The sequence below is a fragment of the Curtobacterium sp. MCLR17_044 genome, from assembly GCF_003234435.1.
In the GTDB taxonomy this organism is placed as follows: Bacteria; Actinomycetota; Actinomycetes; order Actinomycetales; family Microbacteriaceae; genus Curtobacterium; species Curtobacterium flaccumfaciens.
In genome coordinates, this window is sequence record NZ_QKTC01000008.1 from 1 (window position 1) to 57,141 (window position 57,141).

The 57,141-nt window shown below is 70.0% G+C and carries 54 protein-coding genes (1 of these 54 only partly in view); 33 read left to right on the plus strand and 21 right to left on the minus strand.

What is annotated here, in order from left to right; translation table 11 throughout:
* From DEJ04_RS18360 to DEJ04_RS06890, 5 genes are all read left to right on the plus strand, one after another.
* Window positions 1-1,987: hypothetical protein (locus DEJ04_RS18360; protein WP_111046628.1), on the plus strand; the 1,987-nt coding region annotated here is incomplete at its 5' end.
* Between the two features lie 112 nt (window positions 1,988-2,099).
* Window positions 2,100-2,591 carry an SRPBCC family protein gene (locus DEJ04_RS06875; protein ID WP_111033706.1) on the plus strand — a complete coding sequence of 164 codons (492 nt, stop codon included), beginning with the start codon at window positions 2,100-2,102 and terminating at the stop codon, window positions 2,589-2,591.
* 189 nt (window positions 2,592-2,780) lie between these two features.
* Window positions 2,781-3,755, plus strand: coding sequence for a type II CAAX endopeptidase family protein (locus DEJ04_RS06880; RefSeq protein WP_111046629.1), 975 nt, complete (start codon window positions 2,781-2,783; stop codon window positions 3,753-3,755).
* Complete coding sequence (locus DEJ04_RS06885) at window positions 3,742-5,112, plus strand: sensor histidine kinase (protein WP_111046630.1); 1,371 nt, start codon at window positions 3,742-3,744, stop codon at window positions 5,110-5,112. Before DEJ04_RS06880 ends, DEJ04_RS06885 begins: the two co-directional genes overlap by 14 nt.
* Window positions 5,109-5,780, plus strand: coding sequence for a response regulator transcription factor (locus DEJ04_RS06890; protein ID WP_111046631.1), 672 nt, complete (start codon window positions 5,109-5,111; stop codon window positions 5,778-5,780). The genes DEJ04_RS06885 and DEJ04_RS06890 overlap by 4 nt, the downstream gene beginning before the upstream one ends.
* 31 nt (window positions 5,781-5,811) lie before the next feature.
* Here the strand turns inward: DEJ04_RS06890 and DEJ04_RS06895 are convergent, their stop codons facing one another.
* Together DEJ04_RS06895 and DEJ04_RS06900 are read right to left on the minus strand one after the other, a co-directional pair.
* Window positions 5,812-6,306, minus strand: a complete 495-nt coding sequence (locus DEJ04_RS06895) for a hypothetical protein (protein WP_111046632.1) — start codon at window positions 6,304-6,306, stop codon at window positions 5,812-5,814.
* 32 nt (window positions 6,307-6,338) lie between these two features.
* Window positions 6,339-7,199 (minus strand): GDSL-type esterase/lipase family protein, encoded by an 861-nt coding sequence (locus DEJ04_RS06900; protein WP_146248660.1) that lies wholly within the window; start codon window positions 7,197-7,199, stop codon window positions 6,339-6,341.
* A gap of 206 nt (window positions 7,200-7,405) precedes the next feature.
* Here DEJ04_RS06900 and DEJ04_RS06910 point away from each other — a divergent pair, with 206 nt between their 5' ends.
* The gene (locus DEJ04_RS06910; protein WP_111053835.1) at window positions 7,406-8,044 is read left to right on the plus strand and encodes a TetR/AcrR family transcriptional regulator; all 639 of its coding nucleotides are present in this window, start codon (window positions 7,406-7,408) and stop codon (window positions 8,042-8,044) included.
* Window positions 8,045-8,221: 177 nt separating this feature from the next.
* Here the strand turns inward: DEJ04_RS06910 and DEJ04_RS06915 are convergent, their stop codons facing one another.
* Together DEJ04_RS06915 and DEJ04_RS06920 are read right to left on the minus strand one after the other, a co-directional pair.
* Window positions 8,222-9,505 carry a PP2C family protein-serine/threonine phosphatase gene (locus DEJ04_RS06915; RefSeq protein ID WP_146248661.1) on the minus strand — a complete coding sequence of 428 codons (1,284 nt, stop codon included), beginning with the start codon at window positions 9,503-9,505 and terminating at the stop codon, window positions 8,222-8,224.
* Between the two features lie 74 nt (window positions 9,506-9,579).
* Window positions 9,580-10,302: a type II CAAX prenyl endopeptidase Rce1 family protein gene (locus DEJ04_RS06920; RefSeq protein WP_111046636.1), complete on the minus strand. Its 723-nt coding sequence runs from the start codon at window positions 10,300-10,302 to the stop codon at window positions 9,580-9,582.
* Window positions 10,303-10,454: 152 nt separating this feature from the next.
* On the opposite strand from DEJ04_RS06920, the gene DEJ04_RS06925 reads away from it, so the two are divergent.
* From DEJ04_RS06925 to DEJ04_RS06945, 5 genes are read left to right on the plus strand one after another with little or no spacing between them, the layout of a single operon-like run.
* The gene (locus DEJ04_RS06925) at window positions 10,455-11,906 is read left to right on the plus strand and encodes a polysaccharide biosynthesis tyrosine autokinase (protein ID WP_110864273.1); all 1,452 of its coding nucleotides are present in this window, start codon (window positions 10,455-10,457) and stop codon (window positions 11,904-11,906) included.
* A gap of 14 nt (window positions 11,907-11,920) precedes the next feature.
* Window positions 11,921-12,868: a hypothetical protein gene (locus DEJ04_RS06930; RefSeq protein WP_146248662.1), complete on the plus strand. Its 948-nt coding sequence runs from the start codon at window positions 11,921-11,923 to the stop codon at window positions 12,866-12,868.
* Window positions 12,852-14,348 (plus strand): sugar transferase, encoded by a 1,497-nt coding sequence (locus DEJ04_RS06935; RefSeq protein ID WP_111046638.1) that lies wholly within the window; start codon window positions 12,852-12,854, stop codon window positions 14,346-14,348. The genes DEJ04_RS06930 and DEJ04_RS06935 overlap by 17 nt, the downstream gene beginning before the upstream one ends.
* Complete coding sequence (locus tag DEJ04_RS06940) at window positions 14,345-15,469, plus strand: glycosyltransferase (RefSeq protein ID WP_111046639.1); 1,125 nt, start codon at window positions 14,345-14,347, stop codon at window positions 15,467-15,469. Before DEJ04_RS06935 ends, DEJ04_RS06940 begins: the two co-directional genes overlap by 4 nt.
* 22 nt (window positions 15,470-15,491) lie before the next feature.
* Window positions 15,492-16,781 carry a lipopolysaccharide biosynthesis protein gene (locus DEJ04_RS06945; protein WP_146248663.1) on the plus strand — a complete coding sequence of 430 codons (1,290 nt, stop codon included), beginning with the start codon at window positions 15,492-15,494 and terminating at the stop codon, window positions 16,779-16,781.
* 64 nt (window positions 16,782-16,845) lie between these two features.
* Here DEJ04_RS06945 and DEJ04_RS06950 read toward each other — a convergent pair whose 3' ends face one another.
* From DEJ04_RS06950 to DEJ04_RS06970, 5 genes are all read right to left on the minus strand, one after another.
* The gene (locus DEJ04_RS06950) at window positions 16,846-18,135 is read right to left on the minus strand and encodes an O-antigen ligase (protein WP_111046641.1); all 1,290 of its coding nucleotides are present in this window, start codon (window positions 18,133-18,135) and stop codon (window positions 16,846-16,848) included.
* Entirely contained in the window at window positions 18,132-19,133 is a 1,002-nt protein-coding gene (locus DEJ04_RS06955; RefSeq protein WP_111046642.1) for a glycosyltransferase family 2 protein, read from the minus strand. The genes DEJ04_RS06950 and DEJ04_RS06955 overlap by 4 nt, the downstream gene beginning before the upstream one ends.
* Window positions 19,130-20,104: a glycosyltransferase gene (locus DEJ04_RS06960; protein ID WP_146248664.1), complete on the minus strand. Its 975-nt coding sequence runs from the start codon at window positions 20,102-20,104 to the stop codon at window positions 19,130-19,132. Before DEJ04_RS06960 ends, DEJ04_RS06955 begins: the two co-directional genes overlap by 4 nt.
* Window positions 20,101-21,081, minus strand: coding sequence for a glycosyltransferase family 4 protein (locus DEJ04_RS18170; RefSeq protein WP_146248665.1), 981 nt, complete (start codon window positions 21,079-21,081; stop codon window positions 20,101-20,103). Before DEJ04_RS18170 ends, DEJ04_RS06960 begins: the two co-directional genes overlap by 4 nt.
* Window positions 21,082-21,211: 130 nt before the next feature.
* Window positions 21,212-22,147: a glycosyltransferase family 4 protein gene (locus tag DEJ04_RS06970; RefSeq protein WP_181437754.1), complete on the minus strand. Its 936-nt coding sequence runs from the start codon at window positions 22,145-22,147 to the stop codon at window positions 21,212-21,214.
* Window positions 22,148-22,418: 271 nt separating this feature from the next.
* Here DEJ04_RS06970 and DEJ04_RS06975 point away from each other — a divergent pair, with 271 nt between their 5' ends.
* The 4 genes from DEJ04_RS06975 (at window position 22,419) to DEJ04_RS06990 (ending at window position 27,281) form a co-directional block, all read left to right on the plus strand.
* Window positions 22,419-23,246, plus strand: coding sequence for a glycosyltransferase (locus DEJ04_RS06975; protein ID WP_181437755.1), 828 nt, complete (start codon window positions 22,419-22,421; stop codon window positions 23,244-23,246).
* Window positions 23,247-23,363: 117 nt separating this feature from the next.
* Window positions 23,364-24,446, plus strand: coding sequence for an acyltransferase (locus tag DEJ04_RS06980; protein ID WP_111046646.1), 1,083 nt, complete (start codon window positions 23,364-23,366; stop codon window positions 24,444-24,446).
* A gap of 71 nt (window positions 24,447-24,517) precedes the next feature.
* On the plus strand, window positions 24,518-26,338 hold the full coding sequence (locus DEJ04_RS06985; protein WP_111046647.1) for a DUF4012 domain-containing protein: 1,821 nt from the start codon (window positions 24,518-24,520) through the stop codon (window positions 26,336-26,338).
* Window positions 26,339-26,717: 379 nt separating this feature from the next.
* Window positions 26,718-27,281: a hypothetical protein gene (locus tag DEJ04_RS06990; RefSeq protein WP_110864288.1), complete on the plus strand. Its 564-nt coding sequence runs from the start codon at window positions 26,718-26,720 to the stop codon at window positions 27,279-27,281.
* Between the two features lie 69 nt (window positions 27,282-27,350).
* On the opposite strand, the gene DEJ04_RS06995 is transcribed toward DEJ04_RS06990, so the two are convergent.
* On the minus strand, window positions 27,351-27,815 hold the full coding sequence (locus DEJ04_RS06995; protein ID WP_111046648.1) for a VanZ family protein: 465 nt from the start codon (window positions 27,813-27,815) through the stop codon (window positions 27,351-27,353).
* Window positions 27,816-28,074: 259 nt separating this feature from the next.
* On the opposite strand from DEJ04_RS06995, the gene DEJ04_RS07000 reads away from it, so the two are divergent.
* The 3 genes from DEJ04_RS07000 to DEJ04_RS07010 all read left to right on the plus strand — a co-directional run bounded on the left by DEJ04_RS07000 (window position 28,075) and on the right by DEJ04_RS07010 (window position 34,641).
* Window positions 28,075-28,404, plus strand: coding sequence for a hypothetical protein (locus DEJ04_RS07000; protein WP_071248415.1), 330 nt, complete (start codon window positions 28,075-28,077; stop codon window positions 28,402-28,404).
* Between the two features lie 101 nt (window positions 28,405-28,505).
* Window positions 28,506-28,835 carry a hypothetical protein gene (locus DEJ04_RS07005; protein ID WP_217499688.1) on the plus strand — a complete coding sequence of 110 codons (330 nt, stop codon included), beginning with the start codon at window positions 28,506-28,508 and terminating at the stop codon, window positions 28,833-28,835.
* 298 nt (window positions 28,836-29,133) lie between these two features.
* The gene (locus tag DEJ04_RS07010; RefSeq protein WP_146248666.1) at window positions 29,134-34,641 is read left to right on the plus strand and encodes an Ig-like domain-containing protein; all 5,508 of its coding nucleotides are present in this window, start codon (window positions 29,134-29,136) and stop codon (window positions 34,639-34,641) included.
* A gap of 86 nt (window positions 34,642-34,727) precedes the next feature.
* Here the strand turns inward: DEJ04_RS07010 and DEJ04_RS07015 are convergent, their stop codons facing one another.
* Both DEJ04_RS07015 and DEJ04_RS07020 read right to left on the minus strand, forming a co-directional pair.
* Window positions 34,728-35,459 carry an SOS response-associated peptidase gene (locus tag DEJ04_RS07015; protein WP_111046651.1) on the minus strand — a complete coding sequence of 244 codons (732 nt, stop codon included), beginning with the start codon at window positions 35,457-35,459 and terminating at the stop codon, window positions 34,728-34,730.
* 108 nt (window positions 35,460-35,567) lie between these two features.
* On the minus strand, window positions 35,568-36,203 hold the full coding sequence (locus DEJ04_RS07020; protein WP_111046652.1) for a hypothetical protein: 636 nt from the start codon (window positions 36,201-36,203) through the stop codon (window positions 35,568-35,570).
* Between the two features lie 228 nt (window positions 36,204-36,431).
* Here DEJ04_RS07020 and DEJ04_RS07025 point away from each other — a divergent pair, with 228 nt between their 5' ends.
* From DEJ04_RS07025 to DEJ04_RS07035, 3 genes are read left to right on the plus strand one after another with little or no spacing between them, the layout of a single operon-like run.
* Window positions 36,432-36,857, plus strand: a complete 426-nt coding sequence (locus tag DEJ04_RS07025) for an organic hydroperoxide resistance protein (protein WP_027465016.1) — start codon at window positions 36,432-36,434, stop codon at window positions 36,855-36,857.
* Between the two features lie 10 nt (window positions 36,858-36,867).
* Complete coding sequence (locus tag DEJ04_RS07030; RefSeq protein WP_027465017.1) at window positions 36,868-37,254, plus strand: YchJ family protein; 387 nt, start codon at window positions 36,868-36,870, stop codon at window positions 37,252-37,254.
* Between the two features lie 34 nt (window positions 37,255-37,288).
* The gene (locus tag DEJ04_RS07035; RefSeq protein WP_111046653.1) at window positions 37,289-38,242 is read left to right on the plus strand and encodes an SDR family NAD(P)-dependent oxidoreductase; all 954 of its coding nucleotides are present in this window, start codon (window positions 37,289-37,291) and stop codon (window positions 38,240-38,242) included.
* 31 nt (window positions 38,243-38,273) lie between these two features.
* Here the strand turns inward: DEJ04_RS07035 and DEJ04_RS07040 are convergent, their stop codons facing one another.
* Window positions 38,274-39,140: a shikimate dehydrogenase gene (locus DEJ04_RS07040; RefSeq protein WP_181437756.1), complete on the minus strand. Its 867-nt coding sequence runs from the start codon at window positions 39,138-39,140 to the stop codon at window positions 38,274-38,276.
* Window positions 39,141-39,198: 58 nt separating this feature from the next.
* Here DEJ04_RS07040 and DEJ04_RS07045 point away from each other — a divergent pair, with 58 nt between their 5' ends.
* Window positions 39,199-40,206, plus strand: a complete 1,008-nt coding sequence (locus DEJ04_RS07045; protein ID WP_258371329.1) for an iron-siderophore ABC transporter substrate-binding protein — start codon at window positions 39,199-39,201, stop codon at window positions 40,204-40,206.
* Between the two features lie 93 nt (window positions 40,207-40,299).
* On the opposite strand, the gene DEJ04_RS07050 is transcribed toward DEJ04_RS07045, so the two are convergent.
* The gene (locus DEJ04_RS07050; protein ID WP_111024254.1) at window positions 40,300-40,704 is read right to left on the minus strand and encodes a DUF1304 domain-containing protein; all 405 of its coding nucleotides are present in this window, start codon (window positions 40,702-40,704) and stop codon (window positions 40,300-40,302) included.
* Between the two features lie 60 nt (window positions 40,705-40,764).
* Here DEJ04_RS07050 and DEJ04_RS07055 point away from each other — a divergent pair, with 60 nt between their 5' ends.
* Both DEJ04_RS07055 and DEJ04_RS07060 read left to right on the plus strand, forming a co-directional pair.
* Window positions 40,765-41,088, plus strand: a complete 324-nt coding sequence (locus DEJ04_RS07055; protein WP_071404383.1) for a chorismate mutase — start codon at window positions 40,765-40,767, stop codon at window positions 41,086-41,088.
* Window positions 41,085-42,173 (plus strand): beta-propeller fold lactonase family protein, encoded by a 1,089-nt coding sequence (locus tag DEJ04_RS07060; protein ID WP_111046656.1) that lies wholly within the window; start codon window positions 41,085-41,087, stop codon window positions 42,171-42,173. Before DEJ04_RS07055 ends, DEJ04_RS07060 begins: the two co-directional genes overlap by 4 nt.
* Before the next feature lie 140 nt (window positions 42,174-42,313).
* Here DEJ04_RS07060 and DEJ04_RS07065 read toward each other — a convergent pair whose 3' ends face one another.
* Genes DEJ04_RS07065 through purS form a run of 4 tightly spaced genes read right to left on the minus strand, consistent with a single transcriptional unit; the run spans window position 42,314 to window position 46,599 of the window.
* Complete coding sequence (locus tag DEJ04_RS07065; RefSeq protein ID WP_111033674.1) at window positions 42,314-43,234, minus strand: 2-hydroxyacid dehydrogenase; 921 nt, start codon at window positions 43,232-43,234, stop codon at window positions 42,314-42,316.
* A gap of 13 nt (window positions 43,235-43,247) precedes the next feature.
* A complete protein-coding gene (gene purL, locus DEJ04_RS07070; protein ID WP_258371330.1) occupies window positions 43,248-45,629 on the minus strand; it encodes a phosphoribosylformylglycinamidine synthase subunit PurL in 2,382 nt (793 codons plus the stop codon).
* Window positions 45,630-45,646: 17 nt separating this feature from the next.
* The gene (gene purQ / locus DEJ04_RS07075) at window positions 45,647-46,342 is read right to left on the minus strand and encodes a phosphoribosylformylglycinamidine synthase subunit PurQ (RefSeq protein WP_027465024.1); all 696 of its coding nucleotides are present in this window, start codon (window positions 46,340-46,342) and stop codon (window positions 45,647-45,649) included.
* Window positions 46,343-46,347: 5 nt separating this feature from the next.
* Entirely contained in the window at window positions 46,348-46,599 is a 252-nt protein-coding gene (gene purS / locus DEJ04_RS07080; protein ID WP_017886272.1) for a phosphoribosylformylglycinamidine synthase subunit PurS, read from the minus strand.
* A 178-nt stretch (window positions 46,600-46,777) separates the two neighbouring features.
* Between purS and DEJ04_RS07085 the strand changes: the two genes are divergently transcribed.
* Window positions 46,778-47,386 (plus strand): PadR family transcriptional regulator, encoded by a 609-nt coding sequence (locus DEJ04_RS07085; protein ID WP_181437757.1) that lies wholly within the window; start codon window positions 46,778-46,780, stop codon window positions 47,384-47,386.
* Window positions 47,383-48,927: a DHA2 family efflux MFS transporter permease subunit gene (locus DEJ04_RS07090; RefSeq protein WP_111029803.1), complete on the plus strand. Its 1,545-nt coding sequence runs from the start codon at window positions 47,383-47,385 to the stop codon at window positions 48,925-48,927. Before DEJ04_RS07085 ends, DEJ04_RS07090 begins: the two co-directional genes overlap by 4 nt.
* 104 nt (window positions 48,928-49,031) lie before the next feature.
* Here the strand turns inward: DEJ04_RS07090 and DEJ04_RS07095 are convergent, their stop codons facing one another.
* Both DEJ04_RS07095 and DEJ04_RS07100 read right to left on the minus strand, forming a co-directional pair.
* On the minus strand, window positions 49,032-49,853 hold the full coding sequence (locus tag DEJ04_RS07095) for a cytochrome c oxidase assembly protein (protein ID WP_111046659.1): 822 nt from the start codon (window positions 49,851-49,853) through the stop codon (window positions 49,032-49,034).
* A 166-nt stretch (window positions 49,854-50,019) separates the two neighbouring features.
* Entirely contained in the window at window positions 50,020-51,333 is a 1,314-nt protein-coding gene (locus DEJ04_RS07100; protein WP_111046660.1) for an acyltransferase, read from the minus strand.
* 169 nt (window positions 51,334-51,502) lie between these two features.
* On the opposite strand from DEJ04_RS07100, the gene DEJ04_RS07105 reads away from it, so the two are divergent.
* The gene (locus tag DEJ04_RS07105; RefSeq protein WP_246552610.1) at window positions 51,503-52,009 is read left to right on the plus strand and encodes a Fur family transcriptional regulator; all 507 of its coding nucleotides are present in this window, start codon (window positions 51,503-51,505) and stop codon (window positions 52,007-52,009) included.
* A 95-nt stretch (window positions 52,010-52,104) separates the two neighbouring features.
* Window positions 52,105-53,622: a catalase gene (locus DEJ04_RS07110; protein ID WP_035808050.1), complete on the plus strand. Its 1,518-nt coding sequence runs from the start codon at window positions 52,105-52,107 to the stop codon at window positions 53,620-53,622.
* Between the two features lie 76 nt (window positions 53,623-53,698).
* Here the strand turns inward: DEJ04_RS07110 and DEJ04_RS07115 are convergent, their stop codons facing one another.
* A complete protein-coding gene (locus DEJ04_RS07115; RefSeq protein WP_181437758.1) occupies window positions 53,699-54,265 on the minus strand; it encodes a GNAT family N-acetyltransferase in 567 nt (188 codons plus the stop codon).
* Window positions 54,266-54,369: 104 nt separating this feature from the next.
* Here DEJ04_RS07115 and DEJ04_RS07120 point away from each other — a divergent pair, with 104 nt between their 5' ends.
* The 5 genes in view from DEJ04_RS07120 to DEJ04_RS07140 are tightly spaced (at most 55 nt apart) and all read left to right on the plus strand, a layout consistent with a single transcriptional unit that may run on beyond the window.
* Window positions 54,370-54,654, plus strand: coding sequence for a hypothetical protein (locus DEJ04_RS07120; RefSeq protein ID WP_110858837.1), 285 nt, complete (start codon window positions 54,370-54,372; stop codon window positions 54,652-54,654).
* A gap of 55 nt (window positions 54,655-54,709) precedes the next feature.
* Window positions 54,710-55,261 carry a hypothetical protein gene (locus tag DEJ04_RS07125; RefSeq protein WP_111046662.1) on the plus strand — a complete coding sequence of 184 codons (552 nt, stop codon included), beginning with the start codon at window positions 54,710-54,712 and terminating at the stop codon, window positions 55,259-55,261.
* Window positions 55,261-56,304: a peptidoglycan-binding protein gene (locus DEJ04_RS07130; RefSeq protein ID WP_111046663.1), complete on the plus strand. Its 1,044-nt coding sequence runs from the start codon at window positions 55,261-55,263 to the stop codon at window positions 56,302-56,304. Before DEJ04_RS07125 ends, DEJ04_RS07130 begins: the two co-directional genes overlap by 1 nt.
* Complete coding sequence (locus DEJ04_RS07135; protein ID WP_111046664.1) at window positions 56,295-56,897, plus strand: ATP-binding cassette domain-containing protein; 603 nt, start codon at window positions 56,295-56,297, stop codon at window positions 56,895-56,897. The genes DEJ04_RS07130 and DEJ04_RS07135 overlap by 10 nt, the downstream gene beginning before the upstream one ends.
* Window positions 56,898-56,908: 11 nt before the next feature.
* On the plus strand, window positions 56,909-57,141 hold the beginning of the coding sequence (locus DEJ04_RS07140) for a hypothetical protein (protein WP_111029813.1). 844 nt of this gene lie beyond the right edge of the window; 233 of the gene's 1,077 nt are visible here — the first part of the coding sequence; it begins with the start codon at window positions 56,909-56,911; the stop codon falls past the right edge of the window.

A 57,141-nucleotide genomic window follows, 5' to 3' on the forward strand; every position in this document is an offset into this window, starting at 1 on the left:
CACCCCGACCCCGGCTCCGACGCCTGATCCCGCGCCGCAGCCGACCCCGGCCCACGGCGACGCCCTGGCCACCCGGAGCGTCAGCGGTGTGCAGGTGACTGCCCCGGACGGAACCGTGCTCATCGACGGGCAGCCCACGGTGACCGGCGTCGCGAAGCGCACCGCCGACCGGGTCGACGCTGCCGACGGTTCCCCGTCGACCGCACGTGGGGTCACCGTCTCGACTGCGGCGGACGGTACTTCGGACGTGCACCTCGACTCGTTCGAGCAGATCCCCGACCGGGCTTCGGACCCGGTCGCGGAGTACCGCTGGCCAGCGCTGCGCGTGTACGGCCTCGACGCCCACCTCACGCCAGAGGGGACGATGACCGTGGACTTCGCGAACGAGTCGAACGCGGTGTTCGTCAACGGGGTGTGGATCAACACCGCCACCGACCTGTACACCGGCGTCGACGCTGACGGCAAGGAGCGGGTCAGCGTGGCCTTCGGGGAGCGCACGGTGCACGCGGACGGCAGCACGACCCTGACCGCGCTGCACTACCGCGACCTGACGGGGGCGCACCCCGACGTGCGGCTCGGCGCCGTCACGATCCCGGCGAGGGCGAGCAGCCCGACGGACGCTCGGGTCACCGCCGCCTTCGGGGTGGGCGTCCGGGGGACGGACGGTACGGCGCTGGTCGCCCCGCAGCCGCGGGTCACCAGTGCCGGGGAACACCGTTCCGCCGCCCGCATCGACGCGATCGCCGACTACCCCGCCCGGGCAACCGACGTCACGGCGGCGATCGGGGACGACGGCGACACCGCGACCATCTCGGTCGGGCACTTCGAGCAGATCCCGGACGAGGCCACCGACCCCGTCGCCGCCTACCGCTGGCCGGCACTCCGCGTGAACGGATTGCACGCCGAGGTGACGGCGGCCGGCACGATGACGGTCTCCTTCGACGACGAGTCGAACGCCGTGTTCGTGAACGGGGTGTGGATCAACACCGCCACCGACCTGTACACGGGGCTCGCCCCGGACGGGACCGAACGGGTCCGCGTCCACCTCGGCGAACGGACCGAGAAACCGGACGGGACCGTCACGCTCACGGCGCTCCGCTACGAGGACCTGACCGGGACGCACCCCGACGTGCTGCTCGGCCAGGTGACGTTGGCGGCGGCGCAGCCCGCCCCGGACCCGACCCCGGGCGGGGGCGGCACCACGCCGACACCGGAGCCGCACGACCCGGCCATCGCACGCTGGCATGCCTTCGGGCTCCGGGCATCCGGACCGAGCGACGTCCCGGCGCAACCCGTCGTTGCGCCCGCCGCCGACGGCACCACCGTGACCGAGCGGGCGGACCAGGTCGGGGACGGCGCCACCGGACAGCTGCGTGTCGACGGGGTCACGGTGCGGTCGGCGAGTGACCGCGGCGAGGTCCGACTCGAACGGGTCGTCCTCTACCCGGGCACGAGCATCGCCGGCGAGCTCCGTGACGTCCGTGTCCGGGTGACCCACGGCGGTGCCACCGTGACGACCGCGGGTGGGCGGATCGCGGGCACCACCATCCCGGCGGGCACGATCCGGGCGAACACCCGGATCGCCCTGCCCGGCGGGCTGGGGAAGGTCGTGCTCAACGAGCAGCGGACCCGCGGGCGGGACCGGACCGTCACCGCGCTGCACCTGAGCGACCCCGCCGGGTTGGCAGCCGACGTGTCGGCAGCGGTGGTCACCACGGCAAAGGTCGATCCGCCCGCGAACGGCGGGAATGGCGGGCAGGGCGGCGGCAGCGCAGCCGGAGGCCCGGGCAACGAAGCGGCTCCCGGTGCCCTGACGCCGGACGGCACGAGCCCGGCCGGTACGAGCGGTACGAGCGGCATCGGGACGGGCAGCGGAGACCTCGCGTTCACCGGTGCCTCGCTCCTGCCGGGCCTCATCGCGGCGGTGCTCCTGCTCGGTGCGGGTACCGCGATGGTGGCGCTGCGGCGTCGACGGCGCGTGCGCTGACCACCGCAGGCCCGCGGGAGCGCGGGACGCCAGGCCCGGTGCCGGTCGGCACCGGGCCTGGCGTCCGCCGTCTGGGGGAGGCCCGCGCGACCGCCACGTGCGAGGATGACTCATGCCCGTCGTCGAGTCCCGCTGCGTCATCCCGGTCGAGCCCGACGTGGCCTTCGCCGTCTCGCAGACGCAGGGAGCGATCCGGAAGCGGTGGGACCCCTTCATCCGCCGCCAGCACCTGATGGACGGTGCGACCGTGCCGGCGAAGGGCGTCCGCACGTACACGGTGCAACGGTTCGGGTTGGCGATGGAGAGCGAGTACGTCTCGTACCACCCGCCCTCGAACGTGGGGATGAAGATGACGAAGGGCTCGTGGTTCTTCGAGCGCATGGGCGGAGGATGGCGCTTCACGGCGGCCGAGGGGCAGCCCGGGCACACCCTCGCGGTCTGGCGCTACAACTTCACCTGCAGGCCGAAGTGGCTCGCGCCGATCGCCGAGCGCATCGGCGTGCTCGTGCTGCAGCGGGACATCGACCGGCGCATCCTGGGGTTCGCCCGCGGCTGCGAGGACCCCGTCGTCCTGGCCCACGTGGCCGCACAGCGCGCTGCCTGACCGGACCCGCGAGACGCCGGCATCCTGCGGGCCGAGTCGGTTCGGAAGACGCCGTCGTCGAGCGATGACGACGGCGTGTTCAGGAGTGCCGAACCCACCCGCAGCGCGCTTGCATCCTTCGATGGAACTCCCGCAGGTGCATCCCGAAGCCGGTCGTCCCCGAGCGCCCCGTTTCCTAGCGTCGTGTGCATGACGAACACCACCGAAGTCCGGCCCACCGCCGGCACCGCAGCCCGCGACCGAGGGGGTGTCCGCGGCCTCATCGCCCGGCACCCGCTCGTGTCCTTCTTCACCATGGCACTCGGCCTGAGCTGGCTCGCGTGGGTGCCGTACATCCTGTCGCCGCACGGCATGGGCGTGTGGGACATCCACTTCCCCGAGGTCCTGGGCAGCGCTCAGTTCACGGGCGTCCTGCCCGGGGCGCTCCTCGGCCCGTTGGGCAGCGCGTTCATCGTCACCGCCGTCGCCGACGGTCGCGCGGGGCTCCGCCGCTGGGTGGGACGGCTCTTCCGCTGGCGGGTCGCCTGGTACTGGTACGCGCTGGCGCTCGTCGTCGTGCCGGCCCTGATCGTCGTGTCCGCGCTGCCGTTCGCCGGTGGTGACGTGCGGGCCCCCTCGGCCCTGGCCTTCGCCATGCTCGTGCCCGGACTGATCATCCAGCTGTTCTCGACCGGCCTGAGCGAGGAGCCCGGCTGGCGCGACTTCGCCCTGCCCCGCCTGCAGCACCGCTTCGGGGGCCTCGGCGCCGCCGCGATCCTCGGTCCGATCTGGGCGCTCTGGCACATGCCGCTGTACTTCAGCGACTGGGGCGGCTGGCCGAACGCGCACTGGAGCGAGCCCGTCGTGTTCGCCCTGTTCACCATCACCTTCAACGTCGTGATGATCCAGGTCTTCAACAAGACCCACGAGAGCCTGCCCCTGGCCCTGCTGCTGCACGTCGGCGTGAACAACACGATCTCGACGCTGTTCCCGGAGATGTACCCGAGCATGACCGCCGGCACGCTGATGATCGGCCTGACGATCATGTCGACGATCGCCGCCGCGGTGCTGCTCGCCGTGACCCGTGGCCGCCTGGGCTACGACCCGGCCCGACGCGCCCTGCCCCTCGACGCACCGGTCCCCACCCACGCCCGCCTCGTAGGATCCAACGATGGCACCCGCTGAGCACGACGCGCTGCGCGCACCGGCCGAGCCGGCAGCGCAGCGCGAGCCGGCAGCGCAGCCCGCGCGATCGGCCCAGCCCGAGCAGCGCGCCCGCCGCGTCGACGTCTTCGTCGCCCTCGGCACGGCCGTCGTCGCACTCGGGCTGCTGCTCGGCCTGCCGCCCCTGGACGCCCTCGAGCCGGACGGCCCCGCCCTGGCGATGCGGGTCCCCGCGCCGTTCACCCTGGCGTGGACCGTGCTCGCCCTCGGCCTGCTGGCCCAGTCGGCCGCCCTGCTCGCCGCCCACCGGGCACCGCGCACCGTCCTGATCGCGGTCGCCGCCCTGCCGGTGGTGGTCGCGGCGCTCGCCCCGCAGTCGTCCGACCTGTTCGGCCTCACCGCACTGCCCGTGGTCGTCGCCGTCGTCCTCGCCGCACTCCGCGTCCCGCTGGCCCGCCTGTGGCCGACGCTCCTGGTCGCCGGCGCACTGGTCGCCGCCGGCAGCGCGGTGTTGGCCGCCGTCGCCGGTGACACCACGGCCGCCGTGTCCGGCTCGCTCGGGCAGGGCGTGCTGCAGGCGATCGGCGCGGTCGGCCTGCCCCTGCTGGTCACCCTGCTCGTGCAGTCCCGCCGCGAGGTCCGTGTCGCCCGCACCGCCGAGGCCAGCGCCGTGAACCGGGAGCAGGATGCCCTGGTCGACGCCGCGGTGTCCCGTGAACGTGCCGCGATGGCCCGTGAGCTCCACGACATCGCCGCCCACCACCTGTCCGGCATCGCGCTGATGGCCGCCGTCATCGACCGGCAGATCGACGCGGACCCGGAGCGTGCCCACGAGGGCGCCCGCCAGGTCCGGGAGCAGAGCACCGCCGTGCTCGAGGACCTCCGCCGCCTGGTCGGCCTGCTCCGCGACGACGCCCCTGCCGAGCGCGCCGTCGAGACGGTCGCCGGGATCGTCGACCTGGCCGAACGCGCCCGGTTCCGCAGCGACGTCCGGCTCGACGTGCTGCCGGGGGACCGCCCGCTGGCCGACGGCGTCGGCCCGCTCGCGCAGCTCGCCGCCTACCGCACCGTCCAGGAGGCACTGGCCAACGCCGCCCTGCACGCCCCGTCCGCCCCGTGCACCGTCACCATCGACGACCGCGACGCGACCCGGGTGGTGATCCGGGTGGAGAACGCAGCGGCCACCGTGCCGACAGCGGGGACCTCTCCCTCGGGCGGCAACGGCCTGCGGGGGATGCGCGAGCGGGCAGACCTGGTCGGGGCGCGCCTCCAGACCGGCCCGACCGCGACCGGCGGATGGCTGGTGGAGCTGGCGCTCGGCCGGGAGGCACCTCCCGCACCCGCGCAGGCCGCCGACGGAACCGGGGTGGTCGCGTGATCCGCGTGCTGGTCGCGGACGACCAGCCCCTGGTCCGCGCCGGGGTGTCCGCGCTCCTCGGTGCGGAGCCGGACATCGAGGTGGTCGGCGTGGCCGCCGACGGCGGCGAGGCGCTCGCGCTGGCGCGCGAGACGCGACCCGACGTCGCCTGCCTGGACATCCGGATGCCGGTGATGAACGGCATCGAACTCGCCCGGGTCTTCTGCGCCCCGGACGCCGATCCGGCGATCCCCGCGCTCATGCTGACGACGTTCGACCTGGACGACTACGTGTTCGGGGCGCTCGAGGCCGGTGCCTCCGGGTTCCTGCTCAAGGACGCCGAGCCGGACACGATCGTCGATGCCGTGCGGCAGGTCGCCGCCGGCAACGGCACGCTCGACCAGGCCCTGACCCGGCGGGTGCTGCGGGAGTTCGTGTCGCGGCGGAGCCTGCAGCCGGTGTCCGGCGACCGGGCCGACGGCGTGCTGACCGCCCGCGAGCGCGAGGTGCTCCTGCTGCTGGCGCAGGGGATGTCGAACGAGGAGATCGCCGCAGCCCTGGTGCTCGAGGTCTCCACCGTCAAGTCGCACCTGGCGCGGATGCTGCCGAAGCTCGGGGTGCGGTCGCGGCTGCAGGCCGTCGTGTGGGCGTACCAGAACCGGATCGTGACGGTGCCGGAGCAGCCGTAGCGGGCCCGGAGTCAGCCGGCGGGCTGCGGCGTCAGCCGGCGGGCTGCGGCTCCGCGGCGCCGGGGACGACGAGCTTCCAGACGTCGTCGTCTCCGTCGTGGGAGAGGTACAGGCGGAAGGCGCCCTCGTCGGCGAGGGGGTCGCCCGAGGAGTACTCGACCGGTTCGCCGCTCGTCTCGCACTGGTCCGACGTGCTGATGACCTGGATCGTGTCGCCGGGAGCGACGGCGTCGCCCTTCGTGACGTCGGTGACCGTCGCCTCGTACACCTCGTAGATGCCCTGCGGTTCCACGGTGCGATCGGTCGTGGTGACGTCGGCGTCGACGACGAGTTCAGCGGCGTCGCGGCGTTCGGCCGGGGTCTTCAGCTGGACGTAGTCGGTGCACCCGGTGCTCTGCACGTTGTCGTCGTTGCTCGGGTTCGTGGGGGCGCTGGTCCCGCCGCCGACTCCGGGGGCGCAGCCCGCCAGGGTGCCGCCGAGCACCACGACGAGTGCCACGACCGGTGCGATCCGTCCCCACTGCATGGGGCGAGTATGGCTCACGACGAGACCGGGGGCTAGCCCGCAGCGCCCTTGGCGCCCTCGGCGGCGATGTGGATCGCCTGCTGCATCCGGACCGACACCTTCTTGGACATCGCGACCGTCGGGTGGACGCCGTCGTAGGTGCGCGAGGACGGCCAGCCGCCGTCGAGCCGGCGGTCGGCTGCCCACGGGTCGACGAACATCCAGCCGCGGGTGAGCGCGTGGTTCTGCAGGTCGCGGTTCAGGATCTCGCCCTGCTTGCGACGGTCGATGTGCTTCTTGCTGTAGTTCGTGATGTTGGACGGGGCGATCGCGGCGATGACGACGTGGCGCGCGCCGACCTTCTTCGTGATCTTGTCGATGTTGTTCAGGATCGACTTCGTGCTGTACCCGTAGCGCAGGTCGTTCGTGCCGGCCATCACGACGAGGACGTCGGCATCGTGCGCCGAGCTCCGTTCGAGGATCCGCGTCGAGGTGGCTCCTCCGATCGAGGTGCCTCCGACGTTGGCCATCGTCGGGTCCTTCATCTGCCGCATCCACGAGGCGTCCATGGCCGTGAGCGAGTCGCCGGCGTAGGTGAACGTCAGCTTGCTCGGTGTCGGCGCGGGCGTCGGGGTCGGCACCGGTTTCGGCGTGGCCGTCGGGGCGGTGCTCGGCGTCGGGGCGCTGGTCGGAACGGGCGTGGGCTCGCTCGGCTGGCTCGGCTGGCTCGTCGGCTCCGTGGTCGGGGACGGTGCCGGAACGTCGGTCGGCGCGGGGGCGGGGGCGCTCGTCCCGGTTCCCTCCACGGCGGTCGCGGTGTTCGGGACTGCGGCGAGCAGGGTGCCAGCGAAGACGGCGACGGATGCGGCTGCGGCGATGAAGGGCAGGCGGGAGGAGCGCTGGTGGTGAGGCAACGTGAGCTTTCGTTTCGGGTGCGAACTTCACCACCCTAGAAGTTCCGTGACATGTCATCGTCCCCCAGGTCTGGGGGGCCGCACGGCTCGCGCTCCGCGGACAGACAGATCGTTCCCCGTGCTACACGATCCGGTCGCTGTCCGGGGAACGCGCGTTCCCGTTCGGGGGACTGTGCACCGACGCGTCTGGCTGGTGCAGTGTATGCATGCACATCGAAACGCCGCCGGTGACCACCCCCGACGACCCCGCCCTGCGGGGTGAGGTCATCCACGGGATGATCACGGCGCTGCGTTCCCGTCCGCTGCACGAGGTGACCCCCGAGGTCGTCGCGGCTGCGGCCAGAGTGGACACCGACGTCGTCGGCCGGACGTTCCCGAGCTGGGACGGCCTGCTGCTCGCGACCATCGACCGGTGGAACGAGGACCGCACCGTGCCGCTCATGCCCCTGGCCGAGCAGCACGGCACCATCCGGTTCCTGCGCGCGATCGTCACCGCGAACGTGGCCGACCCGTCGCTCATGCGGTTCCTGACGGCGACGCTGAACATCGCGGCATCGCCCGAGCACCCGCTCGCGCCGATGCTGCACGCCCGGTGGCGACGGTTCCACGCCTTCGTGCAGCACGCCCTGGAGCGCGACGTGCTGCTCGGGCGCGAGCCGAGCACGATGGAACCGGCCCGCGGCTCGGAGCAGCTGCTCGCGACCTACGAGGGGCTGCAGCTGCAGTCCATGGTGCGACCGGAGATGGACCTGCTCGAGGCCTTCGACCGCGCCGTGACGCGCCTGCGCGAGGGCTGGTCCCGCGCGTACGTGCCGCCCGTCTGGGACCTCGCCCGGGTCGGTTGACCCTCCGGGCGGCTCATCGGGCCGCCCTCACAGACCGAGGACGCTAGGGCGTCCGAGGGCAGACGCTCACCGTCTGCACGCGTCGCCGCACGATTCGGGTTCGAGCGGCGGCGCGTACCAATCGCCGCGAGACGACCGTGCATTCCCCACTGGTCGCCGGTCGCTCGTTCCGCGCCGTCAGTCGGCGTGCATCGCGAGCGGTCGCTCGGTGTCCACCTCGACCGGCTGCCGGCGGATCGCGATCACCGTGACGTCGTCGTCGTGCGGCACCTCGTCGGCGCGGGCCGACAGCGCGAGGACGACCGCATGGGGATCGCGGCCGGCGCGGGCGATCGCGGCGACGGACTCGATCGTGTCGTCCAGGTCGTCGTACAGGTCGAGAACGCCGTCGCTGAACGAGACGAGCAGGTCGCCCGGTTCGAGGGTGCCGTCGGAAGTCGCCCACTCCTCGCGGATGCCGAGCCCGAGCGGCATGTCGCCGGAGCGCAGCCGGTCGACGTGTCCGTCGGCCCGCAGGACGAAGCTCAGCCCGTGCCCGGCATCGGCCCACTGGAGGGTGCCGTCGTCGGAGATCCGGGCGTGGAACAGCGTGGTGAAGGCGAGGTCGGGTCCGACACCCTCTGCGGTCAGCCCGTCGGAGGCCCGCTTCAGCGCCTCGCCGGGGTCCTCGACGGTCCGGGCGCTGCGCAGTGTCGCGCGCACCGCGGCCGCGATCAGCCCGGCACCGACGCCCTTGCCCATGACGTCACCGAGGCTCACTGCCACGCCGGTCGGCGTCGGGTACCAGTCGAAGAAGTCCCCGCCGACGCTCCGGGCCGGCAGGCAGGCACCCGCGACGACGACGTCCTCGGTGATGCGGCCGGTCGTCGTCGGGAGCAGGGACCGCTGCACCGCGGCTGCCCGGTCGATCTCGGCGCGGACCTTGCCCTCACGTGCCTCGGCGGACCGCAGACTCCGTCGGGCCCGGCGGGAGAGCTCGTGCACGACGACGGCGACGGTGCCGAACACGACGACGAGGATGCCCAGACGGACGAGTTCACCCGCGCCGGGCGCGTCGGACGGGGTCAGGACGTAGGGGGCGAGGATCACGACCACGATGCCCGCGATCGCGAAGAGCACGGTGCGACGGCCCTCGAGCGACGCCCACCAGACCACGGGGAGCACCACGATCGCCGTGAACAGCGAGGAGCCGGAGCCCGTCCCGGTGCGCAGCAGCGCGATCGTCAGGAAGTCGACGGTGAGCAGGACCGGCACCACCCAGGCCGCGCGGCGCACGAGTGCGGGGATCGCGCTCATCAGCGTCGCGACCACGACGCCCACCACACTCGCGACGAACAGGTGGTGCTGGGTGATCGGCAGCGTCGGCATCACGACGCTCAGGAACGCCGACAGCGCCAACAGGCCGCTGATCGGAGCCTGACGGACGAGAGGGTTGTCGACGATGCTGGTTGGGCGAGTCATGCTCAGTGCAGGCTAGTGGTCCGCGCTGCCGAGCGACCGCCCCTGACCCCATCTGGGGACGCAGCCCTGGCCGCTCAGCGCGGCCAGGTGGCGACGACCGCGACCGCGTTGAACAGCACGTGCGCCAGGATCGCGCCGCCGATGCGGTCGGTCATCGCGACGAGCGTGCCGGTGAGCAGGCCGAGCAGGAACGTGGTCACGAACACCTGGAACCCGCCGAGCGACGTGCCACCCGCACCGAGCAGCAGGTGGAGCAGCGCGAACAGGAACGCCGTGACCAGCACCGCGAGGAACCGGGTGCGGGGTGTGAGCTCGGCGGCGAGCCGGCGCTGGAACAGCCCGCGGAACACCACTTCCTCGAGCATCGGGCTCACGACGACGATGCCGATCGCCGACACGAGCAGCAGCCCGACGTCGGGCGTGCCGAGGGACGGCGCGGGCACCAGCCCGGTCGTCCCCGTGAACGCGAGTGACATGACGACGTCCACCGCGCGGCACACGATCACGATGCCGATCGCGAAGACCACGATCCCCAGGTCGAGTCGCAGCCGCGACACCATGGCCGATCGCGGGGTCCGACGGAGCACCACGGCTGCCGCGACGACGAGCGGCACCCACACGGCTACGTCCGCGGCGAGCACCTGCAGGACCGGCGAGGGGATGCCCCCAGTCCGGGTGACCTGTCCGACGATCCGGGTCAGGATCACGGCGACGCCGAGCGCGACGAGGATGACGATGAGGTCCCGCTGTCGCCGCACGCTGGGCTCGGTGGTGGTCTGGGCCGTCTCGGAGCGCATGGGGCCACCGTAGAGGACACCGCGCGGCGGATGGCGACTTCCCCCGAGCAGTACTCGTTCCTGTGGCACTATTTGTATGCCGTGCGCTGGGAGTACCCCGGCGTGCCTGTGTCGGGACCACGGGGACGGCCATGATCGGGGAAGGCAAAGGCGTGGAACTCCGCGACTACATCACGGTGCTCCGCAAGGGATGGGTGCTGATCGTCGTACTCGCCCTGGTGGGAGTGGCCGCAGCCGCAGGGTTCTCCCTGCTGAAGAAGCCGGTCTACTCGGCATCGGCGCAGGTCTTCGTCTCCACGGAGACGTCCGGCAGCGCCAGTGACCTGGCGCAGGGCAACACGTTCACCCAGCAGCGGGTGCTGACGTACTCGAACCTGGTGTCGACGCCGATCGTGCTGCTGCCGGTCATCTCGTCGCTCAAGCTCGACATGAACGCGGACCAGCTCGCGACGATGGTGTCGGCGACGGCGCCGACGAGCACGACGCTCATCTCCATCTCGGTGGAGGGCACCGACCCGGTGCAGGCCGCCGACATCGCGAACGCGACCTCGCAGAGCCTGACCAACGTCGTGCAGGACATCGAGGCCACCGACGCGAGCGGCAAGAGCACGGTCAAGCTCACCCGCGTGAAGCAGGCCGACGTGCCGAGCGTCCCGGTCAGCCCGAACGTGCCCGTCAACGTGGCGCTCGGTCTGCTCGTCGGGCTCGCCCTGGGCATCGGCATCGCCGTGCTGCGCCAGACCCTGGACAACCGGATCCGCACCGAACTCGACGTCGAGAAGATCAGCGACAAGCCGGTCGTCGGCGGGATCGCCTTCGACGCCAAGGCCGCCGAACGTCCGCTCATCGTGCAGGTGGACCCGCGCAGCCCCCGTGCCGAGTCCTTCCGCACGCTCCGCACCAACCTGCAGTTCCTCGACATCGGAACCGGTGCCCGCACCTTCGTCATGACGTCGTCGATGCAGTCCGAGGGCAAGAGCACCACCGTCGCGAACCTCGCGATCGCCCTGGACAGCGCCGGGTTCCGCGTCATCCTGATCGACGCCGACCTGCGCCGCCCCCGTGTCGCCGAGTACATGGACGTCGAGAGCAACGCCGGTCTGACCGACGTGCTGATCGGCCGCGCCGACCTGGAGGACGTGGCCCACCCCTGGGGCCGCGGCAAGCTCGTCGTCCTGCCCGCGGGTCAGATCCCGCCGAACCCGTCCGAGTTGCTCGGCTCGCGAGCGATGCAGGACCTGATCGACCTGCTCGAGCAGCAGTTCGACTACGTCCTGTTCGACGCCCCGCCGTTGCTGCCCGTCACCGACGCGGCGATCCTGGCCAAGAAGGCCTCCGGTGCGATCGTCGCGGTCGCCTCGGGACAGACGCTGAAGGGCCAGCTCGCCGCGGCCGTCGCCACCCTCGAGAACGTCGGGGCCCCGGTCTCCGGCTTCGTCCTGACGAAGATGCCGCTGAAGGGCCCGGGCGCCTACGGCCACGGCCGCTACGGCTACGGCTACAGCTACGGCCACGACGAGGACGACAACACCGTGACCACGTCGACGCACCCGCCGAAGCGTTCCGGCAAGAAGCTGGGCGTGCTCCGCCGCGCCGGACGCTGAACGGGGCGGATCAGATGAAGAATCGCCGGGGAACCCGAAGCCTCGGCCGCGCACTGCCCCGGACCACGTTCATCCTGGTGGCCGTCGTGGTGGTGGCGCTGATCGTCGTCGACGTCGTGCTCGTCGCGCTCGCCCTGGGCCGGACGGCGCCCGAGGAGAACGGACCCGCCGGCCCGATCCCCACCTTCTCGGGAACGCCCGACCGGCGCGAGACACCGCGACCGAGTGCGTCTGCCGACGCAGACGCCGCCTCCACCAAGCAGCAGGGTCGCCGCCTGCTGGCAGCGGTCGACGGCCAGGAGGCGTGGCGCGCGTCCGGTGGGTCGTGCGGCGGCCCGCGGCCGGTGCTGGAACACTCCGTGGACGGCGGGGCGACGTGGGTCCCGGTGGGACTCGGGACGGATGTCGGATCGCTCATGGCGATCCGGGCCTCCAGTGCGGAGCTCTCGGTCCTGGTGGGTGTCGGCGACGACTGCACCACGACGGCGCGGACCAGCACCGACGCCGGGGTGACGTGGGAAGCCGGGGCGCCCGGCGCCGCCGGCGCCGGCATCAGCACCGACGGTGTCGTGCTCGCGAGCGGGACGGAGCAGGCGCCGTGCGGCGACCCGATCGACGCGTTCCAGGGTGAGAAGACCGCGGTCGTCATCTGCGACGGCCAGCTCGAGTGGCGCACCGGCGATGCCGCCTGGGTCGACGTGCCGATGGGCGGCGTCCGTTCGATCGGCGTCGACGGTGGCAACTACACGCTCGCCCGCGTCGGTGCAGCAGCGTGCGACGGCGTGCAGATCGAGACCATGTCCGCGTCGGACGTGACGCCCTCGTCGTCCACCACACCGATCGGCTGTGCCGACGGCGCCGACACCGACGACACGGTCACCATCGACCGTGCCGGCCAGGACGTGTGGCTGTGGGACGGCACGACCGTCCGGGTCTCGTCGGACGGTGGCGCGACGTGGTGACCGGGTCGTCGTCGTGACGGCGGATGCGCTCCGCGCACCGCGCGCCGTCGGCGCCACCGACGAGTGGAGCCGCACGTACTCGCGCCGTGTGCTCTTCACCGACCTGCTGGCCCTGATCTGGGTGGTCTTCGGTGTGCAGATCGCCTGGCTCGGGCTCGAGTCGAACCTGGCGACCAACACCGCCGACCTGCGGCTGAGCTACTCCGCGATCTCCATCGTCGTGATCGTCGTGTGGATGAGCGCACTCGCCCTGTACGACACCCGCGGTGCGCGGGTGATCGGCGTCGGCAGCACCGAGTACCGCCTGGTCGCGGACTCCAGCGTCCGCGTGTTCGGCCTGCTCGCGATCGCGGCGTTCCTGCTGCACGTCGACCTGGCCCGCGGCTACGTGCTCATCGCGTTCCCGATCGGGATCCTCGTCCTCCTGCTGTCGCGGTGGATCTGGCGGCAGTGGCTCGTAGCGCAGCGTCAGCAGGGCGCGTACTCGGCGACCGTGCTGCTCGTCGGGTCTCCGGCCAGCGTGCTGCACATCGGCCGCGAACTCGCTCGTTCCCCCGAAGCCGGCTACCGCGTGGTCGGGGCGGTCGTGTCGACGAACCACCGCGGTCTGCTGACGGGTTCGACCATCCAGAGCCACGGCGGCTTCGACGACGTCGGCTCCGCGCTGCGCGAGACCGGCGCCGACACCGTCGTGATCACCAGTTCCGACGACCTGCCGCCGGAGCGCGTCCGCGAACTCAGCTGGTCGCTCGAGCCGGGCCGGCAGCACCTGGTGGTCGCGCCGAGCCTGACCGACATCGGTGGCCCCCGCATCCACACCCGGCCGGTGCAGGGCCTGCCGCTCATCCACGTCGAGACGCCGACGTACTCGGGGCGCAAGCTCTACACGAAGCGCGCCTTCGACCTGATCGGTGCAGGACTGCTCGTCGTCGTCCTGTCGCCGCTGCTGCTCGTGCTCGCCGTGCTGGTGAAGACCACCTCGACCGGTCCGGTGTTCTTCCGGCAGGAGCGCGTCGGCCTGAACGGCAGCACCTTCCGGATGATCAAGTTCCGCTCGATGGTCGTCGACGCCGAGGAACGCCTGCAGGAGCTCAGCGCACTCGACCGGGCCGAGGGCAACGACGTCCTGTTCAAGATGCGGAACGACCCACGGGTCACCCGGGTCGGCGGGTTCATGCGCCGCTACAGCCTGGACGAGGTGCCGCAGCTGTTCAACGTCCTGGCCGGCAGCATGTCCCTCGTCGGACCCCGACCGCCGCTCGCACGTGAGGTCGCCCGCTACGACACCCACGTCCACCGTCGGTTCCTGGTGAAGCCCGGCATGACCGGCCTGTGGCAGGTGAGCGGCCGATCCGACCTGTCGTGGGAAGATTCCGTGCGGCTTGATCTGTACTACGTGGAGAACTGGTCGATCGTCGGAGACGTGTTGATCCTCTGGAAGACGATCCGCGCTGTCGTTGCGAACAAGGGTGCATATTGAGCCGCAAGAACTCGAGACGGCCCCGGGCGGCCGTCATCGGCACGCGCGGATACCCGAGCTACTACGGAGGGTTCGAGACTGCCGTGAGACGGCTGGTTCCTTCCCTCGCTGACGCGGGCTGGGACGTGACGGTCTACGGCAGGAACGGGGCACAGAACGACGATCCGAAACGAGACCCTCGAGTGACAGTTCGGCAGACTCGGGGGATCGAGTCGAAGGCCTTGAGCACGCTCACGTACGGCTTCACCTCGTCGGTGGACGCGATCGTGCGCGGTACTGATGTTGCCCTGGTCATGAACGTGGCCAACGGGTTCTGGCTCCCGCTCCTCCGGTTGCGCGGAGTCAGGACCGTCGTCAACGTCGACGGCATCGAGTGGGAGCGCGCGAAGTGGGGGAAGCTGGCACGGGCGGTCTTCCGGACTGGTGCTTGGCTGACCGCCAAGTTCGCCGACACGATCGTCGTCGACGCTGAGGCGATCGGCGACTACTGGCGCAAGAAGTTCGGGCGCGAGAGCGTGTTCATCCCGTACGGGGGTGACCTCGACGCAGGCTTCGATGTTCCGTTGGGTCTCCAGCGCCGGCAGTACGTGCTCGTCGTCGCCCGATTCGTCCCCGAGAACACGATCGCAGAGTTCCTGGAAGCTGCCGAGGCGCTCGCTAGCGAGTACGACATCGTGATCGTCGGTTCGAGTGGATACGGCGGTGAGCTGGACGAGCGTGCCCGTGAACTGGCCGACGGCAGCGAGAAGGTTCGGTGGCTCGGCCACTTGTCCGACGACCGTCTGCTGCATGCGCTGTGGGAGCATGCAGGCGTCTACTTCCACGGGCACAGCGTGGGTGGGACCAACCCCGCACTCGTGCAGGCAATGGCACTGGGGGCTCCGACTGTTGCTCTGGACACCGTCTACAACCGCGAGGTGCTCGGTGCGGACCACCACGCGTTCGTCGCAGCCGAGCCCAGCGAGATAGCCTCGGCCATCTCCTCGGTCCTCCGTGATCCGGAGGAGCAGGCGCGCATGAGCGCACTTGGCACGGAACGAGCCCGTCGTCGCTACTCGTGGCGGAGCGTCTCCGAGGGGTACGAGGCGGCGCTCCGGCAACTCCTTGTGAAGGAGAAGTAGCTTGCCTCGGTCAAGGGGCGACGTGAACGGTCCCAAACCGACAAGCAAGCTCCGCGATCTGGGCGCGAACGCCGTCGGAAATCTGATGGCCCCCCTCGCGTCCTTCGCGAGTGCGCCGATCCTTGCTCAGGCACTTGGTGTGTCCGAACGAGGGGAACTTGCTGCGGCTACGGCTCCGTTCCTCTTCGCTTCCATCGCGGCGACGGTCGGTATCCCGGAGTCGATCACGTTCTTCACCGCGCGCAGGAAGGGTGGGACGAGCCTTGTTTGGCGGAGCGTTCCCTTGCTCGCCGTCATGTCGGTGGTCGCCGCGATCGCCATCTTCTTCGCGGCACCCTTCATCGCCGCTGGTGATGGCGAGGTAGCGCTGCTCATCCAGGCGAGTGGGGTCGCTCTGTTGCCCACCGCCCTGATCGCTGCCCTTCGGGGAGCCGCGGCTGGACACGGAGACTGGGCGGCGGTCCGCAACGAGCGGATCATCGGTGCCGTAGCGCGTCTCGCGCCCATCGCAATCCTGGCTGCCATCGGGGAGCTGACCGTGACCACGGCAGCAGCGATCGTGGTGCTGTCTCCCTTGGTCGGTCTGCTGGCATTCCTTCGGCTCGGTCGACACCCACGAGCGGAATCGTCGGTCGCTCAACGGCAGATGCTGGGCTACGGGTGGCGTGTCTGGATCGGCTCGCTGTCCGGCATTCTCCTGTCTCGACTCGACCAGATCTTGCTGAACCCGTTGGCCGGCGAGCGTGAACTCGGGCTGTACGTGGTCGCCGTCAACATCAGCGATGTCACGCTCATCGTGATGACGACCGTCACATCGATCATGTTCACGCAGGACGCTCGCGAGCGCGACGATGCGGTGCTCGCGAAGACTGCCCGGCTGACGCTGCTCGTCATGCTCTTGGTCACTGTCGTGGTCGGCGCCAGCCTGCCGCTCTGGGTCGGCCCGTTCTTCGGAGCGGGCTTCGAAGCTTCGATCCCAGCGGCATGGGTGATGCTCATCACCTATGCTCTGACGGCACCGGGCGTCGTGGCCGGCACTGCGCTGGGAGCCCGTGGGAGACCAGGGAGCCGCAGCGTCGCCCTCATCGTTGCGGTGGCCGTCAACTGCATCGGCGTCGTCGCGCTCGCACCACCGCTCGGAGCTCTGGGCGCGGCACTCGCCACGCTCGCCGGCAACGGGACCGCGGCGGCCTTGAACCTGTACTTCTTGCACAAGCGACTCGACGTCGATGTGCGGCCCTTCCACTCGGTGCACCCGGCCGAACTCCGCGAGCTGTGGACCTCGATACGCGCTCGCTTGCGATCTCGGTGATCTCCCGAAAGCGCTGACAGTGGTGGGCCGTCAACGCAGCCGCTGCCGTGATCAAAACGGCGGGTCAGGTCGCGGTGGTGTAAGTCCGACCCCGTGGCCGGCGAGCCGGGCGCTCCTCGCGACTTCGGGTGTCGTGCAGCGATGAAGTCGTCGCGACGATGACGCCGAGAAGCATCCAGGTCACGGGTTGGAACAGCGCGTTCGAGAAGAACGAGTTGGTCAGGACTGCGATCAACAACATCCCCTCTATCCGCTTCAGCGATGTGCACACGAGGAAGGCGATGAGCAAGAAGAACGGCACTGCGAGCCAAGCCGCGTCCACCCACAGACCGAGCGCCCAGTTGCTCGCTACTGAATTCGCTGACTGGTCCGAGTAGAAGATGCCGGAGACTCCCACCCGGCCGCTCGAGCTCAGACCGTGGCCATGCCAAGGCGCGCTGTCGGCGAGAGCACTCAAAGTACGGTTCTGCTGCACTCGAGCTTGCGCAGACACGTCATTACTCTGAGCAGTCAGGGTGCTCCCCAGACGGGTGAGCAGGTCCCGGCGCAAGTCGGGGAGTGCGGTCGTAGCGACGACGAGGGCAAAGAGGGTCAAGCAGAGGGCCCTCAGACGCCCCGTCTTTCCATTCCCCAAGAGACGGTCACCTGGCGAACGTGTGCGGAACCAGACGAGGATCGCGATGAGCGCCGCAACGCCCGCCCCGAGCCAGGCCGCTCTCGCAAAAGCCAGAATGAGTGCCGAGAGGTTGACCAGAACGAGGGCTATCCGAAGGGTCGGATGCATGGGCAGCCGCCATGCAAGCAGGGTGCCAACCGCGGCAAACATCCCCAACCAATCCGGTTCTGGGTAGAAGCCAGTGGGTCGCCCCAGCGCTGAGACTTCGACGTGCCAGAGGTCAGTGGGCACCAGGTGAGCAACTTGGAGCAGTCCGAGTGTGGCAGAAGCGGACGTCGCGCAAAGCAGCCCCGACAGGATCGGTTGTCGAAGATCTTCGTCCCATCCTGCGGCGAGCATGGCTGCTGAGGCCGCCAGCGCCATCAGCTGCAAGGCAAGACCGGGGTTCACCACGAGATCGCCGAGGAACACGGTGAGTGCTATGGGCACGCAGGCGATCGGTAGAGCGAAGACTCTCCAGCCGAGCTGCGTCTCCTTGTGGCCCGCTCGTGCCAAGAACCAGGCAAGCACGATGGGCGTGAACAGGTGCACGTTCTCGATCTGGACGCTGAAGAGACCGGCGCTGGTGCCCGCGACAAACGGGATCGCCGTGGTGCGGGCTCGCGAGGATGAGACGGCGCAGATGAAGGTGACGACGAAGACGGCGGCCAGGATCGCGTAGCCGAGCGGCGCGTTCATACGGGCGGCCGATCTTCAGAGGAGGTGTGCGCCGTCGAATCGTCGGCCGTTTTCGACGAGGGCAAAGCCGGAACCGTGACAGCAACGCGGTCGTGGTCCCGTGAAGGACGAGCAGACGTCGCTCCAACCACGTATCCCGCGAGGGCGAGGCAAGTCTTGCGGAGACGCTGAGAGCGCTCGCGCCGGAGAGGGCGAAGTGCGAACTTCACCAGTTCCTTCAACCCCCTCGGGCGCAGGAGTTCCAAGCCGTTGCCCCGGTCGATCATGACTCGAACGCGGTTTCTTGCTGAGTAGTAGTAGAAGTTTCGGCTTTGACCTGTCTCTTCACTGGTTCCCCCGACCGCGTGCCATACCGATGCGTCTCGAATCACCGTCATGCGGAGTCCGAGGTCCTGTGCTCGTAGCGACAGTTCCACATCTTCCCAGTAGAGGAAGAGGTCGTCGCGGAATCCTTTGAGTCGACGCCATGCTTCCGGCGTGAAGACGGGTGCCGCGCCGCACATGAAAGTCGTAGAACGGGCCTCATCGATTTTGGCCGGGTCGTATGGCTTCAGGTAGTCGTCGTGTGCCACGTCCCCCGTTCCACTGTCAGCGACGCCCCCTGCGAACCATATTCGCTCGTTGCCACTGTCGCCGGTGAGCACGAGCGGGCTCACGATGTCGTCAAGACCGAGGGAGAGCCTCCGCACAAGCGACTCGGGTGCCCCTGCAGCTGGTTCCGTGTCCGGGTTGAGGAGCCAGACAGGAGAGTTCGGAGCTGCACTCAGCGCGGAGTCGATCCCGTGGTTTGCGCCGACACCGAAGCCCACGTTGCTGGGTTCGACGATGATCTTCGTCGGAACGGGCAACCTGATGGATGCGAGCCGCTCAGCCTCGAGCGGATCGTCGGAGTTGTCTACCAATACGACTCGTCCACACCATGCCGGATCGACCGCGGCTGTGCTCCTCCTGACGAAGTCCGAGCTGTGGTAATTCACGATGACGACACTGAGCATCACGGGCTGCCCTCTTTCCTCATCCGCTCGAGAGCTCCCAGCACTCGCCGCCCGAACGCTTCTTTGCTGTACTCGCGTTCCCAGTAGGCACGTACCTCATCCGCCCGCGCGCCGGAGGTCTGCCCGATGGCGCGAAGCTGGGGCACGAGGTTTGTGCCTGCACTCTGGACGAAGTCTCCGTCGAAGTACTCGTCCATGCCAGCGACCCACGAAGCGATGACGGGCTTGCCTCTCTGGAGCGCCTCGACGAGCACCATGTGGCCGGCCGCTCGCCCGTTGTCCGTGAGGGGTAGGAACACGACGTCGCTGTCTGCGAGGAACGAACTGAACTCAGCGGCGTCGATGGAGGGCAAACGACGAACTCGTCCGGTGTCGAATTGGAGGGTTCCTCCTGCCGCGATGACGAGCCGGAGGTCGTCGCTGGCCTCGACCTCGTCGACCAGTCTCGAGATGGCATCTTCGTCTCGATCCGAAGTCCCGCCGACGAAGATCGTCGTCGTGGCTTCTTCATTCTGTGGGTGAAGCGCCGACTGCTGCGAAGCGGGTGGATCCGCGAAGGTCGCTCCGTACCGCACGGACAGCGCCCGTCCACCGGCTGTTCGCCATCTCGACGCCTCATGCTCCGACAGCGTGACCACCGGGCGAGATCCGAGCACGCTCCGCAGCAGGCGCCAGCTCCGACCGTCTTCGACGGCGTACAAACCCACCGTCGACACGTCCCGGTAGCCGAGAATTCGAGCGGCGACCGTCGTCCACGGATTCATTGCGATGAGCGGCCCGTGTGCCAACGACAGGCGTGCACGGGCGGCGACACGGAACGCATCGAAGCCGAGCCCCAGCGCCCGCGAACCGAAACGCTTCCCACTGGGCGCCGGGTTCTCAACCCGGATGACCCGGCGGACACGCGGGTCCTTGCCCCACCGCTCGGCGCCTTCGAGCGGGCGAGCTCCGAGGTCCAGGACTGTCCAATTCATGACCGGGCCCAGGTCTTCCACTCGTCGAGCGCCCACGCGGTCGCGTCCGCGCGGACTTCCGCGAGCAATGCGGTGTCACTGGCGATCGCTGATCGAATGGTCTCAGACCATTCGAGCGCTCCGGCGTCTTGCCCGAGGAGGAACGGATAGCTCGCACCGGTCATCGAGGAGAGCTCCCTGGCGCTGCCGATCACGGGCACGGCGGCCTCGATCGCGCGCGCAGCGATGCCGCTCTGGTAGTAGCGCCGGTATGGGATCAGGACAGCGGAACTCGTGTTGATGAGGTCATTCATCTCGTCCTCGGAGACGAACTCGTCTCGCACCGCCCAACCAGCAACCGGAGGCCAACCGCGGCCCACGATCTCGAGCCGCGCATCTGGAAGCAAGGGCGCGAGCGTTTCCAGGAGGGCGAGGTCGCGGTCCGGCTTCCACTGCCCGAGTACCCGCACGAATGGCGGATCTGAGGGAACCGGCACCGTCGCCAGGTTCGCGAGCGGGTGCGGAAGCTGTACCAGTGGCCCTGCACGACCTGCAAGGTCCTCGGCAGCGAGTTCGCTGTGCACCATGAGTGAGTGCTTCGGGGCCAGAAGAGTCGCAACCCTTGTGCTCACGGAGCTGTACCCGACGGCGCGGACGAGTGGCAGCGGATCGTGCATCACGATCGTCGTGGGTCGGCCGGCAAGCAAAGGAGCGACGACCCGATCGATGTGACCCAGGGCTGGCCACGTCACGAGGACGCGGCAACCGTGACGGCGCACCCGTCGGGCCCGGAGCAACGCACTGGCGTATTCCCTGATCCAGGCGACCCGGGATCTTCCGGAGAAGGACGGTTCGGGTACGGAGAAGACAGTCACCGAGGAGCCCGAGTCGACGAGTATCCGTTGTAAGCGCTCCGTGTAGTGCCGCAGAGCTCCGGCCAGTGGGTTCACGATGATCACATCAGCGAATGGCCCGGAAGGTGCGGTCGGATCGGTCACCCCTTCGTTCCCCTCGCTCTGCTGGTTCGACGCGTTCAGCCTGTACACCGCGGTAGTCGGTTGACGGACAGAGGCAACAGCCCGCGGCGTCGACAACGTGAGCCTACCGATGGGGGAGAGGGCGTCACTGTCATTCGTGAAGCCACGAGTCAGCTGCGGCTCTCCCGTCGACTGTCGGGAGCGACTCACGAACAGCTGCCCGCGGAAGCAACTGTCCCATCGTGGTGACGACGCGCGTTCCGAGACTCTCTCCGAGATCCGCCGTCGGGACAATGGTGTGCCCGTGTTCTCGCAACCAGTCGGCGAGACCGGTTTCGTCCGAAGCAACGATGGTGACGCCGGCGGCGAGTGCTTCTCGCAGTTGCAGCCCGATCTGCTCTCGCCAGCGGCCGTCGCGGACGCTCGGGGCGATCAAGACGTCTGCAGCCTCGTAGAACGAGGCGAGTTCTTCGTGAGGAACCTGCCCCAGGTACCGTCTCCGCTCGGGCCTCCTGCGGACCCAATCTTCGACTTCGGGGCGCAGCGGACCACTTCCGATGATCGTGATGGTCGCCGTCGGGAGTTCAGCTTCGACCTTCGTCCAGGCATCGAGCAGGATCGATATCCCCTTGCGGTGTTCGAGCCCGCCGACGAAGAGCGCGTTCTGGTTGTGCACTCGCGGGGTCTCCTCCTCGTCCGATGAGAGGGTGCGCGCCGGGAGCTCGGTGAACACCCGAGTGTTGGGGAGCCGGAGCCTCCCCATGTGCTCGTAAGCGCGTCGAGCTCCATCAGAGCCGAAGGCAACCCGATCGACGAGCGGCGTGACGATGGTCCCGAGGAGCCAGATGAAGGACTCCTTCACGATCCGTGGCACGGGAGCGTTGCCGAAGAGCGCGTCCGCGGGCATGTTGTTCTCCAGCGCGTAGAACACTGTCCGCGCAGGTCGTCCGGTCACGAGTCGGGCAACCCGCGCGCTGACCATGAGGATCAAGGCAGTCGGGAGAAAGCGGGCCCAGAGAGGCTCCGGGATCTCGATGCTTCGGGCGCGGGTGGTGAAGATGCGCCGTATTGCCGAGAACACGTTCACGTGGATACACCAAGCGGGCAAGGTGGACTGGCCCGGAAGGTCCGTGTGCCGGATGAAGTACCAGATCTCCGCTGGACCCATCTGTTCCGAAAGCGCCAGGTCAGCGCCACGCAAGTGCACGTGGATTCGGATGGATCGGGAGCGATCTCGGTGGGGGGCCGTCATGGACGCTCCTGGTCGGTGCTGGCGGTCGCGTAACGTGAGTCTCGCATGGCCGTCACCCCTGGCGTGCTCCGGCGGAAGGAGACTGGTGCGAGTCTTCGCATGCATCGTGACCTACGAGCCCGACGTCGAGCTTCTGAACGCCAACATCGCCGCGGTTCTCGGCCAGGTCGAGGGGATCGTGCTGGTCGACAACGCCTCGAGCAATCTGTCGTCGTTCGTGCAGACGATCGATCCTCGTGTCCACGTCCTCCGCCAGTCGCAGAATCAGGGCTTGTCCCGGGCGATGAACGCAGCTGTGCGCCGCGCCCGAACAGATGGCGCCGATGCTGTTCTGATGCTGGACCAGGATTCCGTTGTTTCCGCGGGTGCCGTCTCTTCCCTCTCGAACGCCTTGCGTGCTGATCCAGGCCTCGCCATCGTTGCGGCCCACATGGTTGACCGAAACGTCGAGGAAGTCGACGAGTCGCGGACCGACGGGTTGGAAGCGGTCAACGCCTGCATCACTTCTGGTTCGCTCGTGCGACTGAGTGACTGGGCAGCCGTGGGCGGATGGGACGAAAACCTGTTCATCGACTACGTCGACTTCGACTTCTGCCTCCGTCTCCGGATGCGAGGAAAGGGCATCAGGATCGACCACGAGACGAAGCTGGACCACGCAATCGGCAACGCGCAGCGAGTTGGCCGAGTCGTGGTGTGGGGGCACGGAGCGACACGACTTGAGCACATGGCGAACGACGTCGTGCGCTACGCGAAGAAGCATCGACGATCCCCGGCTGGGCTGCAGGTGGTTCCGCGTGGCATCGCACGGGCAGTCGCGGGACTCTGCTGGAAGGCCGCGGTCGTCCTGCGGTACGAGCAGGACAAGTCCGCGAAGTTGCGTGCTCTAGTACGAGGGACCGCGAGGGGTTTTCTGGGTGGTCTCAACGCAACGTAGACCTGCTCCACCTTTGCTTGCGTCAAACAGCCGTTCCCGGGGCGGCTCGCCAATCTTTCCCGCTGGTCGTTAGCTCCAGGACCGTAAAAGGTGTTCCCGCGAAGTAAGATCACGCCCATGGTGAAACCCACGGGCCGTTTGCCTGCGCTTGACGGCCTGAGGGGTGTCGCGGCTGTCACCGTTCTCGTCCACCACTCACTCTTGGTGATTCCAGCCATAGCCGCTGACCGGGCCTCCGCTGCTTGGATCGTCAGGTCACCTCTGCACTTGTTTTGGGCGGGCAACGAGGCGGTGTACGTCTTCTTCATCTTGAGCGGCCTGGTGCTCACTCTTCCCGCCCTGCGACGCGGCAGGATGCACTGGAAGCCGTACTACCCATCTCGGCTCCTTCGGCTCTATGTCCCGGTAGTTGCGTCTGTCGGCTTCGCCATCGTGCTCGCGCTCATCGTTCCGCGGGTCGGGATGCAAGGCAGAAGTGTTTGGATGCAGTCGCATCAAGAAGCGCTGACGCTCGGAAGCGTCGCGCGGAACGTTTCCCTACTTGCTCCAGACTGGCTGAACAGCCCTCTCTGGTCGCTCAAATGGGAAGTGGCCTTCTCATTGCTCCTCCCGGTCTACTTACTCGTCACGAAATGGACCCGCCACTGGTTCATGCTCATGGGGGTCGCTGCGCTGATCCTCTCGTCCGCAGGATCAGCAATCGGGAGTGCCGCGCTGACATTTCTGCCGATGTTTATGATCGGATCTGCGGTAGCCAGCGCTGTCTGTTCCGGCCGAGTGCTCGTCCGAAATGCCGCTTGGCCATGGATCATGTTGGCGTCAGCGTTGGGCATCACGTTGAGCTGGTGGGCCCCCGGATTTCTGCCTCCATCCGCGGCTTTCCCCGTTGTTCTGGCATCGGCAAGCGGGTTCGTTCTCTCGGCGGTGTACTGGCCACCGATGAGGGCGGTTCTCCAAAAGCCGACCATTCAGTGGCTCGGCAAGATCTCGTTCAGCCTGTACCTGGTGCACGAACCGGTGGTCGTGTCCGTCGGACTGCTTCTTCCTGCGGGTCTTGCCTGGCTCGCCCCGGTGTTGGCTGCGCCTCTGGCGCTCGTCGCGGGTTGGTGGTTCTTCCGGCTAGTGGAGGCTCCGGCCCACCGGCTCGCAAAACGCTCGGCTACGTGGATCGCTCTGAATGATCGAAGTGTGAAGCGATAGGGCACTGTCTCCTCGCAGGAGCGCCTCGCGCCCATGGTTCGGAACAGTCCCGGGCGACATATGGTTGTGTCATGTCCGACGCGCCCGAGTCGCGACGCACTGCAGTACGCCGGGGGTCCAGGGCCCGGATCGTCCTGTGGGTCGTCCTCGCCCTTGTCCTGCTGCTGATCCTCGCCGTCGCTTGGGTCGGTGTCCGCGGCATGCTCGCAAAGGGGCACCTGGAGCGGGCCGTCGGTGACGTCGACACCCTCCGGTCTCAGCTGACCGGCGGTGACACCGCCGCCGCCCAGAAGACGGCACGCCACCTCGAGGACGAAGCAGCGTCGGCTCGATCACTGACCGGCGACCCCGTCTGGGGCGCTGCGCAGTCCGTGCCGTTCTTCGGGACCAACCTGCGGGCCGTGCGTGACATCTCGGTGATCGTCGACGACGTCGCCAGCGACGCCGTCAGTCCCGTCGCCGGCGTCATCGACGGCCTCGGGTCGGACTCGTTCGCGCCGAAGAACGGCAAGATCGACCTCCAGCCGATCGAGGACGCGCAGCCGGCGGTCGCCGAGGCCACGAAGACGCTCGAGCAGGCCCGTGCCGACGCGGCGCGGATCGATACCAGTGGAACGCTGTCGCCGGTCACCACCGCCGTGGGACAGCTGCGGAACGCGCTGTCGTCAGCGTCAGAGCAGGCGGTCGCGGCGAACCGCATCGTGCAGCTCGCGCCGGCCATGCTCGGTCACGACGGGGACCGGAACTACCTCCTGCTGTTCCAGAACAACGCCGAGTTGCGCGCGGGTGGTGGCATCCCCGGCGCTGTGGCGCTCCTCCAGGTGAAGGACGGCGCGATCAGCCTGGGGAGCCAGGCATCGGGGTCCTCGTTCGGGGAGTACGACAAGCCGGTACTGCCGCTGACGGCCGACACGCGTGGGCTCTACGGAGAGATCACCGGCGAGTACATGCAGGACGTCACGCTCACGCCACGCTTCGACGTGTCAGCGAAGCTCGCTCGGGAGATGTGGAAGCAGCGGTTCGGGCAGCAGGTCGACGGCGTGCTCGCCATGGATCCCGTGACGCTCGGGTACGTGCTGAGGGCAACGGGGCCGGTGCAGCTGCCGTCCGGCGACACTCTCACGTCTGACAACGCGGTCCAGCTGCTGCTCAGCGATGTCTACGCGAAGTACCCGGACGGCAATGTGCAGGATGCGTTGTTCGCTTCTGCCGCGAGCGAGGTCTTCGAGAAGATTGCATCGGGGGAGTTCGACGCGAAGGCCTTCGTGTCGGCGCTGACCCAGAGCGCTGACGAGGGCCGCCTGCGCCTCTGGACTGCCGACAAGGCCGAGCAGCGCCGCATCAGCGGGACGCCGATCGCAGGCGAGCTGCCGACGGCGACCCCCGACTCGAGCCAGTTCGCCGTCTACCTGAACGACGGCACGGGAGCGAAGATGGACTACTACCTCCAGAAGCGCGTCTCGGTCGGCAGTTCGGTGTGCCGGAAGGACGGGCGACCGACATCTGTCGTCCAGATCACCATCAAGAACACGGCACCGGCCGATGCGGCGACCAGCCTGCCCGCGTACGTCACCGGCGGCGGGAACTTCGGCGTGGAGCCCGGCAAGATCAAGACCCTGCTCGCCGCGTACGCACCCGAGAACGCGATCTTCCTCGGCGCCACGAAGGACGGCAAGACCACTCCGGTGCAGACGGCGACCGACGGCGGGCACCCCGTGGCCCAGCTGCAGACCCTGCTCGCCCCCGGCGAGAGCCTGACCTACCGTGTCGCGTTCCTGGGCGATGCGAAGTACGCGAAGGCAGCGGTGCAGGCGAGCTCGACTCCTGGCGTCCGCCAGACCGAGACGAAGCCGCTCACGTTCGACTGCGAGCAGCCGCTCGCCGCCGGCTGACAACGGAAGCTCCGCAAAGCGAACCGAGAGGGTGCCCCCACTCCGAGGGGCAACGGGCCCACCTTTCCGGGTTCAAAGGCTCCTGATCTGACGCACAGTGTGTTCTAGTTCGCCCCGTTGGGGCCTCCCACCTGGGGTTTCTGGTGCGTGAAGCCTCGATCGGCCGACGGTGGGGAGGTGTGACGGGCAGTGGACGCAGATGAACACACGTCGACCAATGAACAAAATCCACGTGATCTGGTATCAAGCTGGGAAACTCCGCTAGATTGAGACAACTTCGCCATAACAACCGCCATTTCTGTGGCAGGGGTCAACCACCGGCGAACAGCGGGCTCTGGGTGTCAGGGTCTGGATTTTCAGATCTTTAGGGGAACCATTCATGAAGAAGCTCATCGCAGCGGTGGTGCTGGCTGGCGCCGCACTGCTCGCCACTCCGGCCGTCGCCAACGCCGCCGGCTACACGCCTGACTCCGACGTCTCCGTCTCCGGCTCCGCCGTCGCCGGTGGCACCGCTTCGGTGAACTTCACCGAGGGCGCGTTCCAGGACAACGAGACCGTCAACGTCCAGGTCACCGGTGCCGGTGCGGTCACGCTCGGCGCGCTGCCGACCACGACCGTCTCGAAGACCTACACGGCCGCTTCGGATGGCTCGCTTGACGTCAACGTCACGTTCCCCCAGGGTGCCTCGGGCACCTACAACCTGACCGCCACCGGCGCCACCTCGGGCGTCGTCGGCTTCGCGGCCTTCACCGTCGCCCCGGCTGACGCTGCTGCGGTTCCCGCAGCTGGCGCCGGTGCTGGCAACGGCACCGACGGCACGCTGGCCTTCACGGGTTCGACCGTCTCCGCCCTGGCCCTCTGGGTCGCCGGCGGCGCAGTCGTCCTCGGTGGTGGCCTCCTGCTGGTCCGCGGCTCGGTCCGCCGCCAGCGCGAGTCCGTCTGAGTCTCGACGCACTGAACGAAGCCCCCGGAGCATCTGCTCCGGGGGCTTCTTCGTGTGCGGAGGACGTCGTCAGCGACGCCGGGCCGCCCGGCTGAGCAGCAGCACACCCGCTACGGCCCCCAGGAGCGCCCCCACGCCGTTGGCGACGACGTCGTCGATGGTCGCGGTGCGGGCGGGCAGGAACAGCGCCTGACCGGTCTCGATGCACGTGCTGACGACGAGCCCCGCGGCGATGGCGGCCCACCACCAGCGGGCACCGGCGAGCAGCACCACGAGCAGGCCGAGCGGCACGAAGTAGACCACGTTCGCCAGGGACTCCACGGTGGCGTAGTCGATGCGCTCCGGCAGGCCGTGCCGGTGCGCGGCAGCGAGGACACGGGTGAGCCACGGGGCCCCTGCGGCGTCGACGGGGGAGCCCCAGAACCCGACGAGCGCCAGGGCGACGCCGTAGGCGATCGCCAGCCCCGTCGCGAACCGACGGCTGCGCCAGGTGGCCGGGGCGCGGTCGTCGACGCGGGGCTTGTCGGAGGTCACGTGCCGACGCTAGCGAGTCGCGCCTCCAGGCAGGTGTCCGCACCATCTCGTCCCCCGATCCCGGCGATCCGGAAAACGAGTACCCCGATCCTGGCGCTGTACCCCGGAAGTGCGACGCACCTGCCCGGAAATCCGGGGCTGCCCGATGGATGGCATTGACGAAACCCGTGAATCGACGGGCCTGGCTGGCGATCCCCTCGGCACTTCTCGTAGCGTTCTGGTGTCAGCAGATGTACCCCGGATCGTGAAGGAGAGCGACATGAGCATCACCGTGAACAACGCGACGCAGGCCGAGGTCACCCTCGACACCGACACCGTGGACACCATCGCGATCCTCGAGGCCGATGCAGCGCTCTCCTCGCGCCCCAAGCGCGCCAAGGTCACCTGGGTGCAGGAAGACCAGGGCGAGTGGATCGCCGGCTACGGCGGGTACTTCGGCGGCAGCGTCGACAAGCGCGACGACCGTTACGTGGCCTCCGACACCTTCGGGCTCGTCGTGGGCGAGTTCTCCTCCCTCGAAGAGGCACAGACCAAGCTCGAGGACCAGCTGCACGTCATGCTCCCGCCGGTCATCCGGCCGGTCGAGTGACGACGACGGACACCAGCTCCACCGGCGTCGATCGCGACGCCCGCACCACCCGGAACCACCGGCACCACCCAGTACGCAGCACAGCACGAAGGAGCATGACCATGAGCACGACCGTCGCCCACCGCCAGCAGGCCGAGGTGACCCTGGACACCCAGACGATCGAGGTCATCGCCGAGATCGAGGCCCAGGTCGTGGCTCCCGTGCAGGCAGCCCCCGTCCGCATCTCGTGGGCCCAGGCCGACACCGGCCTGTGGGTCGCGAACTACGGCGGCTACTACGGCGGCACCGTCGACCGTCAGGGCACCCACTTCTTCGTCTCCGACACCTTCGGTGAGTACGTCGGGGACTTCCGCTCGCTCGACGAGGCGAAGGCGCGCCTGTCCGAGCGCCTGCACGTGCTGCTGCCGGACGTGATCCGTCCGACCGCGTGATCCACTGCTGATCGCTCGCTGATCCTCGAACCCCCGCCGGCCTGCCGGCGGGGGTTCTTCCGTGCGCCCGGGGCGCGAACGGCTCGCAACGGCGGACCGAGACGTGCCGGACCGCCGCGTACCCCCTGAACGAGTGGTCCCCCCTATTGGGGACCCGGATTGTCCCCATCCGAACACGAGGAACTGCCAGGATCAACCTGGCGCCAACGACCGTTCTCCCTGATCCTCCGGTCGGTCTCGGTGCCCGCATCGTCTCGACCCGAAAGTGATCATGCAGCGTACGAACCCGGGCACCGCTGTGCCCAGAAGCCGTCCCGGCCTGCGCGCCGTCGCCATGCTCGGCGCCGCGCTCCTCGCCGGCGTCGGTCTGACCCAGGCCGTCGTGGCCGACCCCGCCGCCGCAGCCGGCGCGCTGGCCTGCGACCAGAACACGCTGTACGGCATCAACACCGCCGCGAACCAGCTCGCCGCCATCGACGCCACCACCGGTGCCGTCACGAACGTCACGAGCATGGCGCCGGGCGACAACGCCCTCGCGGTCGCCCGCAACGGTGTCGCCGCGTACGCGTCGATCAACAACGGCAACACGATCACCGGGTACGACGCGGTGAACGATGCCCGGATTGCCGACGTGACCGCCGCGGACCCGAACGGCAGCCACCAGCTGCTCCGTGGTGCGATCAACCCGGCGACCGGCATCTACTACTACGCGAGCGGCGCGAACCCCGCGTACCTCGGTGCGTACGACACGAAGACCGGCGCGAAGATCGGCCAGGTCGGCACCATCGGCAACCTGCTCACCAACAAGAACGGTGACATGGCGTTCAGCACCCGCGGGCTGCTGTTCGTCGTCACCGGCAACGAGATCCGTCGTGTCGACACCGAGACGGTCCCGACGACCGCGGGCACCACGGCTCTGACGACCTCGAAGGTCGCGACCCTGCCGATCGACGCGAGCACGAGCGGCAGCCCCGGCATCGCGTTCTCGTCCGACGGCTACCTGTTCGCCTCGGTCGGCTCCACGATGTACAAGATCGATCCGGGTTCGGGCGCGCAGGTCAGCACGTTCACGATCGCGAACGGCTACGCACCGAGCGACCTGGCGTCCTGCAACTACGCCAACACGCTGGCGGCGCAGTCGAGCGTCGACCAGCGGTGGAGTCCGTCCGACCAGTTCGGTCTGGCGGTGACCGGGGGCGGCGTCTCGACCGGCAACACGGCCACCACCAACGGCACGGCCGCCGGCACGCAGCCCCAGAAGGCGGGCGCGGTCCTGTCGACCCCGAACAAGACCTACACGGCCCGCCAGACGGCGGTGGGGACCACCGACCTGTCGAACTACACGACCACGTGGAAGGCCGTGAACCTGAACAGCGACGCGGTCGTCGCCAGCGGCACCGGCACGACGGGGACCTTCACGTTCCCGGCAGCCACCACCGCGGACGGCACGGACGTCCTGGTCACCTTCACGAACACGCTGAAGGCCACGCACGTCACCACCAGCAGCGACACCGCCACGACCCCCACCGGCACGGCGCTGTCGGTGCCGGCTGCCTCGGGTGTGCTCGCGAACGACCAGGGGACCGGCCTGTCCGTGGTCTCGAACACCACGCCGGCGCACGGCACCGCCACGGTCGCGGCCGACGGCTCGTACACGTACACCCCGGCCGGCGGGTTCTCCGGCTCGGACACGTTCCAGTACACGGCGAAGGACTCGTCGGGGCAGACCTCGACCAGCACCGTGACCGTCACCGTCGCACCGAAGGGCTCCGACGACGCCTACAGCGTGCACGCGGGCACCGTGCTCACGGTGGACGACGCGGAGGGCGTCCTGACGAACGACCGCGGGTCGGACCTGACCCTCACCGGTCACGGTCGGCCGTCGCACGGTCTGGTGAAGATCGGCCCCGACGGGTCGTTCTCCTACAGCGCCGACAAGGGGTACTCCGGCCCGGACTCGTTCACGTACACCGCGAAGGACGGCTCCGGCGCGACTGTCACCGCGACGGTGCGGCTCACCGTCCTGCCGACCGCGACGGCCGATGGCGTCACCGCGACGGCCGGGTCATCGACGACCGGCAACGTGCTCGACAACGACCTGGGCACCGGCCTGACGGTCACGGGCAACAGCACCCCCGCCCACGGCTCGGCGACGGTGCGTCCGGACGGCTCGTACTCGTACACCCCGGCAGCCGGGTTCTCCGGCACCGACTCCTTCACGTACACGGTGACCGACGGCAGCGGCGGGACCGACACCGTCACGGTGACCGTGCAGGTCGCCCCGGCCGCGCAGGACGACACCGTCAAGGTCGCGGCGGGCGGCACGGCCACGGCCGACACCCGGGCGACCGGCGTGCTCGGCAACGACTCCGGCACCGGGCTCACCGTGGCGTCGAACACGTCCCCCTCGCACGGTGCGCTGACGCTCGACAAGGCCACCGGCACGTTCACGTACACGCCGGCCGAGGGGTACTCCGGCCCCGACGCGTTCACGTACACGGCGGTCGACGGCTCCGGTTCGCCGAGCACCGCGACCGTCACCATCACGGTCAACCCGACCATCGGCGCCGACACCGCGTCGACGGACTCCGGCGCCCCGGTGACGATCGACGTGCAGGCCAACGACCGTGGTGCGGACCTCGAGACCACGATCGTCACCGGTCCGTCCCACGGCACGGCCGTCGTCGCTGCGGACGGCTCGGTCGAGTACACGCCGACCGCCGGAGCGTCCGGCACCGACTCGTTCACCTACACGGTGACCGACGGCAGCGGAGTCACCACCGGTGCGGCGCCCGTCACGATCACCGTGCGACCCGTCGCGACCGCCGACACGGTGTCGACCCGGGCCGACCAGGCGCTGACCCTCGACGCCGCCACCCTGACCGGCAACGACCGGGGCACGGGGCTGACCGTGACCGACGTGACCGCAGGCGGGGCCGCCGGCGGCGCCGGCAGCGGCACCGGCAACAGCACCGGCGAGACCGGCACCGGCACCGGCGAGACCGGCGCCGCCCGCGGCACCGTCACGCTCGACCGTGCCACCGGCCGCGTCGTCTACACCCCGGCCGACGGCTTCTCGGGCACGGACACCTTCACCTACACGGTGGTCGACGGAGCAGGTCGCTCCACCACCGGCACCGTCACGGTCGTCGTCGGCCCCCGCGCCACGGCCGACACCGCCACCGCCACGGCAGGCTCGACGCTGACCGTCGCGAAGGGCGACGGCGTGCTCGCGAACGACCGGGGCACCGGCCTCACCGCGGCCGTCGACCAGCAGCCCGCACACGGCACGGTCGAGCTCGCCGCGAACGGCTCGTACACGTACACGCCGAAGGACGGCTTCTCGGGCACGGACACCTTCACCTACACGGCGACGGACCCCGCCGGCCGCACCACCACCGGCACCGTGACGGTCACGGTCCGCCCCGGCACGGAGCCCGACACCGTCACCGTCGCGGCGGGCGGCAGCACCACGGTCACCTCCGGCGCCCTGACGGGCAACGACCACGGCGCCGGCCTGACCGTCGTGTCCGTCACCGACGGCAAGAACGGCACTGCGACCCGCAACGACGACGGCACGATCACGTACACGCCGAAGGACGGCTTCTCCGGCACGGACACCGTCACCTACACGGTGACGGACCCGTCGGGCGCCACGAACACCGGCACCGTGACGGTCACCGTCACCCCGGTCGCGGGCGGCGGATCGACCTCGGCCGAGGCCGACGCCACCACCACCGTGCCGGCCGGCACCGGACTGCTCGACGGTGCGAAGGGCACCGACCTGGCGGTCACCGACCACACCAAGCCCTCGCACGGTGACGTGACGGTCGACGAGGACGGCTCCTACACGTACAAGCCCGAGCCGGGTTACTCCGGCCCGGACGAGTTCGACTACACGGTCACCGACGGCTCCGGCGGGACGACCACGGGCACCGTGACGATCGTCGTCGCCCCGAAGGCCGCCGCGGACACCGCGACGACGAGCGCAGCGACCCCGGTCGACGTCGCCGTCACCGGCAACGACTCGGGCACGAAGCTCGCCGTCACCACCGTGTCGAAGCCGGGCCACGGCACCGCCACGATCACCGGCAGCACGACGGCAGGCGGAACCGGCGGCGGCGCAACCGGCCCGACCGGTGCCAGCTCGGTCACGTACACGCCCGCCGACGGGTTCTCCGGCACGGACACGTTCACCTACACGGTGACCGACCCGACCGGCGGCACCGCGACGGCGACCGTCACCGTGACCGTCACGCCGACCGCGGTCGCCGACGCCCTGCGCACCGCGGCGAACACCGCGCTGCCGATCAGCGGCGCGACCCTGACCGGCAACGACCGCGGCACCGGTCTCGCCGTCACCGCGCACGGCCGCGCCGAGCACGGCACCGTGACCGAGGGCACCGAGCCCGGCTCGCTCGTCTACACCCCGGCGAAGGGCTTCTCCGGCGCGGACACGTTCGAGTACACGGTGACCGACGGCGCCGGACGGACCTCGACCGCGACGGTCACGGTCGTCGTCGGCGTCGCCGCGGTCGACCACTGGCACACCATGTCGACGAACCGCAGCATGCGCATGACCGCCGACAAGGGCGTGCTGGTCGGTGACTCCGGTCGTGGGCTCTGGGCCGCCATGGAGACGAAGCCGTTCAACGGAAAGCTGTCGCTCGAGAAGGACGGCTCGTACGTCTACACGCCCACGTCGAACTGGTCCGGTCGTGACTGGTTCACCTACTCGGCCAACGACGCCGACGGCACCGCGGCGTTCGCCCGCGTCGTCATCGACGTCGCCCCCGCCGCGAAGGACGACAAGGCCACGACCACGGCCGGCAAGACGGTCCGGGTCGCCGGCCACGGCGTGCTCGGCAACGACCACGGTGACGCGCTGACGGTCGTCGCGGTGGGTCAGGCCCGGCACGGCACGGCCTCCATCGCCGCCGACGGCACGTTCGTCTACACCCCGGCGAAGGGCTTCTCGGGTACCGACACCGTCACGTACCGTGCGCAGGACTCGATGGAGCAGCAGGTCGACGCCACCGTCACGATCACGGTCGGCATCGCCGCGGCGGACGACTCCGGGCACACCGTGTCCGGCACACCCGTCACCCGTGACGCCCGCCACGGCCTGCTCGCCGACGACCAGGGCACCGGCCTCACCGCCGCCCCGGCCCGGAAGCCCGCCCACGGCACCGTGACGATCCAGCGGAACGGCGCGTACGTCTACACGCCGGCCGCCGGCTTCACCGGCAAGGACACCTTCACCTACACGGTGACGGACGCCTCGGGGCAGACGGCCACCGCCACCGCGACCATGACCGTGGTCGCCGCGGCGGTCGCCACCGACGACTCCGCCACCGGGATCGTCGGACACCGGGTCGTCGTGGATCCGCTCGACAACGACTCCGCCTCCGGCGGTGCCACGTTCGAGCCGGGCACGCTGCACCTGCTGCACCCGGAGTCCGGTACACCGACCGACCGTGTGGTCGTCGCCGACCAGGGCACGTGGACCATCCGCGACGGCCGGGTCGTCTTCACCCCTGCGAGCGGGTTCACCGGAACCACCTTCGTCGGTTACGAGGTCACCGACAGCGCGGGACAGACAGTTACCGCGACCGTCACGGTCCGGTTCCCGACCGGGCTCGCCGCGATCGTCCACGGCACCGAGCTCGCCTTCACGGGCGTGACCGGACTGGTCGGCCTCGGGCTCGCGGCACTCGCGCTCATGCTGGCGGGCGTGCTCCTGGTGACCCGACGACGGATCGCGGTCCGCGTCACGCCGGGCATCCGCCGCAGCGCACGTCCGTAACAGGGCACCGGACTGGAGGCCCGGATCACCGCAGCAGACCCGCTGCGGTGATCCGGGCCTCCTGTCCGCGCGCGGGGCGCGACCGCCTACGCGACGGGCGCGATGAGCTGCGGTCCGTCGTTCCGCACGCTGTTCACCGTGCGGGAGACCTCGTACTGCTCCAGGCCCGCGGCCACCGTCAGCGACTCGTGGTCGAGCAGGGCCAGCAGGTCGTCTGACCGGAGGTCGCCGCCGAGCCAGTCGTCGTAGCCGTCGGGCGTCAGGAACGCCGGCATGCGGTCGTGGACCTCGCCCGGGGCGACGTGGGCGTCACGGGTGATGATCGCGAGCGACAGCCGCCACTTGTCCGGGTCGCCCTCGGGCTTCGTGGGGTCGGGCCAGGCACTGACGACGCCGGCCATCGCCAGGGCGCCGCCGGGTTCGTGCACGAAGTGGGGTTCTTTGCCGTCCTCGCGCACGACCCACTCGTAGTACCCCTGCGCCGGGACGATGCAGCGGTTCGTGGCGAAGGCCCGCTTGAACATGCCGCTCGTCGCGACTGTCTCGATGCGGGCGTTGATCGGCTTCGGGCGCTGCTTCTGGAAGTCCTTCGCCCAGCTCGGCACGAAGCCCCAGCTGATCTGCGGCAGTTCCCGTTCGCCGTGCCGCTGGCGGACGGCGTACACGGGGTCGGTCGGGGCGACGTTCCAGCTCGGGGCGAGGCCGGGGTGCACCTCGCCGGTGTCCTCGTCGACGTGCTCGGTCCGGGCGGCGAGCTCGCCCATGAGCTCGGGCAACAGATCGGCCGTGGTGTCGGAGACGACGAACCTTCCACACATGCGCCCAGTGTGCCCGTCGCCGCCGACAGTGGTGCGCGTCGGGGCGCGCCGTTCACGCTTCGCGAGCAGGAATGGTCGCGTGCCCGACGGCGACTCGACCGCTTCTGCTCACGAAGTGGGGTGTGCGGGCGTCTCGGGTGCGGGTGCGGGCTCGAGGGACTCGGCGGCCAGGCGGGCTCGTTCGGAGCGGCCGAGGTGGGTGATGTGCTCGGTGAACTGCAGCGCCCACAACCCGACCCAGAGCAATGTGTACTGGGGCACTTCGCCGAGGACGAAGCCGCCCACGAGGGCGCTCGCTCCGGCGGTGGCCAGGGGAGCCGTCCGGGCGAGCGTGCCGATCAACCCCCGCCGCAGCAGGACGGTGTCGGTGCGGACGATCTCACGGTGCTCCGGCAGGACCGGCACCGGCCGACGCTGCACGTAGAGCTGCGTGGCACCCCGCGCGGCGAGCTGCCACGAGGGCCGCACCTGCCGACCGTTGATCGTCGTCGAGGGGTCCGGCGGCCGCCACGTCGGGATGCACGCGAAGGTGAGCAGTCCGACGCCGAGCGCCAGCAGCACCATCGCGACCACGCTGCGGACCGGAGTGGTCCCCGTCCAGTCGACCCGGGCCTCCAGGACGGCCATGCCGACCAGCGCGACGATCGCCGCGATGCCGGACCACAGGGCCGCACGACGGACGCGTGCCGGATCCAGCACGTCCGTGACGCGCCGGCGGAAGACCTGCCAGCCGAGCGTGAACATCAATCATGTCTACCCGGCGCTGATGTTGGGTGCCCGCGCGCTTTGCGTTCAGTGAGCAGAAGATGTCGGGTGCTGGCGGGGGACCCGACATCTTCTGCTCACTCGATGCACGGCGCACCCGCCGCCCCCACCCGGACACGCCCGAGCGCCCCGCGCCCGGAGCCGCCGCACCCGCGACGTGGTGCTGCCGCTCAGGATTCGTCCAGGCGAGCACGGTGACCTCGGACCATGAGTCTCGACATCGTCTACACCGCCGCTGCCCACGCCACCGGAGGCGGCCGCGACGGACACGTCCGCAGCGAGGACGACCGGCTCGACCTCGACACCCGCCCGCCCAAGGAGATGGGCGGCAGCGGGGAGGGCACCAACCCCGAGCAGCTCTTCGCCGCCGGGTACGCCGCGTGCTTCCTCGGCGCCCTGCACGCCGCCGGCAAGGAGCTCGAGGTCGACACCACCGGCGCCGAGGTCTCCGCCGAGGTCGGCATCGGCGGCACCGGCAACGGCGCCTTCGGCCTCGCCGTGGAGCTCGACGTCTACGCCCCGAACGCCCCGCAGGAGCAGCGCCAGCGCCTGGCCGAGCGTGCACACGAGATCTGCCCGTACTCGAACGCCACCCGCGGCAACATCACCGTCACGCTGTCCATCGTCGACTAGCGTTCGGCCGGTGGTCACCGACACGACGCGCTGCCCCTGCCTGAGCGGCAACCCCTACGGGGAGTGCTGCGGCCCCCTGCACGCCGGGGCCGTGGCGCCGACCGCGGAACGGCTCATGCGCTCCCGCTTCAGCGCCTTCGCGCTGGGCCTGCCGGAGTACCTGCTGCTCACCTGGCACCCGCGCACCCGTCCGGCGGGTCTCGAGTTGGACCCGACCCAGCGCTGGACCCGGTTGGACGTGCTGGCGACCACCTCGGGAGGCCCGTTCGACTCCCACGGCACCGTCACGTTCCGCGCGTGGTGGCGTTCCGACGACGAGCGCGGCACGCTCGAGGAGACGAGCGACTTCGTCCGCGAGCAGGGACGATGGTTCTACGTGGACGGCGTGGTCGCCTGACGACTGCGCACCACGCCAGCTGACAGGAGCCCACATGCCCGCACGCAACCTCACCCGCTTCGGTGACCGGACCACGGCCGCCGAGGTCGTCGACGGCCTCGACCTGACGGGGCGCACGGCGATCGTCACCGGCGCTGCGTCCGGCATCGGCGTGGAGACCTCCCGAGCACTCGCCGGAGCCGGAGCGCGCGTGACGCTCGCGGTGCGGGACGTCGATGCCGGCCGACGGGTGGCGGACGACATCGCCCGGACGACGGGGACGGAAGCGCCGGCCGTCATCGAGCTGCACCTGGACCGGCCGGCTTCCGTCGAGGCCTTCACTGCAGCGTGGTCGGGGCCGCTCGACGTGCTCGTCGCCAACGCGGGCATCATGGACGCGCCCGAGTCGTACACGCCCGCCGGGTGGGAGTCGCACTTCGCGACGAACCACCTCGGGCACTTCGCCCTCGCGCTCGGGCTGCACGACTCCCTGGCCGCCTCGGGTTCGGCACGGATCGTCTCGGTGTCGTCGAGCGGCCACGGTGGTTCGCCCGTCGTGTTCGACGACCTGTTCTTCCGCCGGCGTCGCTACGAGCCCGGACTCGCGTACGGGCAGTCGAAGACCGCCAACGTGCTGTTCGCCGTCGCTGCCGGCCGCCGGTGGGCCGCCGACGGCATCACCGCGAACGCCCTCATGCCCGGCGGGATCTGGACCGGGCTGCAGAAGCACTGGGACCCGGAGGTCCTGGCCGCCACGAAGATCGCCGCGGCCGATGCCGTGAAGACCCCGGAGCAGGGAGCCGCGACCTCGGTCCTGCTCGCCACCGCGCCCGAACTCGACGGGGTCACGGGCCGGTACTTCGAGGACTGCCACGAAGCAGCGGTGGTGGAGCGGATCGAGGACGGCCTTCACGGCGTGCTGCCCTGGGCCCTCGATCCGGACCAGGCCGATCGGCTGTGGGACGTCTCCGTCGCGCTGCTCGACGCCGAGGCGCGGTCCCGCGGCTGAGCGAGGGCGTCGCCAGGGTCGCCGGCGCCGGCTAGCTGCCGATGACGGCGGGCAGGTCGACCGCGGTGCGCATCGCCCGGCGGACCCCGGCCTCGTCGGGGAGCAGCTCGTCCTCGTCACTGGTCAGGAAGAACCGGATCTGCCCGATCGCCTGCTCCGTGAGCATGTCGAGGCCGTTCAACACGCGACCCCCCGCGTCGGTCCAGCGGCTGGCGACCACGGTGGGCCACGGTTCGTACGCGACGTCGAACAGCACGGCGTCCGGCCCCGACGGACGGAACTCGAGCGGGTCGGCGGCACCACCCGGCAGCGTCGAGAGGACGAACCCGTGGTGCGTGCCGGCGAGTTCGGTCAGGGGGTGCACCTCGAGCGTCACACCGAGCCGGACGGCCAGGTCGACCAGCGCGCGGGTCTTCGCGGTGTCGCGGACGAACACCCGGACGAGCGATGCCCCGAGCCGGACGGCAGCGGTCAGGGCGCTCGCCGCGGTGGCTCCGCCGCCCAGGATCGTGGCCTCGCCGGGCAGGTGTCCGAGTGCCTCGACCGGGCGGACGAGCCCCTGCACATCGGTGTTCGCGCCGGCTCGGACGATCGTGGAGCCCTCGTGGCGGAACGCGACCGTGTTGGCGACCCCGAGCTCGTCGACGAGCGGGGTGGTGCGGTCGAGCAGCGGCAGCACCTCGCGCTTGAGCGGCATCGTGAGACTCAGCCCACGCCATTCCGGACCCAGCCCCGCGACGAACGCGGCGAGCTCGCCGGACGCGACCTCGTGCCTCCCGTACGTGAAGGGCAGGTCGAGCGCATCGTAGGCCGCAGCGTGGAGCGTGGGCGAGAGCGAGTGCGCGATGGGGGAGCCGAGCACCGCGAGGTGCGTGCGGCCTGGATCGGTGAACGCCACGATCACCCAGCCTAGCCAGCCGTTTTCCTGCGCACCCCGTTAGGTTAGGCTACCCTTCGTGAACCGTTCTCCCTTGCGTCTCCGACGCGTGCTCGCCGCAGCCGGCGCCGTCGTCGCAGCGTCCCTCGTCCTCGCCGGCTGCGCGTCCGGCTCCGGCTCCTCGACCGACTCGGCGTCGTCGGGGTCGTCCGACGCCGCGTTCCCGGTCTCGATCACGACCGGCCTCGGCACCACCACCATCGAGTCGGCACCGAAGCGCGTCGTCGCGCTCGGGTGGGGCGACGCCGAGACCGCGCTCGAGCTCGGTGTGCAGCCGGTCGGTGCGAGCGACTGGCTCGCGTTCGGCGGCGACGGTGTCGGTCCCTGGCTCAAGGGTGCGTACGACAAGTCGCCGAAGATCATGCAGACGCTCGAGCCGAGCTACGAGGACATCCTCAAGCTCAACCCCGACGTCATCCTCGACGTGAAGTCCTCGGGCGACAAGGAGCGGTACGACAAGCTCTCCGCGATCGCGCCGACCGTGGCGATCCCGAAGGGCGGCGCGAACTACCTCGCGTCGACCGAGCAGCAGACGACCATGATCGCGAAGGCGCTCGGCAAGGAGTCCGAGGGCAAGAAGCTGCTCTCCGGCCTCGACGACGCCTACGCCGCAGCACGCAAGGCGCACCCGGACTTCGAGGGCAAGACGGCCGTCGTCGGTGCCTACAGCTCCGAGGGCTTCGGGGCGTACGCCTCCACGGACAGCCGTTCGACCTTCATGCGGAACCTCGGCTTCGAGATCCCGAAGGCCATCGACGAGCAGGCCGGCAAGGAGTTCTCCGTGCACCTGTCCGACGAGAACCTCGACCTGCTCGACGCCGACCTGACGCTGATCCTGCCGATCTACGTCGATGCGTCGGAGGCCTCGTCGAACAAGCTGTTCCAGAAGGTGCCGTCGGTCGAGGCCGGACACTCGATCGTCTTCGACGACAAGGACGTGTCGTCCGCGTTCTCGATGGGCACCACGGCTGCCATCGAGTGGGCGCTCGACAAGCTGCCGGCGCAGTTCGAGGAGAAGCTCGGCTAGAGCTGGTCTCGACCTTCACGCGAAAGCGACAGGGTGCCACCGATGTCCGGTGGCACCCTGTCGCTTTCGCAGTTCGGGGGAGGGTGAGCTGGGCTAGACGCCGATGGTGGAACCCAGCAGCGCGAAGAGCAGCGCGATCAGGGGGAGCGTGCCCTGCTTGAACGCGGAGTTGACGTACTTGCGACCCGAGCCGATCAGGATCACCGCGGCACCGAGCATGCTCGCGGTCGAGAACACCACGAGGGTCCAGCCGCTCACGGTGTTGCCGGCCAGCACGAGCACGACGCCGAGGATCGCCCCGATCGCCAGGAACAGGTTGTAGAAGCCCTGGTTGAAGGCGAGCGAACGGGTCGCCACGGCTTCTGTCTCGGAAGCGATGCCGAAGATCCGGCGCGCTTGCGGACTGGTCCAGATGACCGATTCGAGGAAGAAGATATACACGTGGATGAGGCCCGCGAGGACCGCACAGACACCCGAGATCACCAGCAGGACCGACATGTGCACATTCTCGCAGCAGCGGGCCGGGTTCCGCTGCACGTCCGCCAGTAGGCTCGGACCATGAACGACGACGTCACCCTGCCCGAGGCCGACGCGAGCGCCGTCGCCGAACTGCGGAGCATCCGGCAGAGCATCGACAACATCGACGCCGCCGTGATCCACATGCTCGCGGAGCGCTTCAAGTACACGCAGCGCGTGGGGCACCTGAAGGCCGAGTCGGGCATGCCGGCCGCCGACCCGGACCGCGAACGGATCCAGGTCGCACGGCTCCGGTCGCTCGCCGCCGACTCCCACCTCGACCCCGCCTTCGCCGAGAAGTTCCTCAACTTCATCGTCGCCGAGGTCATCCACCACCACGAGCGCATCGCGGGCCGCGACGAATGAGCGCCGAGCTGCCGTCGCTGCTCATCGGGTCGTACACGGCGACCGGTGGCGGCAACGCCACGGGCATCTCGCTGGTCGACGCCGGACCGGTCGGAGCCGTTCCGGCACCCCGGACCGTCGCGGTGCTCGACGACCCCTCGTTCCTCGCCGTCTCGGGTGACCGGGTCTACGCGGTCTCCGAGACGAACGACGGCGCCGTTTCGGCCTTCCGGCTGCAAGGTGGCGCACTCGAGCACCTGTGGGACGCCCCCGCTGGCGGAGACGCCCCGTGCCACCTGCGGGTCGACCCCTCGGGCGCGCTCGTCGTCACGAACTACGTCTCCGGCACGGTCACGGCGATCTCCCTCGCCCCGGCCGAGTCGCACGCCGCCTCGGTGACCGCCAGCGACGGTGTGGTGCTGCACGGGGACACCGACCAGCGCTCGGTGCCGGCCGAGGCCGTCGCGGTCGCCGAGCTGCCCGACGCCACGGGTCCTGACGACGACCGCCAGGACGGCCCGCACGCCCACCAGTCGATCGCCACCCCGGACGGCACGGTGCTCGTCGCCGACCTCGGCGGCGATGCCCTGCACGAGTTCCGCGTCACGGTGTCGGACGACGGGGTCCCCGACATCGAGGCGCTCCGCGTGCACCACGTGACCCCCGGCGCCGGCCCGAGGCACATGGCCTGGATCGACGGTGACCTGCTCGTCGCCGGTGAGCTCGACGGGCACGTGCACCGGCTGCGCCGCGACGACTCCGGGTCGTTCGTGACGATCGCCGCCGTGCCGACGTTCGACGGTGCGGTGGGGGAGTCGCTGCTCAGCCACATCGAGGTCGACGAGGCCGGCCGCGTGTACGTGGCGGTGCGCGGGCGTGACCTGCTCGTGGTGCTCGACGCACGTGACGGCGGGCTCGCCGTCGTCGGGTCGGTGCCCTGCGGTGGGGTCTGGCCGCGGCACTTCGCTCGGGTGCCCGGGTTCGTCCTGGTGGCGAACCAGATGTCCGACGCCGTCGCCGTGCTGCCGCTCGACGCCGAGGGCATGCCCGGCGAAGCCGTCGCACAGATCCCGGTCGGCACCCCGACCTGCGTCGTCCCGCTCTGACGCCGGCGTGTTCGTGCCCGCGTGACGCCGGCGTGTTCGTGTGACGCCCCGAAGTCGTCGAGACGCCCCCGAATTCGGCGGCGTCTCGACGACACCGCGGCGTGCGAGCGATACGCCGGCGTGTTCGGAGCCGCAGCGCGTTAGAACTCGATCAGGTTCTCGAACGGGCGGCCCTCGGCCAGCGCGGCGACCTGCTTGCGCATCAGCTCGATCGACCGCGGCACGCTCAGGTCGGTGTTGCCGCCGACGTGCGGGGTGAGCACGGTGTTCGGCGTCGTCCAGAGCGGGTGTCCGGCGGGCAGGGGCTCCGGGTCGGTGACGTCGAGTGCCGCGAACAGCCGCTCCGACCGCAGCTCGGCGACCAGGGCGTCGGTGTCGACGACCTTGCCGCGCGCCACGTTCACCACGAGGGCACCGTCCGGCAGCGCCGCGAGCAGCTCCGCGTCGACCAGGCGTTCGGTCTCGGCGGTGAGCGGCGCGATGAGCACGAGCACGTCGGTCGTCGGGGCGAGCTCGGGCAGCTCGCCGAACGCGTGCACGTGCCGGCCGTCCTGCTCGCGAGCGGTCCGGGCGACCACCGTCACCTCGGTGCGGAACGCCTCGAACCGGGTGGCGATCGCGGACCCGATCGCTCCGTAGCCGACGACGGTCACCCGCCGGTCGGCGAGCGATCGGGTCTCGCGGGCGTCCCAGACGCCGTTGGCACGGTCGACCTGGAACGCCGAGATCTCACGGAGCGACGTCAGCGCGAGGCCGACCGCGAGCTCGGCGGTCTCGTCGTCGTGGATGCCGCGACCGTTCGCCAGCTGCGCGTGACCGGGCACGTGCGGGACGGCGTGCTCGTACCCGGCGCTCGGCAGCTGCAGCAGCTGGAGCTCGGGCAGGTCGTGCACGAACTGCCAGCGGTGCCGCCCCTCGAAGTAGAACGGCAGGAACGTGATCGCGACGTCGTCCGGGCGACCGTACGGCGACTCGACGTCCCAGACGTCCAGCTCGATGCCGTCCGGCACGGGGCCGAACCGGTCGACGAGCTCGGCGAAGGGCAGGGTGACGATCGGCATCCGCGACCCGGGCCTAGGCGTCGGTGCGCGGCGAGAAGGCGCCGTCGGAGTCGAGCGGACCGCGGCCGACGTACCCCTCGGTGACGTCCTCGACGATCACGTCGCCGAAGCGGGCCGGCAGCGTCGCGGCGTGGGTGCCGCGCAGCTCGTCGACCGTGGCCTCGAACGCGCCCTGGACCTCGAGCGTGCTCGACGTCGCGTCGGTCACGCCGATGCGCAGCACCGGGAAGCCCCGGCCGTCGCACATGCCCTGGAACCGCACGTCGTCCTCGCGGCGGACGGTCACGATGACGCGACCGGTCGACTCGGAGAACAGCGCCGTCGCTGTGTCGATGCCGTCGCGGGTCTCGAGCTCGTCGAGGACCACGCGGGCGCCGATGCCGAAGCGGAGCACGGACTCGGCGAGCGACTGGCCGAGGCCGCCGTCCGCAAGATCGTGTGCGCTGGTGAGCAGCTGCTCACCGGACGCCGCGTACAGCAGCTCGGCGAGGGCCTTCTCGCGCTCGAGGTCGACCGCCGGCGGACGCCCGCCCAGGTGCCCGTGCACGGTGCCGGCCCACGCGGAGCCGTCGAGCTCGAGGCTCGTGGTGCCGAGCAGGTAGATGTTGTGGCCGTCGTCCTGCCACCCCGACGGCACGCGCTTGGCGACGTCGTCGATGATCCCGAGCACGCCGACGACGGGCGTCGGGTGGATGGGGGTCGAGCCGGTCTGGTTGTAGAACGACACGTTGCCGCCAGTGACCGGGATGCCGAGCTCCATGCAGCCGTCGGCCAGGCCCTCGACCGCTTCGGAGAACTGCCACATGACCTCGGGGTTCTCGGGGGAGCCGAAGTTCAGGCAGTCGGTGACGGCGGCGGGGACGGCACCGGTGACGGCGACGTTGCGGTAGGCCTCGGCCAGGGCCAGACGTGCACCCTGCTTCGGGTCGAGCTGGCAGTAGCGGCCGTTCGCGTCGGTGGCGATGGCGACACCGAGGCCCGTCTCCTCGTCGACGCGGATCATGCCGCCGTCGTCGGGGAAGGACAGCGCGGTGTTGCCGAGCACGTAGGTGTCGTACTGGTTCGTGACCCAGTTCTTCGACGCCAGGTTCGGCGAACCGAGCAGGCTGAGGAACTGTGCCTTCAGCGCGGGGCCGTCGGCCGGTCGGTCGAGCGAGGCAGCGGTGTCGGCCTGCAGCGCGTCGATCCAGGTCGGGTAGGCGACCGGGCGGTCGTAGACCGGGCCGTCGACGGCGACGGTGCGCGGGTCGACGTTCACGATCTCCTGGCCCTGCCAGTCGATGACGAGTCGGCCGGTGCCGGTGACCTCGCCCAGCACGCTGGTCTCGACGTCCCACTTGCCGACGACGGCCAGGAACTCGTCGAGCTTGTCGGGGCGGACGACCGCCATCATGCGCTCCTGGCTCTCCGACATCAGGATCTCTTCGGCGGTGAGCGTCGGGTCGCGGAGCAGGACGTCGTCGAGCGAGATGTGCATGCCGCCGTCACCGTTGCTCGCGAGCTCCGAGGTGGCGCAGGAGATGCCCGCGGCGCCGAGGTCCTGGATGCCCTCGACCAGGTCCTTCTGGAACAGCTCGAGGCAGCACTCGATCAGGACCTTCTCGGCGAAGGGGTCGCCGACCTGCACGGCCGGACGCTTGGTCGGGCCGCCCTCGGTGAAGGTGTCGGACGCCAGGATCGACGCGCCGCCGATGCCGTCGCCACCGGTGCGGGCACCGAACAGGACGACCTTGTTGCCGGCACCGGATGCGTTCGCCAGGTGCAGGTCCTCGTGGCGCAGGACGCCGACCGCGAGGGCGTTGACCAGCGGGTTGCCCTGGTACACCGGGTCGAAGTAGGTCTCGCCGCCGATGTTCGGCAGGCCGAGGCAGTTGCCGTAGAACGAGATGCCACCGACGACGCCGTGCACGACGCGTGCGGTGTCCTCGTGGTCGATCGCGCCGAAGCGGAGCTGGTCCATCACGGCGACGGGGCGGGCGCCCATCGAGATGATGTCGCGGACGATGCCGCCGACACCGGTGGCCGCGCCCTGGTACGGCTCGACGTAGGACGGGTGGTTGTGCGACTCGACCTTGAAGGTCACCGCCCAGCCGTTGCCGACGTCGACGACACCGGCGTTCTCACCCATGCCGACCATCAGGTTCTTCGTCATCTCCGGCGTGACCTTCTTGCCGAACTGACGGAGGTAGTTCTTCGAGGACTTGTAGGAGCAGTGCTCGCTCCACATCACCGAGTACATCGCCAGCTCGCCCGAGGTGGGGCGGCGGCCGAGGATCTCCTTGATGCGGGCGTACTCGTCCGGCTTCAGGCCCAGCGCGTCGTACGGCTGCTCCTTGTCGGGGGTGGCTGCCGCGTCCTGCACGGTGTCGGGCTTCGGGCGAACGGGTGTCGTCACGGTGTCGTTGTTCCCTGTCACTTGACGAGCGCGTGCTCGATCACGGAGGTGAAGAAGGTCAGGCCGTCGGTGCCCGAGGCCATCGCAGCGGGGGTGTCCGGGCCGAAGCCGGCCTCGGTCGCGTGCTCGGGGTGCGGCATCAGGCCGACGACGTTGCCGCGTTCGTTCGAGACGCCGGCGATGTCGTCGATGGAGCCGTTCGGGTTCACGCCGACGTAGCGGAACACGACCTGGCCGTTGTCCTCGATGCGCTTGATGGTGTCGGCGTCCGCGACGAAGCGGCCGTCGGCGTTCTTCAGCGGGATGGTGATCTCCTGCTGGGCGCTGAAGCCGGAGGTCCAGGCGGTCGCGGTGGTCTCGACGCGGAGCTTCTGGTCGCGGCGGATGAACTGCTGGTGCGCGTTGCGGGTGTGTGCACCGGGGACCAGACGGGCCTCGGCCAGCATCTGGAACCCGTTGCAGATGCCGAGCACGGGCATGCCCTTGCCGGCAGCGTCGATGACCTCGGCCATGATCGGGGCCTTCGCGGCGATCGCTCCGGCACGCAGGTAGTCGCCGTACGAGAACCCACCGGGCAGCACGATGGCGTCGACGCCCTGCAGGTCGTGGTCGCCGTGCCAGAGGGCGACGGGGTCGGCACCGGCGAGACGGACGGCGCGCTGGGCGTCGCGGTCGTCGAGCGAGCCGGGGAACGTGATGACGCCGATGCGCATCCGGGTCACTGGCCTTCGACGGTCACGGACACGACGTCCTCGATGACCGCGTTCGAGAAGACGTCGGCTGCGATGTCGCGGACCTCGGCGAGCTTGGCGTCGTCGACGGGGCCGTCGACGGTCACCTCGAAGCGCTTGCCGATGCGGACGTTGGTCAGGTCGGCCTTGCCGAGGCGGGCCAGGGCGTTGCCCACGGCCTTCCCCTGGGGGTCGAGGATCTCGGCCTTGGGCATGACCTCGACGACGATCGTTGGCACGTGTTCTCTCCAGCACTTCAGGGGTGGGGGGACGCGACCAGTCTACGGGGCGCGCGCGACACGCCGGGACGGCCACGGGCCTCCAGACCGGCCCTTGCTGTGCGGTTGTTCATGTCTGTTCCAACGCGTATATTCCACTTCGAATAGTCAACAACGAACAAGCGGACTGGAGGCACGTGTGCCGTCGCTCACGCCACTCGCGTTCGCCGCGCTCGGGCTCCTGGCCGAGGGGCCGACGCATCCCTACGAGATGTTCCAGACGATGACGCACCGACGGGACGGTCGGAACGTCAAGGTCCGGCCCGGCACCCTGTACCACCAGGTCGGCCGCCTGGTGGAGCTCGGCCTCGCCGAGATCGTGGGGACCGACCGGGCGGGCAACCGTCCGGAACGCACCACCTACGCCATCACGGACGAGGGGTGGACGGCCCTGCACGACGGGCTCGTCCGGCTGATCGCCGAACCGGCCGAGGAGTACCCCGTCTTCCACCTGGCCGTCGCAGAGATCGAGAACCTGTCGGTCGACGAGGCCGAGTCCGCCCTCCGTGCGCGGGTCACCGCACTCCAGGCCCAGCGCGACGAGGCGGACGAGATCCTCGAAATCGTCCGAGCGAAGGACCTGCCCGAGCGGTACTGGCTCGACGTGTCGTACGTGCGTGCCATGCTCACGACGCAGATCGAGTGGCTCGCCGCCACGGCCGACCGGATCGCCGCCGGCCACATCTCCTGGGACGCCTCCGTCGCGTCCGCAGACACCACCACGAACAGCAAGGAAACCACTCGATGACCACCGTCACGCCTCCGCGGACGACCGAGAAGAAGCCGTGGCCTGCCCTGTGGGCACTCGTCGTCGGGTTCTTCATGATCCTCGTCGACTCGACCATCGTGTCGGTCGCCACCCCCACCATCGCCCAGAAGCTCGACGCGGACATCAACTCCGTGATCTGGGTGACGAGCGCCTACCTGCTCGCCTACGCCGTGCCGCTGCTCATCACCGGCCGGCTCGGTGACCGCTTCGGCCCGAAGGTCATGTACCAGATCGGCCTCGTGGTCTTCACGCTCGCCAGCCTGTGGTGCGGCCTGGCCGGCTCGATCGAGGTGCTGATCGTCGCCCGCGTCGTGCAGGGCCTCGGCGCCGCGATGATGAGCCCGCAGACCATGTCGGTCATCACGCGCATCTTCCCGCCGCAGAACCGCGGCGCGGCCATGGGCCTCTGGGGCGCCGTCGCCGGTGTCGCGTCGCTCGTCGGCCCGATCGTCGGCGGCCTGCTCGTCGACGGCTTCGGCTGGGAGTGGATCTTCTTCGTGAACGTCCCCGTCGGTGTCGTGGCGTTCGTGCTCGCGCAGCGCTTCGTGCCGTCGTTCGAGCGGCACGGACACCGCTTCGACTACCTCGGCATCTTCCTGTCGGCAGCGGGCCTGTTCCTGCTCGTCTTCGGCATCCAGGAGGGCGAGACCTACGACTGGGGCGTCATCGCCGGCCCGATCTCGGTGTGGTCGCTCATCATCGTCGGTCTCGTGGTGCTCGCCGGCTTCGTCGTCTGGCAGGGCGTGCAGAAGGGCGAGCCGCTGCTGCCGCTCGGCCTGTTCAAGGACCGCAACTTCACGCTGGCCAACGTCGCCATCACGGCCGTCGGTGTCGCGATCGCGTCGTTCGCGCTGCCGATCATGCTGTGGGCCCAGGACGTCCTGCGCTTCTCGCCGACCCAGGCCGCACTGCTCCTCGTGCCGCAGGCCGTGCTGTCCGCCGCGCTCGCGCCGATCGTCGGCAAGAACCTGAACCGCTGGAACCCGCGCTGGGTCGCCTCGTTCGGGCTCGCCTGCTTCTCCGTCGGCCTGTTCTGGTTCGGCGCCCTGCTGTCGAGCGGTGCCGAGTGGGGCTGGGTGCTCCTGCCGAGCGCCCTCCTCGGTCTCGCCAACGCCTGCATGTGGGGACCGCTGTCCGTCTCGGCGACGCGCAACCTGCCGCCGAAGCTGGCCGGTGCCGGCTCGGGCGTCTACAACACCACCCGCCAGATCGGTGCGGTGCTCGGTTCCGCCGGCATCGCGGCCCTGATGGAGGCCCGGATCACCGCGAACTTCCCGGCGTCGTCCGGTGGGGCCTCGGCCGGTGGTGCCGAGCAGCAGGTCGGCGCGCTGCCGGGCTTCCTGCTCGAGCCGTTCTCCAAGGCCATGGGTGAGTCGCTCTACCTGCCGGCGATCGTGCTGATCGTGGCCATCGTCGCAGCGCTGTTCCTGGCGAAGCCGAAGCAGACCGTCGCGTGGCAGCAGACCGGCTCGGTCACCACGCAGCCCGACGCCGAGCCCGCGGGGGCCCCGTCGAAGTAGGGCGCGAGCGCTTCGGCGCCCAACGAGTGAGCAGAAGAAGTCGAGTCACCTCCGGGTGCTCGACTTCTTCTGCTCACTCGTGTCGGGGACTCACCCCCCGCCCGTCAACTGCGGCGCTGCAGGTGCGCTCGGGTCAGCTCGTCCATCTGTTCGTCGGTCAGGGCGTCGACGTCCCGGGCCTCGCGGCGGTCGGTCCGCTGCCACCGGATGAACAGGGCGACGAGCACGGGGATGTCCGCCACCTCGGCGATGAACCACAGCAGGTCGCCCGCCAGGTGCTGGTCCTGCAGGGGCGACGGGTACCAGGCCCGCCCGACCACCGGCACGAGGGACCCGTCGAGCACGTGGTTCGTGATCCGCAGCACGATGCCGGGCACCGCGTCGATGACGAGCTCGACGAACGCGAGCAGGAACTCGGCCGTGGCGAACGTCGACGAGACGAGCACGCCGACCTCGGACAGCGGCGCGAGCAGGCCGAACCCGAGCGCCGGCACGGTCACGGTGATGACGGCGGCCCAGGCGGGGGACTCCCGGATCACCGCCGAGAACGGGGTGAGCAGGACGGCGAACAGCGCGAGCGCGACCAGCGGGGCGACGATCGCGTTGCCGAGCAGCCGCACCGGACGTGACCCCATGACCGCGTCGGCGACCTGCGCAAGGCGAGCCGGGCCTCCGATCCGGAGCAGTGCGACGGGCGCACCGAGCGCGGCGAAGGTGGGGACCGCGAAGAACAGCAGGGCGGCCCGCAGGACGAACGCCCAGCGCAACCGCTCGTCGTCGACGCCGACGATGCCGAACTGCAGCACGCCGAACAGCACGAGCGCCGTGGCGAAGGCGAGCGTGCGCCACCACGGCCACCGGGCACCCCGTCGGACCGCTCCGACGACCCAGCGGCCGTAGGCGAGCGCGGCGACGACGAGGAGCACCGCCGCCAGTGGGTCGAACCGCCAGGTGCTCCAGAACTCGGGTGTCGACGGCGTGGGGAGCCTCCTGGGGATCAGGCGGACTCGTCCTTCGCGCCGCCGGAACCATCCTCCGTCCGCCCGACGTCCGCCGTTGGTCCGTCGTGGCCCCGCGACGGTGAGAACCGGTTCAGATCCGGGCGACCCCGGGTGCCGGGACGGTCCGTGACAGCAGCCAGACGCCCACCGGTACGGCCACGGCGCCGACGAGCGCGACGCCGAACGACAGGTGCAGCTGCATCACGAGGAACGCCGGGCCGATCGTGCAGAGGGCGGCAACCGCGACGACCGGCCACGACGGACGGTCGGCCGACGGCAGCAGCCGGGGGAGCGGCCGGTCGAACCAGCGCAGGGCCCGGGCCACCCCGATCGCGACGGCGAGCACCACCACGAGTGCGACGATGCGCGACGCCCACCACGGACCGGAGCCCGGCGCCGGGAACGGCACCCCGACGAGCAGGGCGATGCCGTTCAGTGCGATGAACAGCGGCAGGTGCCACAGGTAGATCGTCATGCCGTCGCGGCCGAGCACGAACACGGCCCCGAGCGCGGCACGGGTGCGCATCAGCCGGGTGAGCGGCGCGTGCACGAGCTGGACCAGGCAAGCCTGCGCGATCGCCAGGAACGCCAGCGGGAGCATCGGCGGGTTGAGGTCCTGCAGCATGTCCGGTGCCCAGAGCCCGACCGAGGTCATCGGCACGAGCACGGCGTACGCGGCGACGGCGATGCCGAGCAGGAGCACCTTCGAGCGGCGAGCGAACCAGCCGTCGGCCCAGAGGAAGCCGAGCTGCTGCGCGAAGAGCCACACCGGCCCGAGGTTGAGCAGGCCGACCTCGGCGACCCCGGTGGCCAGGCGGACGGCGTCGACCGCCCCGGCGAGCACGAGCAGCACGGCGAGGGTGGCCCACGGTGCTCGCTCGTGCAGGCGCATCATCACGGGGACGCAGCACTGGGTGATGCCGTAGGCCGCCAGGAACCAGAGCGGCGAACCGATGCCGAACGCGACCTCGGCCAGGAGCTCCGGCGGCGTGCCAGCGGCCGTGGCGACCCCGAGCCCGAGCGCGAGGAACACGAACAGCGGCACCGCGGGCCGGAACAGCCGCACCAGGCGGGTGGCCAGGAAGTCGCGGGCGGGGCTCGGCGCACCACGGGCGACGGTGCTGCGCCAGCCGACGGCACTCGCGAACCCGCCGACCACGAAGAACAGCGGCATCACCTGCCCGACCCAGGTGGCAGCGACGTACCAGGGGAGTTCCTGCAGCGGGCTCGTGACCCGCACCCCCTGGTCGTCGGCGGCGACGCCGACCATCGTGACGTGCACGATGACGACGAGGACGACGCAGGCCGTCCGGATGAGGTCGACGACCAGGTCCCGCTTCGCGATGATCCCCCGGACGTCCGCGGTGCTGTTCGCCTGTTCAGGTAGACCCTGGCTCGTGGACATGTCCGGACGTTAGCGTGCGGAACGGTCGGTCCAGTGTCGTCCCAGCTGATCGCGACCGGATCGTGACACTTCGTATTCCGGTGGCGGCATGCGTCCCCTCGCTGGCCGGCAGCAGAAGCTCGTGTACAGTGAACGCGTTGTCTTGATTCCTGCAAAAGAAAGGCTCAGCATGGACGCCGACGCCGATCTGCTCCGTTCCTCGGGGCTCCGGGTCACGACCCCGCGACTCGCGGTGCTCCGAGCGACCGACTCGATGCCGCACGCCACCGCGGACGACATCGTCACCGCGCTCGCCGTGGAGCTGCCGACCACCAGTCACCAGGCCGTCTACGGCGTGCTGAACGCCCTGACCGGCGTCGGGCTCGTCCGCCGCATCGAACCGGCCGGTAGCCCTGCCCGGTACGAGCGCCGCACCGGTGACAACCACCACCACATCGTCTGCACCCTGTGCGGCGCGATCGAGGACGTCGACTGTGCGGTCGGCCACTCGCCCTGCCTGACCCCGTCCGAGACCCACGGCTTCGCGGTCACCACCGCCGAGGTCACCTACTGGGGCATCTGCGAACGCTGTGCAGCGGCAGAGCGCGACGACGCGGAACACGACGACGCAGAGCGCGATCACCCAGACGCGCCCGGTGCGAACGCGCAGGCCCCCGGAGCCCCCACGCCCGCCTGACGGCGACCGCCCACCGCACCGGCCGCACGACGCGCCGGACCCCGAACCACCCGAGCACCCCTGACCGAACCAACGTCCCACCTCCAGGAGGAACCGTGTCCGACCAGAACACGCCGACCGGCACCCCGACCACCACGACCAACAGCGGCGCACCCGTCTCGAGCGACGAGCACTCGATGGGCGTCGGGGCCGACGGCCCCCTCGCGCTGCACGACCACTACCTGGTCGAGAAGCTCGCCCAGTTCAACCGCGAGCGTGTCCCGGAGCGGGTCGTGCATGCCAAGGGTGGCGGTGCCTTCGGTACCTTCACCGTCACGCAGGACGTCTCCCGCTTCACCCGTGCCGCGTTCCTGCAGCCGGGCAAGCAGACCGAGATGCTGGCCCGCTTCTCCTCCGTCGCTGGCGAGCAGGGCTCCCCGGACACCTGGCGCGACCCCCGCGGCTTCGCGCTGAAGTTCTACACCGAAGAGGGCAACTACGACCTCGTCGGCAACAACACCCCGGTGTTCTTCATCCGCGACGGCATCAAGTTCCCCGACTTCATCCGCTCGCAGAAGCGTCTGCCGGGTTCGCACCTGCGCGACCACGACATGCAGTGGGACTTCTGGACCCTGTCGCCCGAGTCGGCGCACCAGGTCACGTGGCTGATGGGCGACCGTGGCCTGCCTGCGAGCTGGCGCGAGATGGACGGCTTCGGCTCGCACACCTACCAGTGGATCAACGCCGAGGGCGAGCGCTTCTGGGTGAAGTACCACTTCATCACCGAGCAGGGCCACAAGACCCTGACGCAGGAGGACGCCGACCGGATCGCCGGTGAGGACGCGGACTTCCACATCCGTGACCTGCACGCCGCGATCGAGCGTCAGGACTTCCCGCGCTGGACCCTCAAGGTGCAGGTCATGCCCTACGAGGACGCCGCGACGTACCGCTTCAACCCGTTCGACCTGACGAAGGTGTGGCCGCACGCGGACTACCCGCTCATCGAGGTCGGCACGATGGAGCTCAACCGCAACCCGGAGAACTACTTCGCGCAGATCGAGCAGGCGACCTTCGCCCCCTCGAACTTCGTGCCCGGCATCGCGGCGAGCCCCGACAAGATGCTCCTGGCGCGCATCTTCAGCTACGCGGACGCACACCGCTACCGCGTCGGCACGAACCACGCCCAGCTGCCGGTGAACGCCCCGAAGAACGAGGTCCACTCGTACTCGAAGGACGGCGGCATGCGCTTCGACTTCCAGAAGTCCGAGGTGCCGGTGTACGCGCCGAACTCGCTCGGCGGTGCGCACGCCGACCCGAACGCGACCGACGACGCCCCGGGCTGGGAGTCCGACGGTGCACTGCAGCGTTCCGCCGCGACCCTGCACCCGGAGGATGACGACTTCGGCCAGGCCGGCACGCTCGTCCGCGAGGTCCTGGACGACGCCGCCCGTGAGCGCCTGGTCGGCAACATCGCCGGTCACGTCTCGAAGGTGACGCGCGACGACCTGCGCGAGCGTGTGTTCGCCTACTGGACGAACGTCGACGCCGACCTGGGGGCGCGCGTGCGCGCCGCGGTCGCGCCGAGCGCGCCGGGCTCCAACGAGGACCCGGAGAAGGTCGCGGTCGAGGCGTAAGCCCCGCTGCACGACCTGACGGACGGGAGGCCCGGTACCAGCTGGTACCGGGCCTCCCGTCCGTTGGTCGTTGCGTCTACACCTGCTGGCCGTTCAGCCAGATCGGACCAGCGGGCCAGTCCTCGAGCTGCGCTGCCACCGGCAGCGCCATCCAGCCGCCCTGCTCGGTGTTGCTGACGCCCGCGCCCTCGGCGGTGAACGCCGAGAAGGTGCCGACGGCCTCGGGGAACTCGTGCCAGCCGAGCTTCGCGTAGAAGGGGATGCGGTCCTCGCCGGCGCCGAGGAACCCGAAGGGCACGCGGAGTCCCTCGAGGACCGCGGCGGTCCGGGTCATCAGCTCGCGGCCGACGCCGGTGCCCTGCAGCCGGGGCGACACGGCGACCAGGCCGGTGTCGCCGACCAGGACGTCCTGCCCGCCGACGGAGATGTACATGCGGCGGATGCCGACGTGGGCCAGGACGACCCCGTCGGCGTCGTGCGCGAGCACCCGGCGTTCCGGCTGCATGCCGGACCAGCTCCGGCCGCCCACGTACCAGTGCGACCAGTCGGGGAAGGCCTGCCCGAGCAGCGCTGCGATCGCTTCGTGGTCGGGGAGCGACAGCGTGCTCTCCTCGACCACCTCCCACCGGATGTCGTCAGTCACGGGTCCATCCTGCACGGATGTGGTGGTGATCGTTGCGTTCTCGTACCGACCGGTAATACGTTAACGGTGACATCGGAGTGGTGTCACAATCAAAGGGGAGATCGATGTCGATCAAGAACGTCGTACTGGGTGCGGTCGTGCTGGGGAGTGTCGTGGGCGGCGGGATCGCGGTCGACACCGTGACGGCGCCGGAGGCGAGTGCGGCGACGTGCTGGCGGAAGGTGACGCAGAGCACGGGCTTCAACGAGTCCGGTTGTGGTCGCGCTCAGCACTTCAACCGTCTGCGGAGCGGGACGATGAAGTGGGGGAACGTGGTCGGTGGCAACAAGTGGTCCTACCAGGCTGCCTGCTGGACCAACATCGCCCAGTACGGCATGACCCGGGCCTGACGCGGTGATTCGGAGCGGGCTTCGGGGAACAACGATCGTCGGGGCTATCGCCGCCGTGGGGCTCGTCGGCTGTGCCCAGGCGGATGCTGCACCCCGGGTCGTCGATCCGTCAGGTTTCTCCGCGGCCGGGCCGTGGGCGGGTGAGTTCGCGGAATCGGCCTCCGACACCAGTTCCTACCAGCGGCAGATCCTCTCGGACGGAACGATCTCGGCGCGGGAGGTCGCAGATGCGCAGTCCCGCATGAGCGCATGCATGCGGGATCTCGGCTACGACTACACGACAGCGGAGGACGGCACGTCCGAAGCTTCGCCGCTCCCCGGGCGGAAGGCTGAAGACGCCGCGGCCGTGAACGATTCGAAGTCGAAGTGCGCGAAGGACTTCGACAGCGACGTGACCTACCTGTTCAACGAGGTCCGGCGGAACCCGGAGAAGCAGGACGAGGCAACGATCACCGTCGCGTGCCTCCGTGCTGCGAGACTCGTCGACGACACGTACACCGAACGTGACTGGCGTGATCAGAACGACGACGGGAACTTCTCCTTCTCGCCGTGGGATCCCGCAGCCGTACAGTGTCGGCTGGACCCCCTCGGACTCTGGCGGCAGTGATGCGCTTCCCGTCTGCAGCGCTCCTGGCGCTCGGGGCGATGGTGGTCGCGGCGGCGACGGCCGCCGCCCTCGTGGTCGCTGTGCCGGCCGAGGTCCCGGCCGCACTCCGGACGGCAGCCCCCGCGAGCACTGTCCGGGTGACCGAGCGCACCGATGCCGATGAGCGACAGGTGCAGCTCGCACTCGACATCGGTGCCCCACGGTTGGTCGTGACGTCGCGGAGCGGCACGGTGACGACATCGACGTGCTCGACCGGGGCACCCGTGCGGAGCGGGGACGTCCTCGCGCGGGTCGACGGACAGCCGGTGCTCGCACTTGCCAGTGACGAGCCGCTGTGGCGCGACCTCGAGCTCGGCGACCGCGGGGCCGACGTCAGGGGGTTGCAGCGGGAACTCACGCGACTCGGTGCTGGATTGAGCATCGACGGCATCCTCGGTCGGGGCACACTCCGTGCTGCGCAGCAGTTCCTGGTCGACCGAGGCGTCGACCGCGACGACCTGCCCGACGACGTCGTACTGCGGGACCCGTTCGCATGGGTGCCAGCCGCCGAGAACGCCGTCCTGGCGTGCGTGGCTGTCGTCGGGGCAGCGGTCGGCGCCGACGGTGTCCTCGTCGAACTCCCGGCCGAACTCCGCGGTGCACGCATCGAGGCGCTCCCGGTCGATCCGGCGCCGGGGGAGCGCGTGCTGCGGATCGGGAACGTCGACGTCCCGACCGACGCCGCCGGCGTGGTCTCGTCGCCGACGGCCCTCGCCGCGATCACCGCCCTGCCGGAGTACGCGGCGACGGTCGCTTCGGCGGACGGCGCACCGACGGTGGCCGCGACGTGGACGCTCAGTCGCCCACGAACCGTCCAGGTGGTGCCACCGACGGCCCTCTGGGACCTCGAAGGTGACCGGGCGTGTGTGCAACCGACGACGGGGCGGCCGCTCCGGGTCGAGGTCCTCGGGTCGGAACTCGGGCAGTCGTTCGTCCGGGTGCCCGGCGGACGAACGCTCGACCGGATCCGTGCCGTGCCGGACCGGTCCAGCTCGTGTCGGTGACGCTCGAGGGCGTCGGACACGTCTGGTCGAACGGCACCGTGCTGTTCGACCGCGTCGACCGCACCTTCGCCGAGGGGACCGTGACCGCGGTCGTCGGGCCGAGCGGTTCCGGCAAGTCCACGCTGCTCGCGATCCTCGCCGGGATGCTCCGTCCGACGCGCGGTGCCGCCGTCCGTCCGCCGGGCTGTCGGCCGCTCTGGGTCTTCCAGAACCCGTACGGGGTGGCCCGCCGCCACGTGCTCGACCACGTCGCGCTGCCGTTCGTCGCCCAGGGCGCGGATCGTCGGACCGCAGACGTCCGGGCGCTCGAGGTCCTCGAGCGCTTCCGGCTCGGTTCGCGGGCGCACGCGCGGTTCGCCGAACTGTCCGGTGGTGAGGCGCAACGCCTGATGCTCGCGCGCGCCATCGCCAGCGCGCCGGGACTGATGCTGGTCGACGAGCCGACGGCGCAACTCGACCGGGCGACAGCGATCGAGGTGAACCGTGGGATCGGTGCGCTCGCCGCGTCGGGGACGGTCGTCGTCGTCGCCACGCACGACGACGCGACCCGTGACGCCTGCGACGGAGTGCTCGATCTCGGGCGGTACCGATGAGCCTTCGCCGGATGCAGGTGACCGAGGTCTGGCGTGAGGCGTGGCGCGACATCGCTTCCGGAGCCTCGTGGGCAGCGACGTCCGCTGTCGTCCTCGCGGTGCTGCTCAGCGGTGTCGTGGGCCTGCGCGCAGCCGCGGTCGCCGATGACGTCCGAGCGGCTGCGGCGTTCGTCGCGAGCGGTGCGGCGACGACCGTCCAGCGGGCCGAGGGCCGGATCGACGGCCGCGTGTGCGATGCGCTCGT

Bases quoted from the DNA above. Each gene is read 5' to 3' on its own strand.
- DEJ04_RS06875 (WP_111033706.1), top strand. From the start codon at position 2,100: ATGCCCGTCGTCGAGTCCCGCTGCGTCATCCCGGTCGAGCCCGACGTG.
- DEJ04_RS06880 (WP_111046629.1), top strand. From the start codon at position 2,781: ATGACGAACACCACCGAAGTCCGGCCCACCGCCGGCACCGCAGCCCGC.
- DEJ04_RS06885 (WP_111046630.1), top strand. From the start codon at position 3,742: ATGGCACCCGCTGAGCACGACGCGCTGCGCGCACCGGCCGAGCCGGCA.
- DEJ04_RS06895 (WP_111046632.1), bottom strand. From the start codon at position 6,306: ATGCAGTGGGGACGGATCGCACCGGTCGTGGCACTCGTCGTGGTGCTC.
- DEJ04_RS06910 (WP_111053835.1), top strand. From the start codon at position 7,406: ATGCACATCGAAACGCCGCCGGTGACCACCCCCGACGACCCCGCCCTG.
- DEJ04_RS06915 (WP_146248661.1), bottom strand. From the start codon at position 9,505: ATGACTCGCCCAACCAGCATCGTCGACAACCCTCTCGTCCGTCAGGCT.
- DEJ04_RS06920 (WP_111046636.1), bottom strand. From the start codon at position 10,302: ATGCGCTCCGAGACGGCCCAGACCACCACCGAGCCCAGCGTGCGGCGA.
- DEJ04_RS06930 (WP_146248662.1), top strand. From the start codon at position 11,921: ATGAAGAATCGCCGGGGAACCCGAAGCCTCGGCCGCGCACTGCCCCGG.
- DEJ04_RS06950 (WP_111046641.1), bottom strand. From the start codon at position 18,135: ATGAACGCGCCGCTCGGCTACGCGATCCTGGCCGCCGTCTTCGTCGTC.
- DEJ04_RS06960 (WP_146248664.1), bottom strand. From the start codon at position 20,104: ATGAATTGGACAGTCCTGGACCTCGGAGCTCGCCCGCTCGAAGGCGCC.
- DEJ04_RS06980 (WP_111046646.1), top strand. From the start codon at position 23,364: ATGGTGAAACCCACGGGCCGTTTGCCTGCGCTTGACGGCCTGAGGGGT.
- DEJ04_RS06985 (WP_111046647.1), top strand. From the start codon at position 24,518: ATGTCCGACGCGCCCGAGTCGCGACGCACTGCAGTACGCCGGGGGTCC.
- DEJ04_RS06990 (WP_110864288.1), top strand. From the start codon at position 26,718: ATGAAGAAGCTCATCGCAGCGGTGGTGCTGGCTGGCGCCGCACTGCTC.
- DEJ04_RS07000 (WP_071248415.1), top strand. From the start codon at position 28,075: ATGAGCATCACCGTGAACAACGCGACGCAGGCCGAGGTCACCCTCGAC.
- DEJ04_RS07005 (WP_217499688.1), top strand. From the start codon at position 28,506: ATGAGCACGACCGTCGCCCACCGCCAGCAGGCCGAGGTGACCCTGGAC.
- DEJ04_RS07015 (WP_111046651.1), bottom strand. From the start codon at position 35,459: ATGTGTGGAAGGTTCGTCGTCTCCGACACCACGGCCGATCTGTTGCCC.
- DEJ04_RS07020 (WP_111046652.1), bottom strand. From the start codon at position 36,203: ATGTTCACGCTCGGCTGGCAGGTCTTCCGCCGGCGCGTCACGGACGTG.
- DEJ04_RS07025 (WP_027465016.1), top strand. From the start codon at position 36,432: ATGAGTCTCGACATCGTCTACACCGCCGCTGCCCACGCCACCGGAGGC.
- DEJ04_RS07035 (WP_111046653.1), top strand. From the start codon at position 37,289: ATGCCCGCACGCAACCTCACCCGCTTCGGTGACCGGACCACGGCCGCC.
- DEJ04_RS07050 (WP_111024254.1), bottom strand. From the start codon at position 40,704: ATGTCGGTCCTGCTGGTGATCTCGGGTGTCTGTGCGGTCCTCGCGGGC.
- DEJ04_RS07055 (WP_071404383.1), top strand. From the start codon at position 40,765: ATGAACGACGACGTCACCCTGCCCGAGGCCGACGCGAGCGCCGTCGCC.
- DEJ04_RS07060 (WP_111046656.1), top strand. From the start codon at position 41,085: ATGAGCGCCGAGCTGCCGTCGCTGCTCATCGGGTCGTACACGGCGACC.
- DEJ04_RS07065 (WP_111033674.1), bottom strand. From the start codon at position 43,234: ATGCCGATCGTCACCCTGCCCTTCGCCGAGCTCGTCGACCGGTTCGGC.
- purQ (WP_027465024.1), bottom strand. From the start codon at position 46,342: ATGCGCATCGGCGTCATCACGTTCCCCGGCTCGCTCGACGACCGCGAC.
- DEJ04_RS07090 (WP_111029803.1), top strand. From the start codon at position 47,383: ATGACCACCGTCACGCCTCCGCGGACGACCGAGAAGAAGCCGTGGCCT.
- DEJ04_RS07100 (WP_111046660.1), bottom strand. From the start codon at position 51,333: ATGTCCACGAGCCAGGGTCTACCTGAACAGGCGAACAGCACCGCGGAC.
- DEJ04_RS07105 (WP_246552610.1), top strand. From the start codon at position 51,503: ATGGACGCCGACGCCGATCTGCTCCGTTCCTCGGGGCTCCGGGTCACG.
- DEJ04_RS07120 (WP_110858837.1), top strand. From the start codon at position 54,370: ATGTCGATCAAGAACGTCGTACTGGGTGCGGTCGTGCTGGGGAGTGTC.
- DEJ04_RS07130 (WP_111046663.1), top strand. From the start codon at position 55,261: ATGCGCTTCCCGTCTGCAGCGCTCCTGGCGCTCGGGGCGATGGTGGTC.